The 56,100-nt window shown below is 61.2% G+C and carries 55 protein-coding genes (2 of these 55 cut by a window edge); 34 read left to right on the top strand and 21 right to left on the bottom strand.

Features of this window, described 5'->3' with window-relative positions; genetic code table 11:
- From ABWV42_RS03125 to ABWV42_RS03115, 3 genes are all read right to left on the bottom strand, one after another.
- Positions 1–1,966 carry the 5' portion of an FAD-dependent oxidoreductase gene (locus ABWV42_RS03125; RefSeq protein WP_353338847.1) on the bottom strand. 80 nt of this gene lie to the left of the window's left edge, so only the first 1,966 of its 2,046 coding nucleotides appear in the window; it begins with the start codon at positions 1,964–1,966; the stop codon falls past the left edge of the window.
- 26 nt (positions 1,967–1,992) lie between these two features.
- A complete protein-coding gene (locus ABWV42_RS03120; protein WP_255105009.1) occupies positions 1,993–3,561 on the bottom strand; it encodes a trimethylamine methyltransferase family protein in 1,569 nt (522 codons plus the stop codon).
- A gap of 239 nt (positions 3,562–3,800) precedes the next feature.
- Positions 3,801–4,505 carry a Crp/Fnr family transcriptional regulator gene (locus tag ABWV42_RS03115; protein WP_353338846.1) on the bottom strand — a complete coding sequence of 235 codons (705 nt, stop codon included), beginning with the start codon at positions 4,503–4,505 and terminating at the stop codon, positions 3,801–3,803.
- A 122-nt stretch (positions 4,506–4,627) separates the two neighbouring features.
- Here ABWV42_RS03115 and napF point away from each other — a divergent pair, with 122 nt between their 5' ends.
- From napF to ABWV42_RS03070, 9 genes are read left to right on the top strand one after another with little or no spacing between them, the layout of a single operon-like run.
- A complete protein-coding gene (gene napF / locus ABWV42_RS03110) occupies positions 4,628–5,638 on the top strand; it encodes a ferredoxin-type protein NapF (RefSeq protein ID WP_353338845.1) in 1,011 nt (336 codons plus the stop codon).
- Positions 5,632–5,901: a chaperone NapD gene (locus ABWV42_RS03105; RefSeq protein ID WP_255105014.1), complete on the top strand. Its 270-nt coding sequence runs from the start codon at positions 5,632–5,634 to the stop codon at positions 5,899–5,901. Before napF ends, ABWV42_RS03105 begins: the two co-directional genes overlap by 7 nt.
- Before the next feature lie 15 nt (positions 5,902–5,916).
- Positions 5,917–8,418 carry a nitrate reductase catalytic subunit NapA gene (napA, locus tag ABWV42_RS03100; RefSeq protein WP_353338844.1) on the top strand — a complete coding sequence of 834 codons (2,502 nt, stop codon included), beginning with the start codon at positions 5,917–5,919 and terminating at the stop codon, positions 8,416–8,418.
- A gap of 26 nt (positions 8,419–8,444) precedes the next feature.
- Entirely contained in the window at positions 8,445–9,305 is an 861-nt protein-coding gene (gene napG / locus ABWV42_RS03095) for a ferredoxin-type protein NapG (protein WP_255105018.1), read from the top strand.
- Positions 9,305–10,228, top strand: coding sequence for a quinol dehydrogenase ferredoxin subunit NapH (napH, locus tag ABWV42_RS03090; RefSeq protein WP_353338843.1), 924 nt, complete (start codon positions 9,305–9,307; stop codon positions 10,226–10,228). Before napG ends, napH begins: the two co-directional genes overlap by 1 nt.
- A 20-nt stretch (positions 10,229–10,248) precedes the next feature.
- Positions 10,249–10,677: a nitrate reductase cytochrome c-type subunit gene (locus tag ABWV42_RS03085; RefSeq protein WP_255105021.1), complete on the top strand. Its 429-nt coding sequence runs from the start codon at positions 10,249–10,251 to the stop codon at positions 10,675–10,677.
- Positions 10,678–10,709: 32 nt separating this feature from the next.
- Positions 10,710–11,339 carry a NapC/NirT family cytochrome c gene (locus ABWV42_RS03080; protein ID WP_353338842.1) on the top strand — a complete coding sequence of 210 codons (630 nt, stop codon included), beginning with the start codon at positions 10,710–10,712 and terminating at the stop codon, positions 11,337–11,339.
- Between the two features lie 24 nt (positions 11,340–11,363).
- Positions 11,364–12,644 (top strand): molybdopterin molybdotransferase MoeA, encoded by a 1,281-nt coding sequence (locus ABWV42_RS03075; protein WP_353338841.1) that lies wholly within the window; start codon positions 11,364–11,366, stop codon positions 12,642–12,644.
- Positions 12,645–12,659: 15 nt separating this feature from the next.
- Positions 12,660–13,160 carry a DUF2478 domain-containing protein gene (locus tag ABWV42_RS03070; RefSeq protein ID WP_353338840.1) on the top strand — a complete coding sequence of 167 codons (501 nt, stop codon included), beginning with the start codon at positions 12,660–12,662 and terminating at the stop codon, positions 13,158–13,160.
- 6 nt (positions 13,161–13,166) lie between these two features.
- On the opposite strand, the gene ABWV42_RS03065 is transcribed toward ABWV42_RS03070, so the two are convergent.
- Positions 13,167–13,913 carry a hypothetical protein gene (locus ABWV42_RS03065; protein ID WP_353338839.1) on the bottom strand — a complete coding sequence of 249 codons (747 nt, stop codon included), beginning with the start codon at positions 13,911–13,913 and terminating at the stop codon, positions 13,167–13,169.
- 82 nt (positions 13,914–13,995) lie between these two features.
- On the opposite strand from ABWV42_RS03065, the gene ABWV42_RS03060 reads away from it, so the two are divergent.
- The 7 genes from ABWV42_RS03060 to ABWV42_RS03030 all read left to right on the top strand — a co-directional run bounded on the left by ABWV42_RS03060 (position 13,996) and on the right by ABWV42_RS03030 (position 21,054).
- On the top strand, positions 13,996–16,941 hold the full coding sequence (locus ABWV42_RS03060; RefSeq protein WP_353338838.1) for a calcium-binding protein: 2,946 nt from the start codon (positions 13,996–13,998) through the stop codon (positions 16,939–16,941).
- A 197-nt stretch (positions 16,942–17,138) separates the two neighbouring features.
- The gene (locus ABWV42_RS03055) at positions 17,139–17,768 is read left to right on the top strand and encodes an ATP-dependent Clp protease proteolytic subunit (protein ID WP_255105038.1); all 630 of its coding nucleotides are present in this window, start codon (positions 17,139–17,141) and stop codon (positions 17,766–17,768) included.
- A 139-nt stretch (positions 17,769–17,907) separates the two neighbouring features.
- On the top strand, positions 17,908–19,170 hold the full coding sequence (gene clpX, locus ABWV42_RS03050) for an ATP-dependent Clp protease ATP-binding subunit ClpX (RefSeq protein ID WP_255105040.1): 1,263 nt from the start codon (positions 17,908–17,910) through the stop codon (positions 19,168–19,170).
- A gap of 88 nt (positions 19,171–19,258) precedes the next feature.
- A complete protein-coding gene (locus ABWV42_RS03045; RefSeq protein ID WP_255105042.1) occupies positions 19,259–19,624 on the top strand; it encodes a RidA family protein in 366 nt (121 codons plus the stop codon).
- Positions 19,625–19,723: 99 nt separating this feature from the next.
- A complete protein-coding gene (locus ABWV42_RS03040) occupies positions 19,724–20,107 on the top strand; it encodes an NADH:ubiquinone oxidoreductase subunit NDUFA12 (protein WP_353338837.1) in 384 nt (127 codons plus the stop codon).
- A gap of 15 nt (positions 20,108–20,122) precedes the next feature.
- Complete coding sequence (gene mlaD, locus ABWV42_RS03035; RefSeq protein WP_353338836.1) at positions 20,123–20,572, top strand: outer membrane lipid asymmetry maintenance protein MlaD; 450 nt, start codon at positions 20,123–20,125, stop codon at positions 20,570–20,572.
- On the top strand, positions 20,569–21,054 hold the full coding sequence (locus ABWV42_RS03030; RefSeq protein ID WP_353338835.1) for a DUF2155 domain-containing protein: 486 nt from the start codon (positions 20,569–20,571) through the stop codon (positions 21,052–21,054). The genes mlaD and ABWV42_RS03030 overlap by 4 nt, the downstream gene beginning before the upstream one ends.
- Here the strand turns inward: ABWV42_RS03030 and aat are convergent.
- The 4 genes from aat to ABWV42_RS03010 form a co-directional block, all read right to left on the bottom strand.
- Entirely contained in the window at positions 21,018–21,680 is a 663-nt protein-coding gene (gene aat, locus ABWV42_RS03025) for a leucyl/phenylalanyl-tRNA--protein transferase (RefSeq protein ID WP_353338834.1), read from the bottom strand. The genes ABWV42_RS03030 and aat overlap by 37 nt on opposite strands.
- On the bottom strand, positions 21,680–23,032 hold the full coding sequence (gene accC, locus ABWV42_RS03020; protein ID WP_353338833.1) for an acetyl-CoA carboxylase biotin carboxylase subunit: 1,353 nt from the start codon (positions 23,030–23,032) through the stop codon (positions 21,680–21,682). Before accC ends, aat begins: the two co-directional genes overlap by 1 nt.
- A gap of 9 nt (positions 23,033–23,041) precedes the next feature.
- Positions 23,042–23,545: an acetyl-CoA carboxylase biotin carboxyl carrier protein gene (gene accB, locus ABWV42_RS03015; protein ID WP_353338832.1), complete on the bottom strand. Its 504-nt coding sequence runs from the start codon at positions 23,543–23,545 to the stop codon at positions 23,042–23,044.
- Between the two features lie 160 nt (positions 23,546–23,705).
- Entirely contained in the window at positions 23,706–24,248 is a 543-nt protein-coding gene (locus ABWV42_RS03010) for a LuxR C-terminal-related transcriptional regulator (protein ID WP_255105053.1), read from the bottom strand.
- Positions 24,249–24,362: 114 nt separating this feature from the next.
- Here ABWV42_RS03010 and ABWV42_RS03005 point away from each other — a divergent pair, with 114 nt between their 5' ends.
- From ABWV42_RS03005 to ABWV42_RS02995, 3 genes are read left to right on the top strand one after another with little or no spacing between them, the layout of a single operon-like run.
- A complete protein-coding gene (locus ABWV42_RS03005) occupies positions 24,363–25,874 on the top strand; it encodes a class I adenylate-forming enzyme family protein (protein WP_353338831.1) in 1,512 nt (503 codons plus the stop codon).
- Complete coding sequence (locus ABWV42_RS03000) at positions 25,871–26,674, top strand: 3-hydroxybutyrate dehydrogenase (protein ID WP_353338830.1); 804 nt, start codon at positions 25,871–25,873, stop codon at positions 26,672–26,674. Before ABWV42_RS03005 ends, ABWV42_RS03000 begins: the two co-directional genes overlap by 4 nt.
- Positions 26,675–26,710: 36 nt before the next feature.
- Positions 26,711–27,316, top strand: coding sequence for a M23 family metallopeptidase (locus ABWV42_RS02995; RefSeq protein ID WP_353338829.1), 606 nt, complete (start codon positions 26,711–26,713; stop codon positions 27,314–27,316).
- Positions 27,317–27,380: 64 nt separating this feature from the next.
- Here the strand turns inward: ABWV42_RS02995 and ABWV42_RS02990 are convergent, their stop codons facing one another.
- The 5 genes from ABWV42_RS02990 to tldD form a co-directional block, all read right to left on the bottom strand.
- Positions 27,381–28,010: a CoA transferase subunit B gene (locus tag ABWV42_RS02990; RefSeq protein ID WP_255105060.1), complete on the bottom strand. Its 630-nt coding sequence runs from the start codon at positions 28,008–28,010 to the stop codon at positions 27,381–27,383.
- Positions 28,010–28,732: a CoA transferase subunit A gene (locus ABWV42_RS02985; protein WP_255105062.1), complete on the bottom strand. Its 723-nt coding sequence runs from the start codon at positions 28,730–28,732 to the stop codon at positions 28,010–28,012. The genes ABWV42_RS02990 and ABWV42_RS02985 overlap by 1 nt, the downstream gene beginning before the upstream one ends.
- Before the next feature lie 202 nt (positions 28,733–28,934).
- On the bottom strand, positions 28,935–31,517 hold the full coding sequence (gene topA / locus ABWV42_RS02980; protein ID WP_353338828.1) for a type I DNA topoisomerase: 2,583 nt from the start codon (positions 31,515–31,517) through the stop codon (positions 28,935–28,937).
- 183 nt (positions 31,518–31,700) lie between these two features.
- Entirely contained in the window at positions 31,701–32,849 is a 1,149-nt protein-coding gene (gene dprA / locus ABWV42_RS02975; RefSeq protein WP_353338827.1) for a DNA-processing protein DprA, read from the bottom strand.
- Positions 32,850–32,939: 90 nt separating this feature from the next.
- Complete coding sequence (gene tldD / locus ABWV42_RS02970) at positions 32,940–34,361, bottom strand: metalloprotease TldD (RefSeq protein ID WP_255105069.1); 1,422 nt, start codon at positions 34,359–34,361, stop codon at positions 32,940–32,942.
- Between the two features lie 184 nt (positions 34,362–34,545).
- Between tldD and coxB the strand changes: the two genes are divergently transcribed.
- The 11 genes from coxB to ABWV42_RS02915 all read left to right on the top strand — a co-directional run bounded on the left by coxB (position 34,546) and on the right by ABWV42_RS02915 (position 44,314).
- Positions 34,546–35,397, top strand: coding sequence for a cytochrome c oxidase subunit II (gene coxB / locus ABWV42_RS02965; RefSeq protein ID WP_255105072.1), 852 nt, complete (start codon positions 34,546–34,548; stop codon positions 35,395–35,397).
- Positions 35,398–35,448: 51 nt separating this feature from the next.
- A complete protein-coding gene (gene cyoE / locus ABWV42_RS02960) occupies positions 35,449–36,387 on the top strand; it encodes a heme o synthase (RefSeq protein WP_255105074.1) in 939 nt (312 codons plus the stop codon).
- Between the two features lies 1 nt (position 36,388).
- On the top strand, positions 36,389–36,550 hold the full coding sequence (locus tag ABWV42_RS02955) for a cytochrome c oxidase system small membrane protein (protein ID WP_255105076.1): 162 nt from the start codon (positions 36,389–36,391) through the stop codon (positions 36,548–36,550).
- Positions 36,550–37,125 (top strand): cytochrome c oxidase assembly protein, encoded by a 576-nt coding sequence (locus ABWV42_RS02950; protein WP_255105079.1) that lies wholly within the window; start codon positions 36,550–36,552, stop codon positions 37,123–37,125. Before ABWV42_RS02955 ends, ABWV42_RS02950 begins: the two co-directional genes overlap by 1 nt.
- Before the next feature lie 29 nt (positions 37,126–37,154).
- Positions 37,155–37,970, top strand: coding sequence for a cytochrome c oxidase subunit 3 (locus tag ABWV42_RS02945; protein ID WP_255105081.1), 816 nt, complete (start codon positions 37,155–37,157; stop codon positions 37,968–37,970).
- A gap of 102 nt (positions 37,971–38,072) precedes the next feature.
- A complete protein-coding gene (locus ABWV42_RS02940) occupies positions 38,073–38,750 on the top strand; it encodes an SURF1 family protein (RefSeq protein ID WP_255105083.1) in 678 nt (225 codons plus the stop codon).
- 4 nt (positions 38,751–38,754) lie between these two features.
- Positions 38,755–40,143: a threonine synthase gene (gene thrC / locus ABWV42_RS02935; protein ID WP_353338826.1), complete on the top strand. Its 1,389-nt coding sequence runs from the start codon at positions 38,755–38,757 to the stop codon at positions 40,141–40,143.
- The gene (locus ABWV42_RS02930) at positions 40,140–41,402 is read left to right on the top strand and encodes a M16 family metallopeptidase (RefSeq protein WP_353338825.1); all 1,263 of its coding nucleotides are present in this window, start codon (positions 40,140–40,142) and stop codon (positions 41,400–41,402) included. The genes thrC and ABWV42_RS02930 overlap by 4 nt, the downstream gene beginning before the upstream one ends.
- A complete protein-coding gene (locus ABWV42_RS02925) occupies positions 41,402–41,992 on the top strand; it encodes a GNAT family N-acetyltransferase (protein ID WP_255105090.1) in 591 nt (196 codons plus the stop codon). The genes ABWV42_RS02930 and ABWV42_RS02925 overlap by 1 nt, the downstream gene beginning before the upstream one ends.
- Positions 41,993–42,059: 67 nt before the next feature.
- Positions 42,060–42,869, top strand: coding sequence for an MBL fold metallo-hydrolase (locus ABWV42_RS02920; RefSeq protein WP_353338824.1), 810 nt, complete (start codon positions 42,060–42,062; stop codon positions 42,867–42,869).
- Positions 42,870–42,901: 32 nt separating this feature from the next.
- A complete protein-coding gene (locus ABWV42_RS02915) occupies positions 42,902–44,314 on the top strand; it encodes an FAD-binding oxidoreductase (RefSeq protein WP_353338823.1) in 1,413 nt (470 codons plus the stop codon).
- A gap of 146 nt (positions 44,315–44,460) precedes the next feature.
- Here ABWV42_RS02915 and ABWV42_RS02910 read toward each other — a convergent pair whose 3' ends face one another.
- On the bottom strand, positions 44,461–45,000 hold the full coding sequence (locus ABWV42_RS02910) for an adenine phosphoribosyltransferase (protein WP_255105096.1): 540 nt from the start codon (positions 44,998–45,000) through the stop codon (positions 44,461–44,463).
- A 310-nt stretch (positions 45,001–45,310) separates the two neighbouring features.
- On the opposite strand from ABWV42_RS02910, the gene ABWV42_RS02905 reads away from it, so the two are divergent.
- On the top strand, positions 45,311–45,484 hold the full coding sequence (locus ABWV42_RS02905) for a hypothetical protein (protein WP_353338822.1): 174 nt from the start codon (positions 45,311–45,313) through the stop codon (positions 45,482–45,484).
- 76 nt (positions 45,485–45,560) lie between these two features.
- Here the strand turns inward: ABWV42_RS02905 and ABWV42_RS02900 are convergent, their stop codons facing one another.
- Together ABWV42_RS02900 and ABWV42_RS02895 are read right to left on the bottom strand one after the other, a co-directional pair.
- On the bottom strand, positions 45,561–46,436 hold the full coding sequence (locus ABWV42_RS02900) for an S-methyl-5'-thioadenosine phosphorylase (protein ID WP_255105100.1): 876 nt from the start codon (positions 46,434–46,436) through the stop codon (positions 45,561–45,563).
- 141 nt (positions 46,437–46,577) lie between these two features.
- Entirely contained in the window at positions 46,578–47,123 is a 546-nt protein-coding gene (locus tag ABWV42_RS02895; RefSeq protein ID WP_353338821.1) for an invasion associated locus B family protein, read from the bottom strand.
- A gap of 212 nt (positions 47,124–47,335) precedes the next feature.
- Here ABWV42_RS02895 and ABWV42_RS02890 point away from each other — a divergent pair, with 212 nt between their 5' ends.
- The gene (locus tag ABWV42_RS02890) at positions 47,336–48,982 is read left to right on the top strand and encodes a SulP family inorganic anion transporter (RefSeq protein ID WP_353338820.1); all 1,647 of its coding nucleotides are present in this window, start codon (positions 47,336–47,338) and stop codon (positions 48,980–48,982) included.
- A gap of 66 nt (positions 48,983–49,048) precedes the next feature.
- Here the strand turns inward: ABWV42_RS02890 and ABWV42_RS02885 are convergent, their stop codons facing one another.
- The 3 genes from ABWV42_RS02885 to ABWV42_RS02875 all read right to left on the bottom strand — a co-directional run bounded on the left by ABWV42_RS02885 (position 49,049) and on the right by ABWV42_RS02875 (position 51,388).
- Positions 49,049–49,651: a c-type cytochrome gene (locus tag ABWV42_RS02885; RefSeq protein WP_353338819.1), complete on the bottom strand. Its 603-nt coding sequence runs from the start codon at positions 49,649–49,651 to the stop codon at positions 49,049–49,051.
- A 95-nt stretch (positions 49,652–49,746) separates the two neighbouring features.
- Entirely contained in the window at positions 49,747–50,727 is a 981-nt protein-coding gene (locus ABWV42_RS02880; RefSeq protein WP_353338818.1) for a calcium-binding protein, read from the bottom strand.
- Positions 50,728–50,782: 55 nt separating this feature from the next.
- Positions 50,783–51,388, bottom strand: a complete 606-nt coding sequence (locus ABWV42_RS02875) for a flavin reductase family protein (RefSeq protein WP_353338817.1) — start codon at positions 51,386–51,388, stop codon at positions 50,783–50,785.
- An 81-nt stretch (positions 51,389–51,469) separates the two neighbouring features.
- On the opposite strand from ABWV42_RS02875, the gene ABWV42_RS02870 reads away from it, so the two are divergent.
- Together ABWV42_RS02870 and ABWV42_RS02865 are read left to right on the top strand one after the other, a co-directional pair.
- Complete coding sequence (locus ABWV42_RS02870) at positions 51,470–51,961, top strand: GNAT family N-acetyltransferase (RefSeq protein ID WP_353338816.1); 492 nt, start codon at positions 51,470–51,472, stop codon at positions 51,959–51,961.
- A 31-nt stretch (positions 51,962–51,992) separates the two neighbouring features.
- A complete protein-coding gene (locus tag ABWV42_RS02865; protein WP_353338815.1) occupies positions 51,993–52,784 on the top strand; it encodes an EcsC family protein in 792 nt (263 codons plus the stop codon).
- Between the two features lie 219 nt (positions 52,785–53,003).
- On the opposite strand, the gene ptsP is transcribed toward ABWV42_RS02865, so the two are convergent.
- Together ptsP and ABWV42_RS02855 are read right to left on the bottom strand one after the other, a co-directional pair.
- Complete coding sequence (gene ptsP, locus ABWV42_RS02860) at positions 53,004–55,253, bottom strand: phosphoenolpyruvate--protein phosphotransferase (RefSeq protein ID WP_353338814.1); 2,250 nt, start codon at positions 55,251–55,253, stop codon at positions 53,004–53,006.
- A gap of 58 nt (positions 55,254–55,311) precedes the next feature.
- Positions 55,312–56,100 carry the 3' portion of an aspartate kinase gene (locus ABWV42_RS02855; RefSeq protein ID WP_255105122.1) on the bottom strand. 447 nt of this gene lie beyond the right edge of the window, so 789 of the gene's 1,236 nt are visible here — the last part of the coding sequence; its start codon lies off the right edge, out of view; it ends in the stop codon at positions 55,312–55,314.

Here is a 56,100-nt window from a genome sequence, read left to right as displayed (position 1 = left end):
ACAGCTGGAATTGGCCGTCCTCATTGCGGACCACGGTCTGCGGGCGGCCTTCGATCAGCGCGTCGTAATCGACTTCGCCTCCGTTCGAAGAGGCCGGTTTCAGGTCGAAATAGAGATCATCCAGCGGCAAGGTGCCATAGTTGACCACGATCTGATCATGGGTCTGTTCGGTCACAAGGTCGCTGTAGTCGGTGCCGATTTTTGCCTTCAGCATGTTGCCATCCTTGCTCACATCCAGCAGGCGACGGGTGACGGTAAAGACCGTATCCTTGTCCTGAAGGGCGCGCATATAGGGCACAAGGTTCATGGCCATAATGTCGGGAGCGAACATCCGGTCCGGAGTCATCACCTCGACACGTGCGCCGGAATTGGCCGCGATTTCGGCTGCCATGAGACCGGGGTGATCGCCACTTTCGTCATAGATCAACACGTTGTCGCCCGGTTTTACATCACCTGAAATCAGGTCCCACGAGGTGACAACGAGATTTTGCTCCTTGCCGGATTCGAACAATTCTGTGTTCGGCATGCCGCCGGTGGCGACGATCACGACATCGGGGTTCAGCGCGGTCACGTCATCGGCTTCGGCCCATGTGTTGAAGTGGAATTCCACGTCGCGTGCCGCGCATTGGGCCATGCGCCAGTCGATGATCGAGATCATCTCGCGGCGGCGTTCGGACTGGGCGGTCAGGCGGATCTGGCCGCCGGGATCGGGTTGTGCCTCGAACACGGTGACCTTGTGGCCACGCTCTGCCGCCACACGCGCCGCTTCGAGGCCTGCCGGACCAGCGCCGACAATCACGACCTTCTTTTTCTTTTCCGCCGGCGGAATGTCATGCGGCATGGTCAGTTCCCGACCGGTGGCCGCATTGTGCAGGCACAGTGCGTCTCCGGCCTGATAAATCCTGTCAAGACAATAGGTTGCCCCGACGCAGGGGCGAATGTCATCTTCGCGCCCCTCGACGATCTTGCGCACGATATGCGGGTCGGCCATGTGGGCGCGGGTCATGCCCACCATGTCGAGGAGGCCTTCGGCCACCGCGTGGCGTGCGGTGGCGACGTCAGGGATTTTCGAAGCGTGGAACGTGGGCATTCCGGTGGCCTTCTTGACCTCGCCTGCGAAATCAAGGTGTGGGGCGTTCTTCATGCCCTGCACCGGGATCACGTCGGTCATGGCGGGATCGGTATGGATGCGGCCCCGGATCACGTTCAGGAAGTCGACCATGCCGCTGTCGGCAAGGCGTTTGGAAATCTCGATGCCTTCTTCCGGCGAGATGCCGCCCGCTTCGGCCTCATCCGCCGTATAGCGCAGGCCGACGATGAAATCGTCGCCCACGCGGTCGCGGATGCCGCGCAGCACGTCCATCGGGAATTTCAGTCGACTTTCAAGGGTTTGGCCGCCATAGGGGCCGTCCAGATCATTGGTCAGCGGCGACCAGAACTGATCGAGAAGGTGGCCGTAAACCTGTAGCTCGACCCCATCCATTCCGCCTTCTTTCATGCGTTCGGTGGCATCGGCGAAATCGCCGATGATGCGCTCGATGTCCCAGTCTTCCACCAGCTTTGGAAAGGCGCGGTGCGCGGGTTCGCGGTGTTTCGAGGAACTGACCGAGGGCAGCCAGTTTCCCTTGTTCCAGCCGGTCCGGCGGCCAAGGTGGGTCAGCTGGATCATGACGGCGCAGCCATGCTCGTGACAGGCGTCAGTCAGTTGTCTGATCCACGGCACCACCTCGTCCTTGTAGGCAAGGATGTTGTTGAAAACAGGGGGGGAATCCTTGGACACCGCCGCCGAACCCGCGGTCATCGCCAGCGCGACGCCTGCCTTGGCCCGCTCCGCGTGATAGGCGGCATAGCGGTCCTTGGGCATGCCGTCTTCGGGGTAGGCCGGTTCGTGGCTGGTGGTCATGATCCGGTTCTTCAGCGTCAGGTGTTTGAGCTGATACGGCTGCAACAGGGGATCTTTGGACATGGCTGGGCTTCCCTCGCGTTTTCGTCTTAGTACCAGGCGTCGGCCATTTCGGCTTTTCTACGGGCGACAAAATCTTTCAAGGCTTCGTCGGTTTCTGTCGCCATTTCGGGGGCTTCGTAGTTCGCCAGGGTGTCTTTCCATTTCTTGTTGGCACGGATCGCAGCATCTTCGCCGCCCTGTTCCGCCCAGGTTTCATAGGGCTGATCGTCGTTCAGGCCGCTGTCCCAATACGCTGTCTCATAATGCCGCAGCGTGTGGGCGGTGCCGAAAAGGTGCTCGCCCGGGCCCTGTTCGGCAAGGGCATCAATGCCAAGGGTGTCGTCGTTGACCTCGAAGCCGTTCATGTAGGCATGCAGGGCGCCGCACATGTCGGTGTCCATTACGAATTTCTCGTAGGACATGGACAGCAGCCCGTCGAGGAAGCCGGCAGAGTGCAGGACAAAGTTCGCGCCGCCCTGAACGGCGGACATCATCGACATCATGCTTTGCTGCATGGCCTGCGCGTCCGGCAGTTTCGAGGTCGAGAAGTTGCCGGCACAGCGCAGGGGCAGGTTGAGGCGGCGGGCCAGCTGGCCCATGACCAGAGAGCCAAGCGCCGGTTCGGGCGTGCCGAAAGTGGGCGAGCCTGAGCGCAGCGACATGGAACTGAGGAACCCGGCCAGCACGGCGGGGGCGCCGGGGCGCACCAGTTGGGTGATGGCGCAGGAGGTCATGGATTCGGCTAGGCACTGGGCGATTGACCCGGCCATGGTGAGCGGGGAGACCGCGCCGCCAAGGAGGAAGGGCAGGTGGATCGACCCCTGGCCCGCGCGGGCATAGGCGGTGATGCCCTGCGTCGTGGCCCCATCAAGCACCAGCGGCGAGGTGGTGTTGAAGTTGCCCATGATGACACAGTTCTGATCGACAAAGTCGGCGCCGAACAGGATGCGGCACATCTCGACACTGTCTTCGGCGCGTTCCGGTGCGGTGATCGACCCGAGGAAGGGGCGATCGGAATAGCGCATATGGGCATAGACCATATCGAGGTGGCGTTTGTTCACCGGTACGTCGGTCGGTTCGCAGATGGTGCCGCCGGAATGGTGCAGCCAAGGCGAGGACTGCGCCAGTTTCACAAGGTTTTCAAAGTCTTCGATGGTGCCATAGCGTCGGCCCTTATCGAGGTCCATCACGAAGGGAGAGCCATAGGAGGGGGCAAAGACCGTGGCATCGCCGCCAATCTCAACCGTGTTGGCGGGGTTGCGGGCGTGTTGGGTGAACCGGCCGGGGGCGGTCTTGAGGATCTCGCGGATCATGCCCGGTTCGAATTTGAGGTTCCACGCTTCTGCACTGACGTCGGTGACCTTTGCCCCGGCCTTGCGGAACAGGTCGACGGTTTCTTTGTCTTCGCGGATTTCGATGCCGATCTCGGCGAGAATGCGGTCGGCACCGGCTTCGATCTTGGTCAGGCTTTCTTCGTCCAGAAGGTCCAGCGTCGGAATCTTGCGTGTGATGTAGGGGACGCGCAGGTGCGTGTTCTGGCCGGCCTCTGCCGAGCGGCCTGCGGCTCGCCGGGAGCGACGGCCACGCGGGGCGGGTGCGCTGGGTTGATCAAGCATGAGATGTCCTTTCCAAAGCCGGAACCGCGATCGGGCGCGTCCGATCCGTGCATTTTCAGGACGCGCGGGATTTGGACAATCTCAAAAAATCTCAAGTGAGGTGAGGTCAGGTAACGTCAAATCCGCGCCCATGCTTCTGGAAATACTGTCTGAAATAAAGGCTATACAGATCCAGGTGGACGGAAGTTGGTCCGGGAAAAGGGGTATCCGCAATAGATAATTTCAGGTCTTGATCGGGGCTACGTCGCCGGCTTCGTGTCTTCCGTCAGTTCGGCCAGACGCGTGGGTTCGTGCACGCGGATATGCTTGCGTTCGCTTGTCAGGATGCCGTCGCGTTCCCATGCCGAGAGCAGGCGGCTGACGGTGTGCAGGGTCGAGCCGGTCATCTCGGAGATCTGGCGGCGGGTTAGCGGAAAAGGGATCTCAACGCCGGTGTCGGTCTGGCGTCCGTTTTGCTGCGACAGTCGCAGGATGGCGCTGGCCACTCTTTGTTCCACGTGCTGTGTGGCCAGTTCCATGATCCGGGCGTTCATTTCGCCCACGCGGTGCCCGACCATCTTGTTCGCCTCGCGCCCAAAGCCGGGGTAGGTTTCGACGAAGCTGTCCCAGAGCCGCATCGGCCAGCACAGCACGATACATTCCGCGGCGGCCACGGCGGTGGCGGGATAGGTGTCGCGGCCAAGGGCTGCGGCGATGCCAAAAAGCTGTCCAGGCGGGATGTGCAGAGGGATGACACGGTCGCCTTCGCGCGAAATCCGCTCAACGCGAATGTGTCCGTCCAGCAGGAGAAAGAAGGTTTCGGCTTCTGCGCCTTCCTCGAACACGGAATGGCCTGCCTCGATCCTGCGTGAGTGTGCGTGGCTCAGGATCTCGCGGACCGCCAAAGGCTCAAGCGCCCGGAAGCTGGGCAGGTCGCGGAGAAGAGTTTCGTCGAGGTGCTGCACGAATTCTCGCCAAAGGTTGTTGCGGCGCAAACTTTGATCTCATCGATACCGTTAATGTGCGCCTGAAACAATGGTTGGGCCGTCGGAACCTGTGTCACCGAGGCCTGATTGGGGACAAGACCGTGAAACGAGAAGACCTGGATCACCGGGCAAGCTGCCTTGTGGACCGCAAAGGTGCGTGCCGTGATGCCGCCGGGGCGAAACCCGACAGCACCAAGGGATACATTGTCTTCTCCGGGATGCGGGGCAGCCGTTTCAGCAGGACCGATTCGGGTGCATTCAAGGGTAGGCGCGCAGATCGGACCTACGATTTGCGTGAAACATGTGGGGAAAATCCATCTTTTTTCCACACCGAGGCGAGGGGGCAACATGCGCGCCTCGGGTGGCCGGGAAAAGGTGTGGGGCGCCGCACCTTTTCTGTCCGAAAAGCAATGGGTTATCCAAGTTTTCAAACTGCCCATACTTCGGGCGATTTGCGAAATAAATTCGAAAAATCAGATATTTGCGCCGGCGAAAAAAATGCGAATTCCCCCCGAAACCATGATCCAGATCAACAAATAAGTGTTGCTCCGGTCCTATCGAAAAGGGGGCGGCCCGCATTGGGTCGTGAAGGATCGGAAGGCGCGAGCATGACCAGTCAGGACGGAAGAAGAGCATTTCTGCGGGGCCGTTTCACGGCACGCAGCGTGATGCGTCCGTTTGGCGCATTGCCTCCGATGGAGTTCGAAGAGGCCTGCACGGGATGCGGTGACTGTTCCCGGGCCTGTCCGGAAAACATCATCATGAAGGACAGCGAAGGCTTCGCCGTTATCAACTTCAAGAAGGGCGAATGCACCTTCTGCGGCGATTGTATCGAAGCCTGCGAGACCGGCGCACTTGCCGGGGCGCAAACCTGGCCTTGGCGGGCGCGCGTTTCCGAAGACTGCCTGTCGCGCCAGGGCGTTCACTGTCGTGCCTGTCAGGACTACTGCGACGAGCAGGCGATCCGTTTCCGGCTCCAGACAGGGGGCAGGGCGGAACCGCAATTCGATCTTCAAAGCTGTACCGGTTGCGGGGCCTGCGCCGCACCTTGCCCGGTCAATGCCATCAAATTCAGCCAAATCAGCCAACCAACGGAGGTCAGCCAATGCTGAACATCTGCGGATGTCTCGTCCACACAATGCCGGAGAAGACCGACAGCGTCATCGCGGCCATTGACGCCTTCGAAGGAGGTGAGGTGCATACCCATGAAGATGGGCGCATCGTTATCACCGTCGAAGACACCCCATCCCAGCGCGCCTCGGATCAGATCATGGATATGCACCAGATCCCCGGCGTTCTGACGATCACTCTCACCTATCACCATTTCGAGGAGCTGGACGATAACGCCGAAGCCCTCGATCAACCTGTACACTGAACGGGAGATCAGCCCATGACCTTGCCAACTTCCCGCCGCTCTTTCCTGAAGGCCACGGCCGCTGCTGCGACCGCCTCGGCCGCAGGCATGACACTGCCGAACGCTGCTGCGGCGCAGCTCGACGGCCCCAACATCCGCTGGGACAAGGCAGCCTGCCGTTTCTGCGGTACCGGCTGTTCGGTTCTTGTCGGTGTCAAGGATGGCCGCGTGGTGGCCACCCAGGGTGACCCCGAGGCCCCGGTGAACCGTGGCCTGAACTGTATCAAAGGCTACTTCCTGTCGAAGATCATGTACGGCAAAGACCGTCTGACCCAACCGCTGCTGCGCAAGTCGAACGGCGTCTATGACAAAAACGGCGACTTCGAGCCGGTGTCCTGGGACGAAGCCTTTGATGTGATGGCCGACAAGTGGAAGGAAACCATCAAGAAGAAAGGCCCGACCGCAGTGTCCATGTTCGGCTCTGGCCAGTGGACCGTCTGGGAAGGCTATGCCGCTGCCAAGTTCATGAAGGCCGGCCTGCGTTCCAACAACATCGACCCCAACGCCCGTCACTGCATGGCCTCGGCCGTGGCCGCCTTTATCCGCGGCTTTGGCATCGACGAGCCGATGGGCTGTTATGATGACCTCGAGCATGCGGATACCTTCGTGCTTTGGGGCTCGAACATGGCCGAGATGCACCCGATCCTGTGGTCGCGCCTCACCGATACCCGCCTGACCAAGCCGGGCTGTGAAGTTCACGTTCTGTCGACGTTCGAGCACCGTTCGTTCGAACTGGCCGACAACGGCATGATCTTTGCCCCGCAGACCGACCTCGCGATCTTGAACTACATCGCCAACTACATCATCCAGAACGGCGCGGTGAACGAGGACTTCGTCAAGAACCACGTCAACATCACCAAGACCAACACCGACATCGGTTATGGTCTGCGCCCGAACCACCCGCTGGAGCAGGCGGCTGAAAACCCGTCGCACGAAGGCAAGCACGGCAAGCTGACCAAGATCAGCTTTGAAGAGTATGCCGAGGCGGTTTCGGAATACACGGTCGAGAAAGTGTCGAAACTGTCCGGTGTTCCGGAAGCGGCGCTTGAGCGTCTGGCAAAACAGTACGCTGACCCGAACCGCAAGGTGATGTCGCTCTGGACCATGGGCTTCAACCAGCACACCCGTGGGTCCTGGGTGAACGGCCTGATGTACAACGTCCACCTTCTGGTTGGCAAAATCGCCGAGCCGGGCAACTCGCCCTTCTCGCTGACCGGTCAGCCCTCGGCCTGTGGTACTGCCCGCGAGGTTGGCACCTTTGCACACCGTCTGCCCGCCGACATGGTGGTCATGAAAGAAGCGCACCGCGACATCGCAGAAGCCAAGTGGGGCCTGCCCAAAGGCACCATTCCTGGCAAGCCGGGCTTCCACGCCGTTCTGCAGCACCGCAAGCTGAAAGACGGTGATCTGAACTGTCACTGGGTCCAGTGTAACAACAACATGCAGGCTGCGCCGAACATGAACGAAGAAGGCTATCCGGGTTATCGCAACCCCGATAACTTCATCACCGTGTCCGACCCGTATCCGACCGTGACCGCACTGGCCGCCGACCTGATCCTGCCCACCGCCATGTGGGTCGAGAAGGAAGGGGCTTACGGTAACGCGGAACGCCGCACTCAGTTCTGGCGTCAGCAGGTGGATGCACCGGGCGAAGCCAAATCGGACGTCTGGCAGGTCATGGAGTTCTCGAAACGCTTCAAGATCGAAGACGTATGGCCGGAAGAGCTGATCGCGCAGAAACCCGAGTATCGCGGCAAAACCGTGTACGAGGTCCTGTTCGAGAACGGCAAGGTCAACAAATACCCGCTGTCGGAAACTGCGGACGGCTTTAACAACGAAGAATCCAAGCACTTTGGCTACTACGTTCAAAAAGGTCTGTTCGAGGAATATGCCGACTTTGGTCGCGGCAAGGCACACGACCTTGCAGAGTTCGAAGTCTACCACCAGGCCCGAGGTCTGCGCTGGCCGGTCGTCGATGGCAAGGAAACCCTCTACCGCTTCCGCGAGGGCTATGACCCCTATGTCGAGAAGGGCGCGGGCGTTCAGTTCTACGGCAAGCCGGACGGCAAGGCGAACATCATCTTCGCCCCTTACGAACCGGCGGCGGAAGAGCCTGATGACGAGTACGATCTGTGGTTCGTGACCGGGCGTGTTCTCGAGCACTGGCACTCGGGCTCGATGACCCGCCGTGTCCCCGAGCTGCACCGTTCGTTCCCGTCGGCCGTCGTGTTCATGCACCCGCAGGACGCCAAGGACCGCGGGCTGCGTCGTGGCCAGGAGATCATGGTCTCGACCCGCCGTGGCGAGGTTCTGTCCCGCGTCGAAACCCGTGGCCGGAACAAGATGCCCCGTGGCGTCGTGTTCATGCCCTGGTTCGATGAAGGCCAACTGACCAACAAGCTGACGCTGGATGCGACCTGCCCGATCTCGAAAGAGACCGACTTCAAGAAATGCGCATGTAAAGTTGAACGCGCGTAACTTGCTGTAAATAGGAGAAAAAAGCCATGTCCGCCCCGAAACGCAAACCCTCGTCGATGGATCGTCGCCGCTTCCTTCAGGATGCTGCACGCGGTGCAGCAGGGTGTGCGGTGGCGGGCATGGCGCTCACACAATTCATCAGCGATGCCCGCGCCCTTCCGGCGCAGGCAATCCGCCCGCCCGGCGCGCTGGACGAGGATGATTTCCTCGCGGCCTGCATCCGCTGTGGTCTTTGCGTGCGCGATTGCCCCTATGACACGCTGAAACTTGCCGAGCTGGGCTATGACGGTCCGGCCACCGGCACGCCATACTTTACCGCCCGCGATATTCCCTGCGAGATGTGTGAAGACATTCCCTGCGTCGTTGCCTGCCCGACTGGGGCGCTCGACAAGGAGCTGACGAATATTGACGATGCCGACATGGGCCTCGCGGTGCTGATCGACGAGGAGAAATGCCTCAACGCACTCGGCCTGCGCTGTGATGTCTGTTATCGCGTCTGCCCCGTCATCGACGAGGCCATCACCCTTGAGCGCCGCCATAACGAGCGTTCGGGTCACCACGCCATTTTCATGCCCATCGTGCATTCCGACAAATGCACCGGTTGCGGCAAATGCGAGAAATCCTGTGTGCTGCCAGGCGAGTCGGCGATCAAGGTGCTGCCGCGCCGGATCGCGATGGCCGAGGCGGCGGATCACTACAAACTGGGCTGGGAAGACAAGAACCCGCTGGTTGACGAGTTGATCGACCTGCCGGACCGCCTGCCCGGACCGGGCACCGACAACCTCGTGGCGCCGGGGGGATACACCACCGATGCGCTGCCTGATCCCAGCATGGAAGGCGGGTTCACCTCGTCCTTCAGCCTGCCGGGGACGGGAGGGTCCAACTGATGAGTGCCAAGACCAAACTCCCCGTTGGACAGGAAGCCATCGACGAATTCGGCTGGCTGCGGGCGCACCGTTTCCTTTTGCTGCGCCGTGCCTCGCAGGTGTTTTTCCTGACGCTGTTCCTGATCGGGCCGTGGTTTGGCATCTGGTGGTTCAAGGGCAACCTGTCCGGATCGATGACCTTCAACGTCCTGCCGCTGACCGATCCTTTCATCACCCTTCAGGGGTTCTTTGCCCTGCACTGGCCGGAGACCACCGCCCTGATTGGTGCGCTGATTGTTGGCGTTGCCTATGCGCTGATTGGCGGCCGGGTCTATTGCTCGTGGGTCTGCCCGATCAATCCGGTCACGGACGGCGCGCATTGGCTGCATGAGAAACTGGGCATGTCCAAAGGCTGGCAGCCCAAGAAGAACACCCGATACTGGGTGCTGGGCATGGTGCTGGCCGTTTCCGCCATCACCGGCACGGTGGCCTGGGAATTCGTCAACCCGATCAGCATGTTGCACCGTGGCCTGATCTTCGGCATGGGCTTTGCCTGGGCCTTTGTGATCGCGGTCTTCCTGTTCGATGTCTTCGTGTCCCGTCGCGGCTGGTGCGGTCACCTTTGCCCGGTTGGCGCCTTCTATGGCCTGCTTGGCACCAAGTCTGTTCTGCGCATTTCGGCCGAGAAACGCGCCGACTGTGACGACTGCATGGACTGTTTCGCGGTTTGCCCCGAGATGCAGGTCATCACACCGGCCCTGCGCGGCAAGGACGATGACACGCCACTTATCCTTTCGTCCGACTGCACCAACTGCGGTCGATGCATCGACGTCTGTGCCATGGACGTCTTCAAATTCACCACCCGTTTCGACGACACGCCCGCACCGGCGCGTGAGCAGAGAACAAGAACTCAACCTGCATCCGGGGCCAGCAAAGCCGCCTGAGCAAGCAACGGAGTAAAACCATGAAGAAGCAAGCCCTCATCAGCGCCATCGCCGCAACGGCCCTTTTCGCCGTCGCAGGTCTCGCGACAGCACAGGAAGTCCAGTCGCTGCGCGGAGCACCGATTGATGAACAAAATGTCGTCGAGGACGTGTTCCACCAGGACAAACAGCGCTTTACCCGCAACTACCGCCAGCAGCCGCCGCTGATCCCGCACTCGATCGATCAGTACCAGATCGACCTCAAGGCCAACCGTTGCCTGAGCTGCCACGACTGGACCACCGCAGGCGAACGCAACGCGCCGACCCTGTCGATGACCCACTACCTGGACCGCGAAGGCAACCAGCTTGACCGCGTCGCAGGCACTCGCTGGTTCTGCAACCAATGCCACGTTCCCCAGGCCGACGCTCCGGCACTGGTGGACAACACCTTCAACGCGTCCAGCAACTGATGCGGCTGTGACCGAGAGGAAGGAATAAGAAAATGACGGAACAAAACTCTCCCGGCCTTATTCGCCGCATCTGGAACTGGGCCAAGACGCCGATTGGCGCAGTCAGCCTTGGCTTCCTGATGATTGTCAGCTTTGCTGGCGGCATCGTCTTCTGGGGTGGTTTCCACTGGGCCCTTGAAGCGACCAACACCGAGAAGTTCTGTATCTCGTGCCACGAGATGGAGAACAACGTCTATGCGGAATACCAGGGCACCGTTCACCAGAACAACTCGTCCGGTGTGCGCGCCACCTGTCCCGACTGCCACGTGCCCAAGGACTGGGGCCCCAAGATGATCCGCAAGATCCAGGCTTCGAAAGAGCTGTATGGCAAGTTCATCACCAAGTCGGTATCGACTCCGGAGAAGTTCGAGGAACACCGGATCATCATGGCCTCGCGCGAATGGAAGCGGATGAAAAAGACCGACTCCAAGGAATGCCGGAACTGCCACAACTTCGAGTTCATGGACTTCACGAAACAGGAAAACCGTGCCGCCCAGAACCACCAGAAAGCACTGGACGAAGGCAAGACCTGTATCGATTGCCACCAGGGTGTCGCGCACAGCCTGCCCGAAGGCTACCTTGACGCCTACAAGGCCGTCGCTGCCGAGGTGGAAGGCAAGTAAGGCAAAGGATTGGGTGAAAAGCTCATGAATGAACTCAAGACAATTTCGCAGGCCGCCGCAGACACCGCGGCGGCCTGTGCCTGTTCCACCAAGGGGCTGCCTTCGGTGGAAGAGGCGATGGAGCGCCTGCGCGCGTTGGTTCAGCCGATCCGCGACGTGGAAAGCGTGCCGGTCTTCGATCTGGAAGACCGCATCCTGGCCTGCGATGTGCAGACCGTATGTGATCTGCCCCTGTTTGATAACGCGGCCATGGACGGCTATGCGCTTGCCTTGGACAGTCTGGAAGGGCAGGGGCCCTGGCAGTTGCCGGTGTTCGACCGTATTGCAGCCGGTCAGCCAGGTGACACACCGCTGCCTGCGGGCATGGTTGCGCGGATTTTCACCGGCGCGCCCCTGCCGAAGGGCGCTGATCTGGTCATTCCGCAGGAACAGGTTGTTCGCGCGGGCGATGTGATCACCATCCATGACCGCCCCGCACCTGGCGCACATGTACGTCGCAGCGGATCGGACATGCAAAAGGGGCATCCGCTGCTGTCGGAAGGCACGCGCCTGACCGCCAACCGGATCGCCGCGCTGGCGGGGGCCGGTATCGGGGCCGCCAAGGTCTATCGCCGCCCGCGCGTTGCGCTGATGATGAGCGGTGACGAAATTCGCGATGCAGGGGCGGAACTGTCTGCCGGCGAGATCTGGGATGTGAACACCCCGATGATCAGCGCCCTTGTCACGGCTGCCGGTGCCGACATCGTCGCCCGCGTGCAGCTGAGCGACACACCGCTGGAAATCGCCTCGGCCTTTGCCCGCGTGGCGGGGCAGGTTGACCTGATCATCACCTCGGGCGGCGTGTCTGTCGGGGAAGAGGACCACCTTCACCAGTCGTTCATCCGCGCTGGCGGGCAGCACGCCTTTTCCGGTGTGGCGATGAAGCCGGGCAAGCCGGTCTCTGCCGGACAGATCGAAGGCGCGCTCTGGCTCGGGTTGCCGGGCAATCCGGTGGCGGCCTTTGTCGGCTGGCATCTGTTTGGCAACGGCATCCTTTCCGCGCTGGGCCATCACCCCTCCGAGACCCCCACGCAGGCTGCTGTTCTGGGGGGGCAGCTTGAGCACAAGGTCGGACGCCGCGAATTCCGCCCGGTGGCCGTCATGGGGCGCGACGCAAGTGGCCGTCCGGTGATCGACCCCGGTGTGCCGGTGCGCTCGGCCTCCCTCTCGCAATTGCTGGCGGCGGATGGCATGATCGACATCGCTGCCGAAACCACCACGGGGCAGGTGGGCGAAACAGTTCGCTTCCTGCCTTTCGTTTCTTGATCCAAGGACACCGCAATGAAGATTGCCTATACCCTAGCCCCCGGTCGGGGCGAGACGAACCTCCTTCTGGCCGAATTCGCCGAGGAAATGGCCAAGCGCGGCCTGCGCCTGTGCGGCACTGTTCAGGTCGATACCGAGCGTGACAAGGACCACCACTGCGACATGGACGTCAAGGTGCTGCCCGAAGGTCCGGTCATCCGCATTTCGCAGGACCTTGGCAAAGAGGCGCGCGGCTGCCGTCTGGACACCAATGCCCTGGAAGAGGCCGTGGCCCTGACAGACAGGCAGTTGGGCGAGGGGGCCGATCTGTTGCTGGTCAACAAGTTCGGCAAGCACGAGGCCGACGGCCGCGGGTTCCGCGACACCATCGGACAGGCATTGGCCGCCGGGGTGCCGATCATCGTGGGGGCCAACAAGCTCAACGTGCAGGCGCTGATCGACTTTTGTGACGGTATGGCGGTCGAACTGGCCCCCGAGGTCGATGTGCTGCGCGACTGGGTTCTGACGTCCGAGTGAGCCGGTTTAGAACTGCATGCCCAACTGGGTGACAAAGCGCGCGCCGACCCCCGGATAGGCGCGTGCACCAAGGGTCAGGAAGGGTTGCGAACGCGCTTTTCCTGTGGCCTTGCCCTTCCGGTTCGCTGTCAGTTTCACGGCCAAAGAGACATAGGGAAGTTCCTGGGTTTCCCAGTCGTCGAGAATGAAGATTGGTGACGCGACATCGGTTTTGGTGAGAGTGAACAAAATTCCCGCTGTGCCGGTCAGGTCCACGTCAAACTTCTGACCGTCATACACTCGGCGTTTTGCCCCGGCAGCGAGATCGATACTGGCTGTTTGGAATTTGACAGTGATCGGCTCTTCGAACTTTGTTGGAACTTCAGGGTTGATGGGGATTTCAGCACCGTCAGGAAGAAAATAGGTGGATTTCCCCAAAGCCCCAGTGGCCGAAACCGTCCAGGTGGCGCGCTTTGACATGGCCCGCTCCGCATGGATGCGAGCCCCCAACATCGCTGATCGAGGCACCGTGTAGACAAGGTCTTCGCCGTCGTCCTCATCAGGGTCTGATGTGTCCTGAGACAACAGCGACCCGCCGCCACTTGATCCTCCGAGAGCCTCAATGGCGCCGTCCAACGCTCCGGGCACAAAGGCCGTTTCATCGCGTTCAATGAAAATCTCGCTCCGCGTGGTCCATGTGGACTCGGGTGCGACACAGCCGCTCAAAAGGGCGGCGAGTGCTCCGTAGATTAAAAAAGAACGTGGTAGAATCATTTGTTTTTCAATTACATGCCCGCGAAAGCAATTTTGCTTAGCAAGTTGTTTAAGTGCCCTATTTCGAATTGGAGGATTTGAGGTGCCCGTATTTAACGTGAATTCTGACCTGTCGTATCTTGTCGAACTGGTAAATGGAAGCTCCCCGCTTCCGACGGCCTTTGACAACCTTGAACTGGACTATATGGCCGGCTTCGAGCTTCTGGACACGCTCGGCCCCGACTTCCAGGTCACCTCGCTGGCGTCGACGCAGGTTGTTCTGGCGGACGCAAGCACCGGCCACACCCTGACCCTGAGCGGTTCGGGCATCAATCCGGTCGGCAGTGTTGCCGAGCTGGAAATCGCCATCGACAACGGTCTTGCCACCGGTGCCTTCTCGCAGCTGAAGCTCGAAGGTCCGCTGACCGCGGGTGGTACGCCGGTTGACCTGCTGGTTCTCGACATGAATGCCAGCGGCTACACCATCACCTCGGGCGACCAGAAGATCATCCTCAGCGGCGGCTTCCCCCTGACGCTGACACAGTTCATGGGGCTGGCAGATCTCCTGCCGCAGATCGAAACCGCCGGTGACCTGACCGGTGCAGCGCGCACCAACCTGCTCAACCAACTGGTAGGGTTTGGCCCCGATGGCCTGACCATCATGAACGGCACTGACACGCTGTTCTCCTTCTCGGTTACCAGCAGCGCGGTCAACCTGTCGTTCGAAGGCTACACCATCACGTTGAACGGTACCTTCCCGACCGATTTGAGCGAGCTGTTCTCGGTCATGTACCAGATCGGTGACATCGTGGATGTCTTCGGCTACTTCACCTCGCTGGCTTCGGTGAGCGGCCTTGCCCTGACCGGCGCAACCATCACTGGTCCCGATGGCACTAACCTGCTGACCATGACCGGTGCCATCACCGACGAAGCGTCGCTGGACAACTCGACCCTGTTCATCAACGGCGTTGCCGTTCAAGAGATCAAGGTTGGTAGCGATTACGACGACGGTTTGCCTGGATACCCGACTCCCTACTGGGACTGGATTGTCGGTGGTTCGGGTAACGATCACCTTTTCGGTTTGGGTGGAAATGACCAGTTGGAAGGCGGAAACGGTAACGACTTCCTGTTTGGCGGTTCGGGCAGTGACTACTTGGTCGGCGGTGCTGGCAACGATTACTTCGATCCCGGCGGCAACTCTTTCGAAGCATGGGACACCATCCTGACCGGTTCGGGCAACGATACCGTTGACATGGCCGATGTTGACCAAAGCGGTGTTGGCCTTGATCACGATGATCTGAACGCGGGCATTGTCGCGACAATCAATGGCGCCACCAACACGGGTTCGATCGACAAGGGTCCGAACGGCTCCACAACGCTTCTGGAAGTTGTGAATGCGCTCGACTACTGGGGCCTGAGTGTTTACGGCACCGATTACAATGACATCATCAACATCACGTTGGGCTCCGACCACTGGTTCGGAATTCATGGTGGAGGTGGCAACAACACTGTCAACATTCTTGGCGGAGACGGGATCGTGCGCCTGAACCATTGGGGGGCGACACAAGGCATCTCGGCGGACCTGACGGTTGGTACTATCAACAATGGCCAAGGTGGCTTAGACGCCATCACGGGCATCGGAAGTGGCCCTGTGATCGAAGTCCAAGCCACCGATTTCAACGACAGCATCCTCGGCAGTGCCTCGAATGACCGGTTCATTCTGCGTCAGGGCTTTGACACGCTGGACGGCGCAGGCGGACGCGACCTCGTGCGCTATGATCGCAGCGGCGTTGAGGAGGTCGAAGTCGACCTGGCGCTCGGCTACGCCGAGGGCACTTGGGGTGGCCAGTACTTCTATCACCGCCTGTCGAATATCGAAGACGTTCGCGGCTCGCGTGAGCATGACGATGAGCTTATTGGTAACAACGCCAAGAACAAGCTCGACGGTCGTGGTGGCGATGACTTCCTCTTCGGGGGCGGTGGGGCCGATACCTTGATTGCGGGTGCTGGCGACGACACCCTGTTCGGCGGCAACGGCACCGACCTCGCCGAGCTTGATGGTAACCTCGCGGATGCCACCATTGGCCTGAACGCGCTGGGCTTGACCATATCGCTGGGTGGCGACACCAACACCATCTTCTGGGACGTCGAGAAAATTCGTTTCAACGACGCACAACGCAGCTTTGACACCCTGAAAGGCCTTGTCACCGGCGGTGCGCCGGGCTCGCAAACGGCGGGGGCTGACCTCATCATTGGCACCGGCGGCAACAACAAGCTGTACGGTCTGTCCGGCTTTGACACCCTGCTGGGTGAAGCCGGGAACGATGTTCTCAATGGCGGTAAGGGCGGCGACCACCTGGCCGGTGGTGCAGGTGCCGACACGCTGAACGGTGGTGACGGCAATGACGTCGTGACCGGCGGTCTTGGACGTGACCTCGCGAATCTTGGTGCGGGCAACGACACCTTTGTTGACAACGAGCAAAGCGGCGCCTTTGCCAAGGACACCATCAACGGCGGCACCGGCAACGACTCGATCTGGGCCGGTGGCGGCAACGACGTGCTCAAGGGTGAAGGCGGTAGCGATGAAATGGATGGTGGCGCCGGCAACGATGTCGTCAACGGCGGCAACGGTGCTGATGAGGTGAATGGCGGCTCCGGCGCCGACACCGTGATCGGCGGCGGCGGCGCAGACTCCTTGTACGGCGACCGCGGAAACGACCGCCTGACAGCTGGTGCCGGCAATGATCTGCTAGAAGGTGGTGCGGGCAACGATACGCTGACCGGCAACAAGAACGCCGATACCTTCGTGTTCGCAGGCGACTTCGGCAACGACGTGATCACCGATTTCGCAGCCTTCAACACCGAGAAAGTCGACCTCTCGGCCATTTCCGAGATCACCGATTTCGCCGACCTTCTGGCCAATCACCTGGTGGACGATGGCGGCAAGGCCAAGATCGTTGTCGGCAGCAACTCGATCCTGTTGCAGAATGTTGATTATACCGACGTGGGTGTTGGTCTGGCCTACTCGGAAAACGACTTCATCTTCTGATCCTCAAAGGATTGTCGATTTTAGGGGCCGGTCTTGCACCGGCCCCTTTGTTTTGCGTGGGGTGACAGATGCGGCTGTCGCAATCGTGATTTCCTTAAAATCGTCTCCCGCTCTTGCAGCCCCCCTAGGGCAGCACTAAGACTCTTTCTGACAGGCTTCGGCCAGACGCATTATTGGCGAACAACAGGCAGGCGGATATGACAGACCCATTCGAGACATACATGAATACCCTGGTCCCCATGGTCGTGGAACAGACCAGCCGCGGGGAACGTGCTTACGACATCTTCTCGCGCCTCCTGAAGGAGCGCATCATCTTCATCAACGGCCCGATTCACGATGGCATGTCCTCGCTGATCGTCGCGCAGTTGCTGCACCTCGAAGCCGAGAACCCCTCGAAAGAGATCTCGATGTACATCAACTCGCCCGGTGGCGTGGTGACCTCGGGCCTCTCGATCTATGACACCATGCAATACATCCGTCCCAAGGTTTCGACCCTGGTGATCGGCCAGGCGGCCTCGATGGGGTCGCTGCTGCTGACCGCTGGTGCCGAAGGCATGCGCTTCTCGCTGCCCAACAGCCGCATCATGGTGCACCAGCCCTCGGGCGGCTATCAGGGTCAGGCGACGGATATCATGATCCACGCGCAGGAAACCCAGAAGCTCAAGGATCGCCTGAACGGCATCTACGTCAAGCACACCGGCCAGAAGATGAAGGCCGTGGTCGACGCGCTTGAGCGCGACAACTTCATGTCCGCCGAAGAGGCCAAGGACTGGGGTTTGATCGACGAGATCGTGGAAAATCGCGCCAAGAGCGACGACGCTGAGTAAAATATGGGCCCCGCGGGTTCGTAACCCGCGGGGCGCTTTTTCGACATTGTGCCTGCTTCTAAGCTAGCCTAAGCTAAGTCGGAAACAGGGCTTTGACGCGGAATTTCCCTGACGGTAGTCAGGGGCTGAAAGGTAGGACATGGCAAGCAACTCCGGCGACAGCAAAAACACCCTCTATTGCAGCTTCTGCGGCAAGAGCCAGCACGAGGTTCGCAAACTGATTGCTGGTCCCACCGTTTTCATCTGTGATGAATGCGTTGAACTTTGCATGGACATCATCCGCGAAGAGACCAAGGCAAGCGGCCTGAAATCTTCCGAAGGTGTGCCGACCCCGCAGGAAATCTGCGATGTTCTGAACGACTACGTGATCGGTCAGGCCGTGGCCAAGCGCGTCTTGTCAGTGGCAGTTCACAACCACTACAAGCGCCTCAACCATGCTCAAAAGACCGGCGACATCGAACTGGCCAAGTCGAACATCCTTCTGATTGGCCCGACGGGCTGCGGCAAGACGCTTTTGGCGCAGACGCTGGCGCGCATTTTGGACGTGCCCTTCACGATGGCCGATGCAACCACGCTGACCGAAGCGGGCTATGTCGGGGAAGATGTCGAGAACATCATCCTCAAGCTGCTTCAGGCGTCGGAATACAACGTTGAGCGCGCGCAGCGCGGCATTGTCTATATTGACGAGGTTGACAAGATCACGCGCAAGTCCGAGAACCCTTCGATCACCCGCGACGTCTCGGGCGAGGGCGTGCAGCAGGCGCTGCTGAAGCTGATGGAAGGCACGGTTGCCAGCGTTCCGCCGCAGGGTGGCCGCAAGCACCCGCAGCAGGAATTCCTGCAGGTCGACACCACCAACATCCTGTTCATCTGTGGCGGTGCCTTTGCCGGCCTCGACAAGATCATCGCACAGCGCGGCAAAGGCTCGGCGATGGGCTTTGGTGCCGATGTGCGCGACAATGACGAACGCGGCGTTGGCGAGATCTTCAAGGATCTGGAGCCGGAAGACCTGCTGCGCTTTGGCCTGATCCCGGAATTCGTGGGCCGTCTGCCGGTTCTGGCGACGCTGGAAGACCTGGACGAAGACGCGCTGGTTACCATTCTGACCGAACCCAAGAACGCGCTTGTCAAACAGTACCAGCGCCTGTTCGAGCTGGAAGACACCGCGCTGACCTTTACCGATGATGCGCTTTCGGCGATCGCCAAACGTGCCATCGAACGCAAGACCGGTGCCCGTGGCCTTCGCTCGATCCTCGAAGACATCCTGCTGGACACCATGTTCGAACTGCCGGGCATGGACAGCGTGACCGAGGTCGTGGTGAACGAAGAGGCGGTGACCTCGGACAAACAGCCGCTGATGATCCACGCGGATGCCGAGAAGGAACCGGCAAGCGCCAGCTGATCGCGGCAACGGCACGAGACATAGAGACGGCGTGGCCCATGGGCCGCGCCGTTTCCATTTGAAACCCCAACCTGAAAAGAGACCTCTGATGATCAAACGCATTTCCTTTGGCGGAGAATTCGAAACCAAGATCGGCTACTGCCGCGCCGTTGTGGCCGGTGGCTTCGTGCATGTCGCGGGCACCGTGGGGCAGGGCGATACCGTTGTCGAACAGTGCCGGTCTGCGCTGGAAACCATCGAGAAGGCACTGGCTGAGGCCGGGGCCAGCTTTGCTGATGCCGTGCGCGTCAACTACTACCTGCCGGACGCTGCCGAGTTCGAACCCTGCTTTCCGATTCTGTCGGAAACCTTTGGTGCCAACCCGCCGGCCGCCACCATGGTCGAGTGCAATCTGATCGATCCCAAGTTCCGTATCGAGATCGAATTGACCGCACTGGCACCGAACTGCTGCTGATCAGGCACTTGCGGCGAAATCGCGCTGCATTGGAAAGGCTACCCGCTGGACCTTTGCGCGCGAATGCGGCATACGGATAAGGAATTCGCGGAGGCACCCATGGGCATTCTGAGCACGATCAACGGAATCTTCACCTGGTGGAATGGCGCCACCTTCAACACCATGCTGTATACCCGTCGCAAGGGGATCAAGGTGGGCGAGGACGATCAGGGCAACGTCTATTACCACAACAAGGACGACAGCAAACGCTGGGTCATCTACAACGGCGAAGCCGAGGCAAGCCGCATCAGCGCCGCCTGGCATGGCTGGCTGCATCGCACCTTTGACGAGATCCCCTCGGACAAGCCGCTGCCCCGCAAGGATTGGGAAAAGCCGCACCTGGAAAACCTGACCGGTACCGCGATGGCCTATGCGCCTGCGGGCTCGATTCGTCAGGGCGCGCCTGCTGCGCGGTCCGACTACGAAGCCTGGTCGCCGGAATAAGGCCGAGCTTTCCCAATGTCAGCAGTTCGTACAGAAGTAACCGTCGGTGCAGCCGTTGTTGCCGTTGCGGTGGGTTTCCTTGTTTATGCTGGTCAGGTCAGCGGGTTTTCGTCCGGCAGTGCCGGGTATCCGGTGACGGCCTCGTTCCGCTCGATCGAGGGCGTGACCGAAGGCACCGACGTGCGCCTTGCTGGCGTCAAGATCGGCTCTGTCACCGACATCACCCTGAACACACAGACATTCCGCGCCGATACCGAACTGACCATCGAGCAGGGCATCGAACTGCCCGATGACAGCGCTGTTGTGATCTCTTCCGAGGGGCTGCTGGGCGGCAACTTCGTGGAAATCCTGCCCGGCGGATCGCCCTTCAACATCGAAGAAGGTGGCGAGCTGGAAGATACCCAAGGGGCCGTCAGCCTTGTTGGTCTTCTGATGAAATTCGTCACGGGCGGAGACGAAGAGTGAAGCGCTTTGCGCTGATCCTCGCGCTGGTCGCTGGGACTGCGGCGGCGCAATCCTCGATCACCGTCGAAAGCCTCGACAGTGCCGAACCACCCATCGTGATCATCCAGCCGGACACCGAGGTCTTTTCGCTGGCACCGTTACAGGATCTGGGCACCGTGACTTCCGAGGTCTCGGTTCCGGCCGTTGCAGGCACAGGGGCCTTCCTGCGGGGCCTCGACAAGCTGACTGGCAAGACGGTCGATTTCGAACTGGACAACGGCTACAGCGTGGCCTTCGGCGGCCTGCGCGTCGATCTGGCTGAATGCCGCCATCCCGAGGACAATGCAACCGGCGAGGCCTATGCCTTCCTGTCGGTGCACGAAGGTCTCGAGGCGACAGATGCACCGTTGTTCCAGGGATGGATGATTGCCTCGTCGCCCGCGCTCAATGCGCTGGATCATGCGCGTTATGACGTCTGGGTGCTGCGCTGCAAGACGCCCTGAGCATCCGCCACGGCTGGCCTCTCGAAATCCGCGTTTCCCTCGATCGCATCGCGCAACAACACGTGGTATTCCGCGCGGCTGATCTCGACCGCGCCAAGCGAGGCCAGATGCGGTGTGATGAACTGCGTGTCGAACAGTCGAAATCCCCCACGGCGCAGGTGATCCACCAGATAGGCCAGCGCAATCTTTGATGCATCGCGTGCGCGAGAGAACATGCTTTCGCCGAAGAAGGCCGCGCCCAGCGTCACGCCGTAAACCCCGCCAATCAGGTTGTCCTCCCGCCAGACCTCAAGTGAATGGGCCTGGCCGCGTTCGTGCAAGGCGTTGTAAAGGTGGCGTATTTCGGCATTGATCCAGGTGTCGTCACGATCGGCACAGCCGTCGACAACCCCAAGGAAATCCCGATTGATGGTGATCTGGTAATCCTCGCGTCGGATTGCCTTGGCCAGCGAGCGGGAGATGTGGAATCCCTCAAGCGGAAAGACGCCGCGGCGGCGTGGGTCGACCCAGAAAATTTCCGGATCGTCCCGGTGTTCGGACATCGGGAACACCCCGATGGCATAGGCGCGCATCAGCATTGCGGGGGTGATTTCCCCCATGCCTTCCTGCGCGCCGTCGCCGGGCATCAGCCCTCGGCCATATTGGCTTCAAGCCACTTTTCCAGCCAGTGGATGTTGTAGTTGCCGGTCAGGATGTCATCCTCGGCCAGCAGCGCCGAGAACAGCGGCAGGCTGGTGTCGATGCCGTCGATGATGATCTCGCCCAGGGCCCGTGCCAGACGCGCCAGCGCTTCGGGACGGTCGCGTCCATGCACGATCAGCTTGCCGATCAGCGAGTCATAGTAGGGCGGGATCGAATAGCCGTCATAGAGCGCCGAATCCATCCGCACACCCAGACCGCCGGGGGCGTGATACTGGCTGATCTTGCCGGGGCAGGGGGTGAAGTTCGGCAGTTTCTCGGCGTTGATCCGCACCTCGATCGAGTGTCCGTTGATCTCGAGATCGTCCTGCGTGAACGACATCGGCAGACCTTCGGCCACACGAATCTGTTCGCGTACCAGATCGACACCAAAGATCGACTCGGTGACCGGGTGTTCCACCTGAAGACGGGTGTTCATTTCAATGAAATAGAACTCGCCGTTCTCGTAGAGGAATTCGATGGTGCCCGCGCCGATATAGTTGATGTCGGCCATCGCGTCGGCGCAGATCTTGCCGATCCGGGCACGCTCTTCCGGGGTGATGCAGGGGCCGGGGGCCTCTTCGAAAACCTTCTGGTGGCGACGTTGCAGCGAACAGTCACGCTCGCCCAGGTGCACCGCGTTGCCCTTGCCGTCCCCAAAGACCTGAATCTCGATGTGGCGTGGGGTGGTGAGGTATTTCTCGATATAGACTTCGTCGTTGCCGAAGTTGGCCTTGCCTTCGGCACGCGCGGTCATGAAGGCTATCTCCATGTCCTCGGCCGTCTCGGCAACCTTCATCCCCTTGCCGCCGCCGCCGGCGGTGGCCTTGATGATGACAGGATAGCCCATCTCTTCGCCAAGCTTCTTGGCGGTCGCGAGATCGGGCACACCACCCTCCGAGCCGGGAACGCAGGGCACGCCCAGCTTGATCATCGTGTCCTTGGCGGTGATCTTGTCGCCCATGATGCGGATGTGCTCCGCGGTCGGGCCGATGAAGGTCAGGCCGTGATCTTCGATGATCTGCACGAAGTTGGCGTTTTCCGACAGGAAGCCGTAACCGGGGTGAATCGCCTGTGCGCCGGTCACTTCGCAGGCAGCGATGATCGACGCCATGTTGAGATAGCTCTGGGTGCCGGCGGGCGGGCCGATGCAGACGCTTTCGTCGGCCATGCGCACGTGCATGGCATCGGCATCCGCGGTCGAGTGTACTGCGACCGACTGGATGCCCATTTCGCGGCACGCACGGATCACGCGCAGGGCGATCTCTCCGCGGTTTGCGATCAGGATTTTGTCAAACATGCCAGCCTCTTATTCGATGATGACCAGCGGCGAACCAAATTCTACCGAGTCGCCGTCACCCACGAGGATGCGCTTGACGGTGCCGGCTTTGGGGGCCGGGATGTGGTTCATGGTTTTCATCGCTTCGACGATCAGGATGGTGTCACCTTCGCTGACCTGGCTGCCTACGCTCACGAAGGCGGGCGCGCCGGGTTCGGCCTGAAGATAAACGGTGCCAACCATCGGCGAGGTCACAGCACCCGGGTGGCTTGCGGGATCGTCGTTTGATGCAGCAGGAGCAGGCGCGGCAGCCGGGGCTGCGGCCGGTGCGGCGGCGGGCGCAGCGGCCACGGGGGCAGCGGCGGGAGCCACGACAGTGGCGGCAACCTGGGTCTGGCGGCTGACACGCACGTTCAGGCTGTCGTCCTGGCCGTATTCGCGCATCACTTCCAGCTCGGTCAGATCATTTTCGCGCAGAAGCTCTGCCAGTGCCTGGATAAAGGCAACGTCGTTGTCGTGGTTCTTCTTGCTCATCTTGTGTTTCCTCTGCTGCGCTTGAACGCGCGATTGAGTCTTTTGTGGTTTCCCCTAGGGCCGCTTTATATGGCATAGCCGCACCAGAGAAAAGCGCGTGCGTGCGCTCTCAAATGGGGGTGTTTTGCAGAAATTTCGAGGGGAAACCACCGATTTCTCCTCAAAGTGGCATTCCCGAGAGTTTCGCCACCAGTTCGGCCAGCTTGCGGGCCCCGAATTTACGCAGCAGGCGGGCGCGGTATTCCTCGACAGTTCGGTAGGACAGGTCGAGTTCGAGACCCACTTCCTTGCTGGTCAACCCGCGACAGGTCAGGATCGCCACCTCGCGCTCTCGCTGGGTGAGTTCGACGATGGGGCGTTCCTCGGACAGGTCGGCAAAAGACCAGATGCCACGCTGGAACGGGTTCTCCGGGGTCAGGGACTGGCCGCGCACCCGGCACCAGAACATCTCGCCCCCGCGCCGCCGCATGACACGTTCGTCGTTATAGCGCCCCGACTCGCGCATTGCCGCAAGGCCGCGTTCGCCGATGGTCTGGAAATCCTCTTCCGAGACATAGAATTCGCCCAGAGAGACCCCTTCGCAGTTGCGGGGGTCTTCGTGAAACATCTCTCCGAACGCAAGATTGCAGCGTCGGATGATCCGGTTTTCAAGCACGGCCAGTCCCACTGGAGCGTGGTCGAATGCGATAGCGTCGAGACTCATGCGCACACCATGCACCAGAAGCACCGGAAAGGCCAAGAGGTGCGCAGTATTTCTACGAATTGCCTGTTCGTTGCCCACTTGGTTAGCTCGGCGGCACGAGTGAGGGAGGATATCATGAATATCGCTTTGTGGCTGGCGCGCACGGCTCAGATCAGCCCGGACCGCCCGGCCTTGTACCTTGGGCGCGAGATGGTGGCCGACTATGGCACCTTCCATGAGCGTGCCATGCGGGTGGCGGGCTGGCTGATCTCGAAGGGCATTCAACCCGGTGATCGTGTCGGCCTGTTCATGAAGAACGTGCCGGAATACCTTGTGGCGCAATACGCGGCATGGGCGGCTGGCGCGGCGGTTGTGCCCATCAACGCCAAACTGCACGCGAAAGAGGCCGAGTGGATTCTCGACAACGCCGGGGCCAGACTGTGCTTTGCCTCGTCCGGCCTGTGCGACGCCCTTTCGGATGCGACGGATGTGGATTGTGTCCTTACTGGTGGGGCGGAGTGGGAACGGGCGCTGGCCTATGATCCCTTGCCTTCGATGACACCGCGTGCGCCTGCCGATCTGTGCTGGCTGTTCTACACCTCGGGCACCACGGGCCGCCCCAAGGGGGTGATGATCACCCACCGGATGTTGCAGGCCATGGCGCTCAGCTATTTCGCGGATGTCGACGAGGTGCACGAAGACGATACCGCCCTTTACGCTGCCCCCATGAGCCACGGCGCCGGGATCTACAACGTGATGCACGTCCTGAAGGGGGCGCGTCATGTGCATCCGCCGAGCCAGGGGTTTGACGAGGCTGAGATTTTTGATCTCGCCCGCCATCATGACCGCGTTCACATGTTCTGTGCGCCTACCATGGTCAAACGCATGACCGAAGTGGCCAAACAGACCGGCGAGAGTGGCGCGGGCCTGCGCACCATCGTCTATGGGGGCGGGCCGATGTATGTCTCGGACATCACCGAGGCTGTGGATCACTTTGGCCCGATCTTTGTGCAGATTTACGGCCAGGGGGAATGTCCGATGTGCATCACCGCGCTGTCGCGCTCGGATGTGACAGACCGGACGCACCCCAACTGGCAGGCGCGTCTGGCCTCGGTCGGGCGGGCGCAATCGGTTGTGGAACTCGCCATCGGCGACAGCGCGGGCAATCCCCTGCCTGCGGGCGAGGTGGGGGAAATCATGGCGCGGGGCGATGCTGTCATGCCCGGGTACTGGCAGAACCCCGAGGCCAGCGCCAAGGCGCTTCGTGATGGCTGGCTGATGACAGGGGACATGGGGCAGATCGACGAAGACGGCTACCTGACGCTCAAGGACCGGTCCAAAGACCTCATCATTTCTGGTGGCACCAATATCTATCCCCGCGAGGTGGAAGAGGCGCTGCTGACGCATCCCGACGTGGTCGAGGCCTCGGTGATTGGCCGCCCACATCCCGAATGGGGCGAGGACGTCGTGGCCTTCGTTGTGTGCAGGGGCAAGTTGGACAGCGCTGCGCTGGACGCCCATTGCCTCGGCAATATCGCCCGTTTCAAGCGGCCCAAGGCCTATTTCCAGACCGATGCCCTGCCCAAGAACAACTATGGCAAGGTGCTGAAGACCGCGTTGCGGAGCCAATTGGAGGAGATGTCATGAGCGACCTGACCGGAAAAACCGCCCTTGTGACGGGATCAGTGCAGGGGATTGGCCTTGCCGTCGCCAGATCGCTGGCCGAGGCAGGGGCGCGGGTCGCCGTGCATGGCCTTGCCACGCCAGATCAGGCCGCGTCCGCCTGTGCCGAACTCGAAGCGGCTGGTGCCCCCGAGGTGCGTTTCTTCGAGGGCGATCTGCGCGATCCGGCAGCCATCGATGCGATGATGCAGGCCGTGGCCGATTGGGGCGGGGCCGACATCCTTGTCAACAATGCTGGCATTCAGCACACGGCCCCCCTTGCCGACATGCCCCCCGAGACATGGGACGCCATCCTTGCCATCAACCTGTCTGCCGCCTTCCACACCATGCGCGTGGCCATGCCGGAGATGGCCGCGCGCGGATATGGCCGGGTGATCAACATCGCCTCGGTGCATGGCGTGGTGGCGAGCAAGGAAAAGGCCCCGTATTGCGCGGCCAAGTTCGGTCTTGTGGGCCTCAGCCGTGTCGCCGCGTTGGAATACGCCAACCAGGGCAGCAAACAGGCAGGGGGGGTGACGGTGAACTGTATCTGCCCCGGCTGGACCGAGACCGCGATCATCGAGCCGCAAATCCAAGCCCGCGCCGCCGCGCATGGCGGGGATCGGGACGCGGGTATCGCGGAACTCCTGTCCGAGAAACAGCCGTCTCAGCGCACTTCGGATCCATCGGAAATCGGTGCCCTGGCGCTGTGGCTCTGCGCGCCAATTGCGCACAATGTGACAGGCACCTCTATCCCGGTCGACGGAGGCTGGACGGCACAGTAAGCTGCCCATGACCTAGGGGAAATCCGGGGGATGGGCATGAAAAAGATGATTCTGGCCGGCGCTCTTCTGATCGCCGGCTGTACCGCCGGTTTGCCGCCGCAGGGGGGCAGTGCGCCCTATGTGTCGCGTTATCCCGAACCGATCGACGTCAGCATCCCTGACAACGCACCGAGCATCACCCAGCAGTTCCGTGCCCCTGACACACAGTCTGCGGCCGGTAAGGCCTGGGGCGAGCATCAGGGCTTGGATGTCCATGCCCCGCTGGGGACTGCGGTGATCGCTGCCGCACCGGGCGAGGTGATCCAGAGTTACCTTGATCCGGCCTATGGGCACACCGTCATGCTCAGCCACGGAGGCTCTCCCGCGCACTGGACGCGTTACACCCACCTCGCGTCGCGGACTGTATCCGAAGGTGAGCACCTCAAGCGTGGGCAAACCCTTGGTACGCTTGGGAAAACCGGTGTGCTTGCCGGTGGCTTTCTGCACCTGCACTTCGAAGTCTGGGAGAAACCGGAAGGGGGGCAGCGCACCGCGATCGACCCGCATCTCAAATGGGCGGACGGTGTCGGCAAGGTGACCTGCTTCACCGGCCGGAACCCGCGCGGAGCCTTCAAGCTGACCTATCCGGTGCCCTGCGAATAGGGCCCGCAAAACGAAAAGGCCCGCACAAATCGCGCGGGCCTCAAATCTGTTACCGATCCGAAGATCAGTCGACGATGGTGGCTTCGGTGGCTGCGCGCAGCTCTTCCTCGGTCACGCCATCCGCGGTTTCAACGATCTTCAGACCGCCCTCAACAACGTCCATCACACCGAGGTTGGTGATGATGCGGTCGACCACACCCTTGCCGGTGAGCGGCAGGGTGCATTCTTTCAGAACCTTGGAGACGCCGTGCTTGTTGGCGTGATCCATCACGACAACCACGCGGCCCACACCGGCCACAAGGTCCATCGCGCCGCCCATGCCCTTGACGAGCTTGCCGGGGATCATCCAGTTCGCGAGGTCGCCGTTCTCGGCCACTTCCATCGCGCCAAGGATCGCCATGGCGATCTTGCCGCCACGGATCATCGCGAAGGACTGCGCACTGTCGAAATAGGCGGTCTGCGGCAGTTCGGTGATGGTCTGCTTGCCGGCGTTGATCAGGTCGGGATCCTCTTCGCCCTCGTAGGGGAAGGGGCCCATGCCCAGCATGCCGTTCTCCGATTGCAGGGTCACTTCCACGCCCTCGGGGATATAGTTGGAAACCAGCGTCGGGATACCGATGCCGAGGTTCACATACCAGCCGTCCTGCAGTTCCTGTGCCGCGCGTGCGGCCATCTGGTTACGATCCCAAGCCATTATGCGGTCTCCTTCTGACGGACGGTGCGCTGTTCGATGCGTTTCTCGTGATCGCCCTGGATGATGCGGTGCACGTAGATGCCGGGCAGGTGGATCATGTCGGGGTCAAGCGAACCGGTCGGAACGATCTCTTCCACCTCGGCGATGCAGATCTTGCCGCAGGTGGCCGCCGGTGCGTTGAAGTTGCGCGCGGTCTTGCGGAACACCAGGTTGCCGGTCTCGTCTGCTTTCCACGCCTTGACGATGGCGAGGTCGGCAAAGATGCCTTCTTCCATGATGTAGTCTTCCATCGCGCCGTCGGGGCCGGTGGGGAATTGCTTTTCCATCTTGCCTTCGGCAATCACGGTGCCCACGCCGGTCTTGGTGAAAAAGCCCGGGATGCCCGCGCCGCCAGCGCGCATGCGCTCGGCCAGGGTGCCCTGCGGGTTGAATTCCAGCTCAAGCTCGCCCGAAAGATACTGGCGCATGAATTCTGCGTTTTCACCCACGTAGGACGAGATCATCTTCTTGACCTGCTTGGTCTGCAGCAGGATGCCGATGCCGAAATCGTCAACACCTGCGTTGTTCGAGGCAAAGGTCAGATCCTTCACACCCGATTCCTTGATGGCGTTGAGCAGCAGTTCGGGGATGCCGCACAGGCCAAAGCCGCCAGCGGCGATGAACAGGCCATCCTTCAGCAGCCCGTCGAGCGCCTCGGTCGCGTTCGCATAGACTTTTTTCATGGAATTCTCCCTAAAATCCGGAATTGCCGGAGTTTTGACGGCGCGTCACGGCGGAGTCAATGTCGGCGGCAGGGCTAGGTATTACTACGGGGCGCATCCCGTAGTGGGGGCACCGTAGAATTCCTGATCCGGTAGGGTTGGGCGGGCGCTCCATCGCGCCCGAACGAAAAAGGCCCCGAACCATGTCGGGGCCTTGGATCGCTTATTTCGAAGCTGTCTTTTTCGTGGTGGTCTTCTTGGGCGCCGCCTTCTTCTTGGCGGGCGCCTTGCGCTTGGTGCCCTTCTTGGCGGCCTTCTCGGCGATCCACTGAACGGCCTGTTCCATGGTCACGTCGGCCACCTCGACCTCCTTGGGGATCGTGGCGTTCACCTTTTCCCACTTCACGTAAGGCCCGTACCGTCCGTCCATGATGTTGACCGCGCCGCCCTCGTCAGGGTGATCTCCCAGCTCTTTCAAAGGCTTGGCCGCCGCGCGACGCCCACGGCCGGGGTTGTTGCGCTTTTCGGTGATCAGCTCGACCGCGCGGTTCATGCCGATCTCGAAAACATCCAGCGTTTCCTTGAGGTTGGCGTAAACCGGTTTTTCCTCGTCCGGAAGCTGGTGCATCACATAAGGCCCGAAACGCCCGAGGTTCGAAGAGATCATGCCGCCATCCGGGTGCGGGCCGATCTCGCGGGGCAGGGTCAGAAGAGTCAGCGCCTGTTCAAGCGTCACGTCGTTCGGACCCCAGCCGGGCAGGTATTCCTTGCCCTGTTTCGGCAGAGAGGCACGTGGCGGTTTCTTGTTCTCCGGTGTGGCTTCGCCGCGCTGGACATACGGCCCGAACCGGCCCGACTTGAGGTGAATTTCATCCCCGTTGTCTTCGCCCAGCACACGTTCATAGCCTTCGGCACCCTCACCCGAAATCGGGCGGGTATAGTTGCATTCCGGATAGTTGCCACAGCCCACGAACCCGCCGGTGCGCGAGGTTTTGAGGTGCAACTGACCGGCCCCGCATTTCGGGCAGATACGCGGATCGGTGCCATCTTCGCGCGGGGGATAGAGCTGCGGCGCGAGGGCTTCGTCAAGAATGTCGAGAACTTGCGTGATCCGCAGTTCGGAAGTCTCGGAAATCGCGGCAGAGAAATCCTTCCAGAAACGCGACAGAACGTTCTTGTAGTTGCGTTCGCCCGCGCTCACGTCATCCAGTTCTTCTTCGAGGTTCGCGGTGAATTCGTACCCCACGTACTGGCGGAAGAAGTTCAAGAGGAAGATGGTGACGATCCGGCCCTTGTCTTCGGGGAACAGGCGGTTCTTTTCCTTGCGGACGTAATCGCGGTCCTGGATCGTCGTGATCACGCTGGCATAGGTTGAGGGGCGACCGATGCCCAGCTCTTCCATGCGTTTCACAAGGGTCGCCTCGGTGTAACGCGGCGGCGGCTGGGTAAAGTGCTGCTCCGGAGCGACGGTGCGCTTGGCGGCGGCCTCGCCCTGCATGATCTGGGGCAGGCGCTTGTCGTCGTCATCGACAACGTCATCGCGGCCTTCTTCATAGACCCGCATGAAACCGTCGAACATCACAACCTGACCGGTGGCGCGAAGGCCTACCTGCTTGTCATCGCTGGAGATTTCGACCGTGGTACGTTCCAGACGCGCGCCCGCCATCTGGCAGGCCAGCGTGCGTTTCCAGATCAGGTCATACAGCTTGCGCTGATCGTCTTCTGTCACCTTCAGATCGGCCGTGGCGCGGGTCATGTCGGTGGGACGGATACATTCGTGCGCTTCCTGCGCATTCTTGGCCTTGTTCTTGTAGATGCGCGGCTCGGAGGGCACGTATTCGGCGCCATAACGATCCTTGATGGCATCGCGCGCGGCGGCCACGGCCTCGGGGGCCATGTCGATACCGTCGGTCCGCATATAGGTGATATAGCCGGCCTCGTAGAGACGCTGCGCGGCACTCATGCACTGGCGCGCGCCCATGCCGAACTTGCGGCTGGCTTCCTGTTGCAGGGTCGAGGTCATGAAGGGCGGCGAGGGATTGCGGCTTGCCGGTTTTGCCTCGACACTTGCGATATGCAGGTCGCGCGACTGGATGGCCTGAACCGCCAGTTCCGCCGCAGTGCTGTTCTCGATGTCGAACTTGTCGAGCTTCTGTCCGCCCAGAACCGTGAGGCGTGCCTCGAACTCCTGACCGCGCGGTGTCGCCAGAAGGGCTTTGACGCTCCAGTATTCGCGGGCGTTGAAGGCCTCGATCTCCATCTCGCGTTCGACGATCAGGCGCAGGCAGACCGATTGCACACGGCCTGCCGAGCGTGCGCCCGGCAGTTTGCGCCACAGGACCGGCGAGAGGTTGAAGCCGACAAGGTAATCCAGCGCCCGGCGTGCGAGATAGGCATCGACCAGCGGCTGGTCGATGTCGCGCGGGTTCTGCATCGCCTCGGTCACGGCGGACTTGGTGATCGCGTTGAACACCACGCGGCTGACCGGCGTGTCCTTCTTGATGGCACGACGCTTGCGCAGCGCTTCTTCAAGATGCCAGCTGATGGCTTCCCCTTCGCGATCGGGGTCGGTCGCGAGGATCAGGTTGTTGTCTTCCTTGAGCGCGTCGGCGATGGCCTTTACGTGCTTGCGGGAATCGTTCCCGACTTCCCAGGTCATGTCGAAATCGTTGTCGGTATCGACGCTGCCATCCTTGGCGGGTAGGTCGCGCACGTGACCGTAGGATGCAAGAACGGTGTAGTCCGAACCCAGGTATTTATTAATTGTTTTGGCTTTCGCCGGGGATTCGACGACGACTACTGGCATATACTTTCCTCTCGACTCGCGAGGTTCTTATGGCGGGCCAAAATGTGGTGTGGAAGGGGGGAATGTCAATCCGGCGCGGATTTTCATTGCTTTATTGCATTCCGGTCGCGGAATGCGAAAGCAGGGTAACCTCGGTTTTGCAGAGCGTTTGAGCGCTTTTCGGGCAGGCGACCTGGCGAGTGATCAGACCAGCGCCAGCAACCCGCCGGCCTGTCGGGTGATCTTGCCCTGCATCTCGAGATCGACAAGGGCAGGGGACACCTGCTTCGCCGAGGCCGCCAGATCGCGGATCAACTGGTCCTCTGCTAGGGGCGCAGGGCCAAGCCGGTTAAGTATCTGGGTGTGCAGCTCCGCCGTCTGTTTCAGGCTGCGTTTTTCGGGCGGGGTTGGGATGCCGAGGCTGGCCTGTTCTGCCTCGGGCTGTCTGTCCCGTGGCTGCGCCGTACCAATCGCTTCGATCACATCTGCCGCGCCGCGTACCAGCACCGCCCCGTCGCGGATCAGCATGTTGCATCCCGAGGCACGTGCGTCAAAGGGATGGCCTGGTACCGCAAGTACCTCGCGTCCCTGATCAAGCGCGCCCTGTGCCGTGATCAGGCTTCCGGAGCGGGCCGCCGCTTCGACAACGATCACCGCGCGGGCCAGCCCGGAAATGATCCGGTTGCGCGCCGGAAAGTGGCGCGCCTGTGGCACCATGCCCATCGGTTGCTCCGAAAGCCGCAGGCCTGTTTCACAGATTTTCCGGGCCAGTTCCGCGTTTTCGGCGGGGTAGATGACGTCGACACCTCCCCCCAGAACGGCCACCGTGCCGGTTTCCAGCGTGGCGAAATGCGCGGCTGTATCGACGCCACGGGCCATTCCGGACACCACGACAAATCCGGCCTCTCCCAACTCGCGGGCAAGGGACCGCGCCATGCGGGTGCCCAGAGACGAGGCGTTGCGCGCCCCGACCACCGCGACCATCGGGCGGGACAGAATGGATGTGTCGCCCTTGGCCCATAGCAGGGGCGGGGCGTCAGGCAGGTCATTCAGGGCAGAGGGATATCCGGCGTGGCCATGCATCAGCAATTCGGCGCCGGCGGCCTGTCCGTCACGCATTTCTTTCAATGCGACCTCGCGCGGGCACACCTTATACTCTGTCTCACCTGCGGACTGTGCAATTTCGGGCAGGGCCTCAAGCGCTGCGTCAGCCGCTCCATATTCTCCGATCAGCCTGTGAAAGGTCGAAATGCCCACCCTGCGAGAGCGCAAAAGACGGAGCCACGAAATCCGTTGTTCTTCCGTGGTGGGTGGGAGTTGGGGGTGAGTGGAAGAAATCTGAGTTCCGGACATCCATGGCTCCGCCTGCTTGCGGAATCAGATGTACAGCGCGCCTGGTTAACAGCCCGTAAACCAAGGCGCTTTCTTTCTCACCCCCGACATTCAGGTGGCCGAGCCACCCACGGTCAGCCCGTCCATGAGAACCGTTGGCTGGCCCACGCCCACCGGCACCCACTGTCCGGCCTTGCCACAGTTGCCCATGCCGGGATCAAGCTGCATGTCATTGCCAAGCGCGCGGACCTTTTGCATGGCGCTGGTGCCGTCCCCGATCAGGGTTGCCCCCTTGACCGGCGCGCCCACCTTGCCGTTCTCGACGCGGTAGGCCTCGGTGCAGGAAAAGACGAACTTGCCGTTAGTGATATCCACCTGACCACCGCCAAAGCCCACAGCATAGATCCCGTCTTTCAGCGAGGCGACAATGTCCTCGGGGCTGGCGTCTCCGCCTTCCATATAGGTGTTGGTCATGCGCGGCATCGGCGGGTGGGCATAGCTCTCGCGACGGCCGTTGCCCGTGGGGTCGACCCCCATCAGGCGGGCGTTCTGGCGGTCTTGCAGGTATCCCACAAGAATACCGTCTTCGATCAGTACGTTACGGCCCGAAGGCGTGCCTTCGTCATCCACGGTGATCGAGCCGCGCCGATCCGGGATCGTGCCATCATCCACCACGGTCACCCCCTTCGCGGCAACCTGTTCGCCGATCCGGCCTGTGAACTTCGAACTGCCCTTGCGGTTGAAGTCACCTTCCAGCCCGTGGCCGACGGCCTCGTGCAAGAGGATCCCTGGCCAACCCGGCCCAAGCACCACTTCCATTGCACCTGCTGGCGCGGGAACGGCCTCGAGGTTGACCAGCGCGACACGCAGCGCCTCGTGGGTCTTGGCCTGCCAGTCCTTCGGCGAGATCAGACCGTCCAGCCCGAGACGGCCACCACCACCGGCGGTGCCGCTTTCGCGCCGTCCGTTCTGTTCCACGATCACCGAGACATTGACGCGGGTCATCGGGCGCACGTCGGTCACCATCTGGCCGTCAGGACGCAGAATCACGATCTCCTGATGCGAGGCGGCGAGGGTGGCTGACACCTGCACCACACGCGGATCAAGATCGCGGGCAAAGGCGTCGATCTCCTGCAGGGTTTCGATCTTCACCGGAAAGGGCGCACCGCTGATCGGGTCTTCATCCGTGTAAAGTTTGCGATTGGTGGCGACTGGTCCATCGGCAAGAACACCCCCACCGTCACCTACTGCAAGGCGGGCCGTCTCGGCCGCCCGCCGCAGTGCCGCTTCGGAGATTTCGGACGAATGCGCATAGCCCGACACTTCGCCATTCACGACCCGCAATCCAAAGCCCTCCGAGGCATCGTAAGAGGCCGTCTTGAGGCGTCCGTCATCGAACACCAAGGCTTCGGATCGGCGCCTCTCGAGGAACAGTTCACCGTCTTCGGCCCCACCGGTCGCATTCCGCAGGACACCAAGCGCGGACTCCGGGTCCAAAAGTGTCTCAAAAGGGCGAAATTTGATCTGCGTCATATGGATTTTCCTTTCGGAATTTGATCTAAGTCAAAAAAAGCGTCCGTTTGACGCGGGCTGACTTCTTTATTTGGGTGATAGAATATGGTTTCAATCACCAACACAACAGCGGGATTCCGCCCTTCGGGGCGGTTTTTTGCAAGGGACAACACGAACACTACACCGCAACCTATCAGGGTGAACTATGCGAATTCTAACGAAAATCCTGGGTCTGATGGCAGCCATGAGCGCACTTCCGGCGTTTGCACAGGAAGTTGAAACCATCGGTAAACCGGTCGACGGCAAGATGGGTTTCCAGCCGGCCGCTACCGAGCTGGCCCGTGACCTGCAATCCCTCGACACGATGATTCTCGTGATCATCACCGTCATCGTCGCTTTCGTGGCGGGCCTTCTGGCCATCGTCATCGTGCGCTACAACCGTCGCGCCAACCCGACCCCGGCGACCTTCACCCACCACACTCCGATCGAGATCGCCTGGACCATCGTCCCGATCCTGATTCTGGTGTTCATCGGTGCCTTCTCGCTGCCTGTCCTGTTCAAGCAGCAGGAAATCCCCGAGGCCGACATCACCATCAAGGTGACTGGTTACCAGTGGTACTGGGGCTATGAATATGTTGACCACGAGTTCGAATTCGACAGCTTCCTGCTGGCGAAGGAAGATCTGGTCGAAAACGGCTATGCCGAAGACGAGTACCTGCTCGCCACCGATACCCAGGTTGTCGTGCCGATCAACAAGACCGTCGTGATGCAAGTGACCGCGGCTGACGTGATCCACTCCTGGACCATCCCGGCCTTCGGCGTAAAGCAGGACGCGGTTCCCGGCCGTCTGGCGGAACTGTGGTTCAAGGCCGAGAAAGAAGGCATCTACTTCGGTCAGTGCTCGGAACTCTGCGGCAAAGACCACGCCTACATGCCGATCACCGTCAAGGTCGTCAGCCAGGAAGCCTATGATGCATGGCTGAAAGGCGCGATCGAAGAATACGCCGGTGATCCGGCAACCGCTCCTCAGGCTGTCCAACTGGCAGCGGCGAACTAAAACAAGACGGGTAGGGGCACCATCCCGGTGCCCCGGCCATAAGGAGCGAGCATGACCGACGCCAGCATCAACACCCACACCGAGACCCAGGAAGCGGGCTTTGGTGACTATTTCGCGCTTCTCAAGCCGCGCGTGATGTCTCTTGTGGTGTTCACCGCACTGGTGGGCCTTCTGGCCGCACCGAACGCGGTACATCCGATGATTGCATTTGCCTCGATTCTGTTCATCGCCGTCGGCGGTGGCGCATCGGGCGCACTTAACATGTGGTGGGATGCAGATATTGATGCGGTCATGAAGCGTACGCAGGGCCGTCCGATCCCGGCAGGCAAGGTCACCCGTGACGAAGCCTTTGCCATCGGCCTGACCCTGTCGGTGTTTTCCTGCATCATGCTGGCGCTGGCCGCCAACATTTTTGCCGGTCTCTTGCTCGCTTTCACCATCTTCTTCTACGTGGTGATCTACACCATGTGGCTCAAGCGGTGGACCCCGCAGAACATCGTGATCGGTGGCGCGGCTGGTGCCTTCCCTCCGATGATCGGCTGGGCCGTGGCAACCGGTGGCGTGTCGATTGAATCGGTGCTGATGTTCACGCTGACCTTCATGTGGACCCCGCCGCACTTCTGGGCGCTCTGCCTGTTCATGAAGTCGGACTACAAGGATGCCGGTGTGCCCATGCTGCACGTGACCCACGGTCGCCGCGTGACCCGCAACCACATCCTCGTCTACACCCTCCTGTTGGCCGTTGTTGCCATCGGCATGGCCTTTACCGGCGTTGGCGGTCCGATCTACCTGACCACGGCTCTGGTGTTGAACGGCCTGTTCATCCTGGGTGCGATCTCGATCTGGCGTCGCACCGAAGAGGTGGCGGAAGCCGACAACTACAAGCGCGAAAAGTCGTTCTTCGGCCTGTCGCTGCTGTACCTGTTCCTGCACTTCGGCGCGATCCTCGCCGAAGCCACTCTGGCACCTTACGGTCTGGGAGGCTGGTAAGATGAGCTTCAAGGTAGAACACGAAATCCACCATCGCCGCTTTGGCCGCAACGTCGGCCTGGCTTTGACACTTGTGGGTTTTATCGCAATCGTCTTTGGCCTGACCGTCGTTAAGGTCACCCGTGGCGATTACGAACCCGAGCAGGCAAGGATTCAGAACTGATGGCGATGGACCCCAAACTCAAGACCCTGACACAAACGCTGGGCGTGGTTGTCACCATGGGTGCCCTGGCCTGGGCGTCGGTCCCATTCTACGACTGGTTCTGCCGTGTCACCGGATTTGGCGGAGCGACCGGCGTTGCCGAAGTCGGGTCTGACGAAATTCTCGACAAGACCATCAAGGTGCGTTTCGACGCCTCGAAAGAGCGTGACTTCCCGTGGGAGTTCAAACCCGTCGAACGCCAGATGGAAATCCGCATCGGGGAAACCGGCCTGGCCTTTTACGAGGCCTACAACCCGACCGACCGCCCTGTTGCCGGCTCGGCCAGCTATAACGTCGCCCCCTACGAGGCGGGCGGCTTCTTTACCAAGATCGACTGTTTCTGCTTTGAAGAGCAGGTTTTGCAACCCGGCGAACGGGTTTCGATGCCTGTCTCTTTCTACGTAGACCCCGAAATCGTGACGGATCGCGATGCCAAATACGTACACAGCATCACGCTCTCCTACACGTTCCATGAAATCGACCTGCCCGAAGAGACCGCGTCTCTTGCGCAGGAAACCGAAACCGAAGTGAACTAAAGCAGCCTTCCAACGAGGGATAAAATATAATGGCGCACGCTAAGAACCACGACTACCACATTCTGCCGCCGTCCTTGTGGCCCCTACTGGGCTCGCTCGGTGCGTTCATCATGCTGTTCGGCGCAGTCCTCTGGATTTCGCCCCAGATTCAAAACAACACCCCCTGGATGTTCTTCGTCGGACTGGCCCTGGTGCTCTATGTCATGTTCGGCTGGTGGGCAGACGTGGTTGCCGAAGGCAACAACGGTGTTGACCACACTCCGGTTGTTCAGATTGGCCTGCGCTATGGCTTTATCCTGTTCATCATGTCGGAGATCATGTTCTTCGCCGCATGGTTCTGGAGCTTCTTCAAGCACGCCATGTACCCGATGACCGAAGGTTCGCCCGCAATTGACGGCGTCTGGCCGCCCGCAGGCATCGAAACCTTTGATCCCTGGCACCTGCCGCTGATCAACACCCTGATCCTGCTCTGCTCGGGTATGGCCGCCACCTGGGCGCACCACGCCCTGGCCCACGAAGACAACCGTGAAGACATGAAATGGGGTCTCGTGATCGCCATCGGTCTCGGCATCATCTTTACCATCTTCCAGGCTTACGAATACAGCCACGCAGCCTTTGGCTTCTCGGGCAACATCTATGGCGCCAACTTCTTCATGGCGACCGGTTTCCACGGCTTCCACGTGATCGTCGGCACCATCTTCCTGCTGGTCTGCCTGATCCGCCTGCAGCGTGGTCACTTCTCGCGCGAGAACCACATCGGTTTCGAAGCCGCCGCATGGTACTGGCACTTCGTTGACGTTGTCTGGCTCTTCCTCTTCGCCGCTGTCTACATCTGGGGCGGCTAAGCGCCACGCGCCTTTGCGGTTGAAGGTCGCGAGAAAAAACGCATAAACCTGATCGCGGAGGGCACATCGCCTTCCGCGATTTTCGTTTCGAAAGGGCCTCACTTGTCGCGTCTGATCCTGCCTCTCGTGTTCGGTATCGTCGGCACCGCGATCCTCGTGTCGCTGGGCAACTGGCAGGTGCGCCGTTTGGCCGAGAAAGAAGCCTATCTCGCCGCCATCGACGCCCGCATATCCGACGCGCCCGTGGCCATTCCCGAAACACCCGACCCCGAAAAAGACCGCTTCCTGCCGGTGACCGTGACCGGCCAGTATCTTGGCGACGAGGTGCATGTTCTGGTGTCGGTCAAGAAGGTCGGTCCCGGCTATCGCATCATCGGCTCGTTCGAGGCCGAGGATGGCCGCGTCATCATGGTCGACCGCGGCTTCGTTGCTACCGAGAACAAGACCGCCCCGCGCGACATGGGACAGGCGACCCTGATCGGCAACCTGCACTGGCCCGACGAGATCGACAGCTTTACCCCGGAGAACGATCTGGATGGCAACATCTGGTTCGCACGGGACGTTGACTACATGTCCACCGTGCTTGGAACCGAACCGACGTTGGTAATCCTCAAGGAAACGTCGAAAAACGACACATCTGTGACGCCCTTGCCCGTGGACAGTTCCGGGATTCCGAACGACCATCTCCAATATATTGTCACATGGTACGGACTAGCGATTGTCTGGGTGGCAATGACCCTCTATTACCTGCGCCGACAGCGCAAAACCAAAAAGGCCTGAGACAGTGAAATACATCTCAACCCGCGGCAACGCCCCCGAACTGACTTTCGAAGAGGCCATGCTGACCGGTCTCGCGCGGGATGGGGGGCTGTATGTGCCCGAAACCATCCCGACCATGACCAAGGACGAGATCGCCGCCCTTGCCGGTCTGCCCTACGAAGAGGCGGCCTTCCGTGTCATGAAACCCTTCATCGGCGACGCCTTCACCGACGATGAGTTCAAGGGCATCATCGACCGTGCCTATGCGAGCTTCCGCCACGATGCACGTGCTCCGCTGGTACAGCTGGGATCGAACCATTTCCTGATGGAACTGTTCCACGGCCCCACGCTGGCCTTCAAAGACTTCGCCATGCAGCTGATCGGGCAGCTGTTCCAGTTCTCGCTGGCCCGCCGCAACGAGCGCGTCACCATCGTTGGTGCCACCTCGGGCGATACCGGTTCGGCCGCGATCGAGGCGTTCCGCGGGCTCGACAATGTGGATGTCTTCATCCTGTTCCCTGATGGCCGCGTTTCGGACATCCAGCGCAAGCAGATGACCACCCCGGCAGATGCCAATGTTCACGCGCTGGCGCTGGAAGGTGATTTCGACGATTGCCAGGCCAAGCTGAAAGACATGTTCAACGATTTCGAGTTCCGCGACGGTGTGAAACTGGCCGGCGTCAACTCGATCAACTGGGCGCGTGTTCTGGCGCAGGTGGTATACTACTTCACCACCGCCGTTTCGGTTGGTGCACCGGATCGCAAGGTGTCTTTCACCGTACCCACCGGCAACTTTGGCGACATCTTCGCCGGCTATATCGCCAAAAAGATGGGCCTGCCGATTGACCGTCTGGTCATCGCCACCAACCAGAACGACATCCTGCACCGCACGATGGAAACCAGCGCCTACACCAAGGACGGCGTGACCCCGTCGATCTCGCCGTCGATGGACATTCAGGTCTCGTCCAACTTCGAGCGCGCGCTGTTTGATGCCTATGGCCGCGACGGCGGGGCCGTTTCCCAATTGATGGAAGAACTGAAGGATGGCTCCTTCAAGATCTCGCAGGGCGCCATGCAGGCACTGCGCGACCATTTCGACTCGGGCCGCACCTCGGAAGAGGAAACCGTCGACACCATCAAGTGGGGTTTCGCGCACACCGGAGAAGTCCTTTGCCCTCACTCCGCTTGTGGGGTAAAGGTCGCCAACGAACACCTGTCGGACGCTCCGATGATCACCCTTGCCACGGCCCATCCGGCCAAGTTCCCGGATGCCGTCGAGGGGGCCATTGGCCAGCGTCCCGGCCTTCCGCCGCATATGCAGGACATGATGGACAAACCCGAGCGCGTCACCAAGGTGCCCAATGACCTTGAGCATCTCAAGGCGCTCATCAAGGATCGGATCGCTTCGCGTTGACGACGAGACTACACACCCTTTCCAATGGCTTCCGTATCGTGACCGAGCATATGCCCGGTCTGGAATCGGCGGCCATTGGCATCTGGGTCAATGCCGGGGGGCGTCACGAACGTCGCGCCCAGAACGGAATTGCCCACTTTCTCGAACACATGGCCTTCAAGGGCACGGAAAAGCGCAGCGCGCTGGACATTGCCGAGGCCATCGAGGACGTGGGCGGCTATATCAATGCCTACACCAGCCGCGAAGTGACCGCCTATTACGCGCGCGTCCTCAAGGACGACGTGCCGCTTGCGCTGGATGTGATTGGCGACATCGTGCTGAACCCGGTGTTCGACCAGAACGAGATCGAGGTCGAGCGCGGTGTGATCCTTCAGGAAATCGGGCAGGCCCTTGATACGCCGGACGATGTCATTTTTGACTGGCTTCAGGAACGCGCCTATCCCGACCAGCCGATTGGCCGCACCATTCTGGGGGCCGAGGAAAGGGTCCGCGCCTTTGGCCGCGAAGACCTCGCGCAGTTCGTAACCGAACACTACCGCCCCGAGCGGATGATCCTGTCGGCGGCAGGCAATGTCGACCACGACGCCATCGTGAAATTCGCAGAAGAGCTGTTTGGCCATCTGCCGGGTGGCTCTGCACTGGTGCTGGAACCGGCCAAGTTCTTTGGCGGCGAATACCGCACCGAGAAAGCCCTCGAACAGGCGCATTTCGCACTGGGCCTCGAAAGCCCGAACTACTGCGATCCGGAAATCTATACCGCGCAGATCTATTCCACCGCACTTGGCGGCGGCATGTCTTCGCGCCTGTTTCAGGAAGTCCGCGAAAAGCGCGGTCTCTGCTACACGATCTATGCCCAGACCGGCGCCTATTGCGATACCGGCATGACGACGATCTATGCGGGCACCTCGGGCGCGCAAGTCGCCGATCTCGCCCAGATCACCATCGACGAGCTGAAACGCGCCGCCGAAGGCATGAATGCCGCCGAAATCGCCCGCGCCCGCACGCAGATGAAGGCTGGCCTGTTGATGGGGCTGGAAAGCCCGTCGAGCCGCGCAGAGCGTCTGGCGCGAATGCTGGCGATCTGGGATCGCATTCCCGACCTTTCCGAAACGGTTGAGCGTATCGATGGGGTCACCGATGAAGACGTGCGCCGGTTTGCCGAACACATGGCGGTTGCGGCCCGTCCGGCGCTGGCGCTTTACGGACCGGTTTCGGATGCGCCCACGCTGGAACGCCTGCAAGAGCGGCGCGCGGCCTGATGCTTCTTGGACGGCGCAAGGTTCGAATCGAAACCGAGCGGCTGACATTGCGTCTGCCGCAGCATTCGGATTTTCGGGAATGGACAGCCCTGCGCCGTGAAAGTGCGGATTTTCTGATCCCCTGGGAGCCCGCCTGGGCAAGTGATCACCTCAGCCGCAAGAGCTTTACCAACCGCGTCTACTGGGCGCAGCGGTCGGTGGCCAACGGCACCGCGATGCCCCTGTTCCTGACCCGCAGGTCCGACGAGGTGCTGCTCGGCGCTATCACCCTCGACAACATCCGCCGCGGGCCTTCGCAATCGGGCACACTCGGGTATTGGGTCGGCGAACAGTTCGTTCGCCAGGGGTTCATGCGCGAGGCCATCGAGGCCGTCTCGCACCACGCCTTTACCCATCTGAACCTCAGCCGGATCGAGGCCGCCTGCCTGCCGGAAAACGTGGCCTCGCGCGGGGTTCTGGAGAAATCCGGCTTCAAGTACGAGGGCGTGGCGCAAAGCTATCTCCAGATCAACGGCCGCTGGCGTACCCACGTTCTCTATGCTGCGTTGCGCAATGATCGGCGCGGGCGGACCCTCGTCGGTCAGGCCTGATCCATCCGGTTTTGTTGAAAACCTGATCTGTCGCTATAGTTCTCCCTGAAACACGAGGGAGATCGCCATGCTTCGCCTGCTTCTTGTCCTTCTGACCCTGGCCACGCCGGCGCTGTCCGAAACCCGGCGCGCAAGCCATTGCATCGCCCTGGCGCAGGCACCGGGGCTTGAATACCTGCACAAGGCGTCGTTTCGCGATTCGCTGCCCCGCAATTCCGTGCGGATCAGCTACATCGCCCATGCGTCCTTTCTCATTCAGGCCCATGACGGCACCTCTGCCGTGACCGACTTTACCGGCTTCATCGGCAACACGCGCTTTCTGCCGGACGTGGTGACAATGAACCACGCCCACGGCACCCATTGGACGGAACATCCCGATCCGGCGATCCCCCATGTCCTGCGGGGCTGGGATGATCTGGGCGATGCGGCGGATCACCATCTCGACCTTGGCACCATGCTCGTGCGCAACGTCCCCACCGATATCCGGCGCTTTGGCGGGGTCGAGGAGAACGGCAATTCGATCTTCGTTTTCGAGGTCGGGGGGCTTTGCATTGCCCACCTCGGCCACCTGCATCACGAACCCAGTGACGCGCAATATGCCGCCATAGGGCGGATGGACGTGGTGATGGCCGCCGTTGACGGTGGCATGACGCTGGACCTGCCGACCATGATGCGCGTTCTGCGGCGGGTCGAGGCGCGGGTGGTGATCCCGATGCACTGGTTCGAGGGCTGGACGCTGGATGCCTTTCTCGCGGGCATGTCCGATGTCTACACCATCGAAAACAACGGCCAGTCCGCGCTTGAAATCTCGCTCAAAACCCTCCCGAGACAACCGACGATCCATGTTCTGGCTCCACACTTTTTACGCGACCCCTAGACGGGAAACTCAGGCGTGCTAGAGGTGTCCGCATGACCTTGAAATCCGTTTCCGAACCGCTTCTTGCCCATCTTCGCGCCCAACTGCCGGACGGCACTTTGCGCGCCCCGCAGCCGCACCACATCGAAGAGCCCCGAGGTCGCTTTTTCGGCTCCGGCAAGGAGACTCTGGCCCTGCCGCGCACCACGCTTGAGGTGGCCACCATCCTGCGCGCCTGCAACGCTGCGCAGGTGCCGGTCGTGCCGTTTGGCGGCGGTACAGGTCTGGTGGGCGGACAGGTCATGGAAAACGGCCCCACGCCGCTGATCCTGTCGCTGGAACGCATGAACCGCATTCGCGCTGTGCACCCGCTGGAAAACGTCATCGTCGCCGAGGCCGGCGCGATCCTGTCGGATGTTCAAGCCGCCGCCGAGGGTGTCGACCGCCTCTTCCCCCTGTCCCTCGCGGCCGAGGGCTCCTGCCGCATTGGCGGCAACCTCGCGACAAACGCCGGTGGTGTGAATGTCCTGCGCTATGGCAACACCCGCGATCTCTGCCTTGGTCTCGAGGCGGTGCTGCCCACCGGTGAAATCTGGCACGGCCTGTCGCGTCTCAGAAAGGACAACACGGGCTATGACCTGCGTGGCCTGCTGGTCGGCTCCGAGGGTACGCTGGGCGTGATCACCGCCGCCGCTCTCAAGCTCGCCCCACGGCCCGCATCGGTGGGCACCGCGCTCATGGTGGTGAAAGACCCCGAGGCCGCTTTGAAGCTGCTGGCTCTGGCCCGCGATTACGCAGGCGAAGCGATCAGCGCCTTTGAACTCATCCACCGTCAGGGGCTCGACTTCATCGCCGAAACCCTGCCGGATATCCGCCTGCCGTTCCCGAGACCGCCTGAGTGGATGGTGCTGGTGGAACTGGGCATGGCCAAGGGGGCGGATGCCGCCCTAGAAACGCTCTTTGCTGCCGGCATGGAAGAGGGGCTTCTGTCCGATGGCCTCACCGCCCAGAGCGATGCACAGCGCGCGGCCTTCTGGTCGGTGCGTGAACACATTCCGGTCGCCAACAAACGGATCGGCTCGATCAGCAGCCACGACATCGCGCTGCCCCTGTCGGTGATCCCCGAATTCATCCCCCGCGCGGGCGAACGCCTTGCCAGCCTTGGGAAATTCCGGATCAACTGTTTCGGGCACCTCGGCGATGGCAACCTGCATTACAACGTCTTCCCGCCACGTGGACGCCGCCGCAGCGAGTTCCTGAACAAGCGCGAAGAGATCAAGTATCTCGTGCATGACATGGTTCAGGAATACGGCGGCTCGTTCAGCGCAGAACACGGGGTCGGGCGTCTCAAGACCGGCGATCTGGCGCGGTATGGCGATCCCACCAAGGTGGCGGCGATGCGCGCCATCAAGGCGGCGCTTGATCCCAACGGCATCATGAACCCCGGTGCCGTGCTGCGCGACTAGGCTGTTACAACCCTTCTGGTTTTTGCTGAGCAAAGAAAAACACCCCGCGCCGGAAAAAGGCGCGGGGCGGTGATCATCTGATCATGCAAGCAGTGCCGCCTCCCTGACGGCCCCGTCTTGGTGACATGCAAATCTTGCGATTTCCTTTACAGGCCCTCGAACTCGCAGAGAACCGAGACATTCATCCCCATGTCCTCGAGCTTTTTGCGCCCCCCCAGTTCCGGCAGGTCGATGATGAAGGAACAGGCGATGATCTCGCCACCCAGGCGTTCGATCAGCTTGATGCCCGCCTCGGCTGTGCCGCCAGTGGCCAGCAGGTCATCGACAACCAGGATCTTCTCACCCGGCTGGATGGCATCGTCGTGGATTTCCACGATCGCCTCGCCGTATTCCAGCGTGTATTCCTGCGAAATCGTGGTGCCGGGCAGTTTGCCCTTCTTGCGGATCGGCACAAAGCCAACCGAAAGCTGGTGGGCAATCGCGCCGCCAAGAATAAAGCCACGCGCCTCGAGACCGATCACCTTGTCGATGCGCTCGCCAGCAAAGGGGTGCAGCATCTGGTCGATCGCCATCCGGAACCCGCGCGGATCGGCGAACAGGGTGGTCACATCGCGGAACATGATCCCTTCGTGCGGGAAATCCACGATGGTGCGGATATAGTCTTTGACGTCGTTGCTCTTGCGCATGTCCGGAACCCCTCATGGAAATGACGGTATTCCTTTGAAGACTTTCGCCCGCCGACGCAAGGGGCGGATCGGCGCAGGATTACTGGCTACGGCGGCGCAGGAAGCGATAAACCGTGTTCGACATCCAGTTGAGATGCGGTTTGTGCCAATCCATGCGATCGCGCACGAGCATTGTTTTCGCGGCAATAAGGTTCATTTCTCCATTTCCTTTCTGAACTGCCTCGTCTAAATTAGTGTATCGTTTGTATATGTTATGTATATACATTCGGTTCACTAATAATTCAATACCGATGGGACAGTTGGTTCACGCATGGGCAAGAAAGACGGCAAGAAGGCCGGAAAGAAGGACAGCCAGCTGGTGCTGCGTTTGGACAAGGCGGAACGCGATGCCTTTGTCGAACTCTGCAAGGATATGGATACCAGCGCCGCAAGGGAAATTCGGCGCTTTATCAGGGGCTTCATGAAAGAGAATGGCTCGGACTGAGCCCCTGAAACAAGGAAAAACGGCCCGTGGTTCACACGGGCCGTTTTCGTTTGGAACCTTACAATTTCTGGAAAATTCAGCCCAGAACCCGCCCCGCAATCGCAGAGAGTTTTTCGACCATCGCCGGGTCACGCGCATCCGGCGCGGTCAGGATGGCAAACTCCAGCGCGCGGTCGCAGCCGTGTTCGCAGGGGGCGCGGTCCTGGCCGAGGAGGGTGGGGAGGCGGCGGACGAGGTTGCGGCCCTTGTCGGCATTGCCCATCAGCGTCTTGATGATCTCGGCCACGTCCACTTCGCCGTGTTCGGGGTGCCAGCTGTCATAGTCCGTCACCATCGCCACCGAGGCATAGCACAGCTCGGCTTCGCGGGCGAGTTTGGCTTCGGGCATGTTGGTCATGCCGATCACGTCACAGCCCCAGCTTTCGCGGTACATCTTCGACTCGGCCAGCGACGAGAACTGCGGCCCTTCCATCGCCAGATAGGTGCCGCCACGATGCACGGTGATCCCGGCGTCGCGGGCCGCGGTTTCGCATGCATCCGACAGGCGCGGGCAGGTGGGGTGAGCCACGCTGACATGCGCCACGAGTCCGGGGCCAAAGAAGGATTTCTCGCGCGCGAAGGTGCGGTCAATGAATTGATCTACAACAACAAAATCGCCCGGCGCCATATGTTCGCGGAACGATCCCACAGCCGAGATCGAGATCACGTCGGTCACGCCGATCTGTTTCAGGGCGGCGATATTGGCACGGTAGGGAACCGAGGTCGGGGTGTGCACGTGGCCGCGCCCGTGGCGTGGCAGGAAGGCCATTTTCACACCGTCCAGAACGCCGGTCAGCACCTCGTCGGACGGGGCACCCCAGGGGGTGTCGATGGCGGTCCACTTGGCGTCTTCCAGCCCGTCGATGTCATAGATGCCTGAGCCGCCGATCACGGCGATCATGGTCTCGGTCATGGGGTGCTCCTGTTGGATAATCTGTTGCGCCCAGTCTTGGCCTGTCACCTGCCGATTTGCAACTTGGGGCGGGGGAAAAGCCGGGAAAAATGCCTGTCTGTATCGCGTCGGTTTTACGTCGGTATTACGGAGGTGGCGATTTCACCCATCCAGAAGCCCGCGTTTGCCCAGTTCCGCCCGATAGTCCGCCAGAGCGGCAGGGAATCCGACAAGCGGCCAGCTCAGATCCTGGGCCTGCCCGTGCCGGTCGCGAAAGGTAAAGCGCATCTCGCCGCCGTCCTGCATCCGCTGCAAAAGGGTCTCGGCATCTTCGGCCTCAAACGTGCAGGACAGGCCGGTCAGGCAGCCGGGGCGGTTGGTCTGCCAGGTCACGGTGCCGCCGTTTTCGATCCGGAAGTCGCCCGGAAGGAAAAGGGTGCCCGGTTCAAGCCCGAAGTCGACCTTGGGTTCTGGTGTCACGAACAGGAACATGCCGCCGAATTTCGGGCGGGGAGAGAAGACATCGACATAGCGGATGTAGCACCGCTGAACGAGCGCGCCCTGTTCCTCGCGTTCATCACACAACACGTTCCAGATGTCGTGGATTGCATGATGCGTCACCCGCCAGTTTCCGGCGGTGTCATTGCCCTGCAAATCCTGTGCAAGGGCAGGGGAAGCGGCAAGAAGAAGGGGCAGGAGCCAGCGCATCGGGGGCCTCGTGTTCGGGGATGCGGCCAATCTTTCGCAATCAAGCGCAAGCGTCCACTCAACTTGCCGCGATGACCGCGTGAAGCAAAAGCTGCCCAAATCTTTGGCCCCGCCCGCCGCTTGCATGGCGGCCATGCGGCTCAGGCCTTGTGCGAAAGGGGTATTTTCGCTAGGGAGCCTGCAACGAACGCTTTCCCAAAAACAGGTGAAACATGAAACGCGCGGCGCTGGCCATGCTGGCCAACAACATTTCCCCGCCCAACCTTTCGATCATGCAGGACGAAGGGTTCACCGCGGGCCGCATCAAGACCGAGGTGCTTTCGGGCCTGACCGTGGCACTTGCCCTTGTTCCCGAGGCCGTGGCCTTTGCCTTTGTCGCCGGGGTGCACCCGCTGGTCGGCCTCTATGCAGCCTTCCTTGTCGGTCTTGTCACCGCCGTCTTCGGCGGCCGTCCGGGCATGATCTCGGGCGCGACCGGCGCACTGGCCGTGGTCATGGTGGCCCTCGTGGCCGAACACGGGGTGGAATACCTCTTTGCCACGGTGATCCTGATGGGCATCCTTCAGGTGATCGCGGGTGCCCTGCACTGGGGCAAGTTCATCCGCCTTGTGCCACACCCGGTGATGCTTGGCTTTGTGAACGGTCTGGCGATCGTGATCTTCCTCGCGCAGCTGACCCAGTTCCAGGACCCTGACAGCGCCGCTGGTGGTTACCTGCAAGGCACGCAGCTTTACGCCATGCTTGGCCTTGTGGGTCTGACCATGCTGGTGATCTGGGGCCTGCCCAAGGTCACCAAGCTGATCCCCGCGCCGCTGGCCGGGATTGGTGTCACCGCGCTGGTGGTGATCGGTTTTGGCATTGATGTCCCCACCGTTGGCGACATGGCCTCGATCAAGGGCAGCCTGCCCAGCTTCCACATCCCCTTTGGCGAGGGCGAGGGCATCTACCCGCCGGCCATGCTGGCCCCGTTCAACTTTGAAACGCTGAAGATCATCCTGCCCTATGCCGTGATTCTTGCCGCCATCGGCCTGATCGAAAGCCTGCTGACCCTGAACCTTGTTGGCGAAATGACCGGCAAGCGTGGTGGCGCCAGCCAGGAATGTATCGCGCAGGGTGCTTCGAACATCCTGACCGGTTTCTTCGGTGGCATGGGCGGCTGTGCCATGATCGGCCAGTCGATGATCAACGTGAAATCCGGCGGTCGGACCCGTATCGCAGGCATCACCGCCGCGCTGTTCCTGTTGCTGTTCATCGTTGTCGCTTCGCCGCTGATCGAACAGATCCCGCTGGCAGCCCTTGTGGGCGTGATGTTCATGGTGGTGATCGGCACCTTCGCGTGGAACTCGTTCAAGATCATGCGCCGTGTGCCGCTGATCGATGCCTTTGTCATCGTGCTGGTGACCGTGGTCACCGTGATGGAAGACCTTGCCGTGGCCGTGGTTGTCGGTGTGATCGTTTCGGCGCTCGCCTACGCATGGCAGAATGCCCGCCGCATTCACGCCGTCACCCGTGACAGCGAAAGCGATCCGGGTGCCAAGGTCTATGAAATCCAGGGGCCGCTGTTCTTTGGCTCGTCCGACGGGTTCATCGAACTGTTCGACGTGGCCCATGACCCCGAGCACGTGATTGTCGACTTCAAGGACAGCCGCGTTGCCGACCAGTCAGCCTTGCAGGCGATCGAGGCCGTGGCGGCCAAGTATGAGGCCGCTGGCAAGCAGGTTGTGCTGCGCCACCTGAGCCGCGACTGTCACCAACTGCTGACCCGTGCTGGCCACCTCATGGTCGATAGCGAGGACGACCCCGAGTATGAAGTCGCGGTCGACTACACGGTGCGCACGGGCATCCTTGGTGGTCACTGACCCAAGCCTGAAAAACAAAAAAGCCCCGCCGAAAGTGGCGGGGCTTTTTCGTGTCTGGTTGGGCGATCAGTCTTTTAATCCGCTGACATAAAGCGAAACTGCGTTGATCTCGAGCTCTGTCAACTTGCTGGCGATCGAGTGCATGATGGCATTGTCGTTGGTGCGGGTGCGTTCGCCAAAGGCCTGCAACTGTTCGACCATGTAATGCCGGTGCTGACCCGCGAGGCGGGGCAAAACCTCGTCTCCGGCCGCGGTTTCTCCGTGACAGTCACTGCATGGAGGGATCTGCGAGTATTCGTTGCCTTCGTGGTAGATATAGGCGCCGACCGCTTCGAGCGATTTCTTTGAGGTCCGCACCCGGTGTGCCTTGACCGGCTGTGTGCTGAAAAACGCGGCGAGGGCTTCGATCTGCGCGTCGCTCAGGTCTACGGCCATATCGTTCATCACGTCGCTGGCGCGGCTGCCGTCGCGAAAGTTCCGCAGCTGTTTTGCCAGGTAGACCCGGTTCTGCGCGGCGAGGCGGGGATAGAACCGGCTGGAGGCCTGGCCGTCGTCACCGTGACAGTGCGAACAGCGGTCTTCGATGACGGTGGCAATGGGCTCGCTTTCCTCGGCCTGCGCGGTGGCGGCAAGGCATAGGGCAGACAGCAGGAGGGCCGTTCTTCGCATGGCTATGTTCCCTTGATTGGTCGCAGGGAGTCTACCAGCGTGCCGCGGGAGGCACGAGTTTGCAAAGTGTCTCAGAGGCTTGGCCGCTCGGGCGGTCAGAGGATCGGCACAACCAGGAAGTCATCGGTGTCGAGATTTTCGAGCAACACATCTTCGATCCGCACCGTGCCGCGTTCCCATGTCAGCAGCACATCATCTCCGTCCTGCCGCATGCTGGCGGTCAGCGTCTCACTCAGGATGCGAACGCGGTCTTCGCCGATGGTGAAATCGGTGATCACGTCATTGCCGTGGCTGGTACCGGGCAGGGCGAACCCGCCGTTCTTGCCGAAGATGAAGACATCGTTGCCGTCTCCGCCGGTCAGCGTGTCATCGCCATGCCCGCCGCGTAGGCGATCCTGTTCGCCGCCGCCTTCAAGGATGTCATCACCTCCGCCGCCGCGCAGCGTGTCACGCCCCTGACCACCGATCAGCGAATCCATGCCGCGGCCACCGCGCAGCAGATCGGGTTGTTCGCCGCCATCAAGGGTATCGTCGCCGTCCTTGCCGAAGAGGGTGTCGCGCCCGCCACCGCCTTCGCCATAGTCATCGCCCGCCCCAAGGTTGAAGTGATCGTGCCAGCCGTTCAGATAGACGATGTCGTCGTTGTCAAACACCAAGGGCACGTTGTCGAACGAGGTTTCGTTGCCAAGAAAGCGGTCCTGAAAGACGCTGCCGTTATAGGTCATGGGCTGCGCCATGAAGAGGGTTTCCAGCGCATCCACCGTGCCTCCCTGTTCGGCCACCACCGCAGCGCGGAAATCGGCGACCGGGATCGACATGGCGATTCCCACCAGGAAAAACCCGTTCCCCTCGGCCGCGATATCGGTGATCGTGCCGCCCGTCAGCCCTTGCTTGCCGTCCACGTAACCATAGGTGAACCCCGTGCCCGTCACCGTGTAAGTGCGCGTATCATCCGTGAAAATCGCCTGCGTGGCCGTGCCGCTTTGCAGGTCGGGGTTCCGTTCTAGGAAAGAAAAATGAAAAAGGGCGCCCGTGGGCCAGCCGTAAACATTTCCGCCAAATCGTATGGTAATCATCTGAGGTCTCCGACCTTTGAATATGGCCGGAGACTATCACATTTCAGGGCAAAGGTCAGTCGTCGGGACGTTTCAGTTCAAAGACATTGTCGACCACCGAATAGTCGCGATAGCCAAGACGCGCCAACGGGCGGAAGGTGGAAACATCGAAGCGGCCATCAACGATGCAGTTGTCGCGCAGGTGAATGCCGATCACCTCGCCATGCACCACGTAGTTTGCCGCGCCGGGCAATTGCACGATCTGGGTGACCTTGCATTCAAGGCTTGCCGGAGCGCCGTCCAGACGCGGGCACTCGATGGTGTCGCATGGCGCCGCCGTCAGCCCCGCGCGCTCGAACTCGTCAACATCCTTGTCAAAGCCCGTGGTCGAGACGTTCATCGCATCCTTCATCGCCTCTTCGACGATGTTGATACAGAACACGCCAGTGGCGCGGATATTGGCGAGCGTGTCCTTGGTGTTGTCCTGATCCGGCTTGGCCCCGGTGCTGGCAAACATGATCTGCGGCGGCACATAGGCGGTGCCGTTGAAGAAGGAATAGGGCGCAAGGTTGGCGACACCATCGCCATCGCGGGTCGAGACCCAGGCAATCGGGCGTGGCGCGATCAGCGCGTTGAACGGGTTGTGCGGCAGGCCGTGGCCCTCTTCGGGACGATAGAACATTGAAAACGCTCCTGTTGGGTTTGAACCATGCCTAACCTCGTGCTAGGGCGGTTTCCACGAAAAAGACGTGGGGCAGGGCAAGTGCTTCGGCTGACAGTGGAAAAAGACACGGACTGGTGGGAGGTCGAAGCCCTCTATGACCTGTGCTTTGCACCGGGTCGTGAGGCGCTGTCGTCCTACCGCCTGCGCGATGGCGTGCCACCGGTTGCGGGGCTTTCGCTGGTTGCGCGCGATGATGATGGCATCCTTGGCGGGGCGATCCGCTATTGGCCGGTGCGCATCGACGGCCACGATGTTCTGCTGCTCGGGCCGGTCGCCGTCCACCCGACGCGGCAGGGCGAGGGGCTTGGTGGTTTCCTGATCCGCGAGAGCCTCGAGCTGGCCAGGCCGCTTGGATGGCAGCGGGTTCTGCTGGTGGGGGATGCGCCCTATTACACGCGGTTCGGCTTTAACAAACTCGATGGCGTGGTCATGCCGCCGCCCACCAATCCGGAGCGGGTTCTGGGCTATGAGCTGACCGAAGGTGCCTGGGACGGGGTGCGTGGGGATGTGGTTTCCGTCGCTGGCCCTTGATCTCGCGCGCCGCGCTCCCAATCGCTAATGTATGACCCGACCGTTGGACATGCCCCCAAGCCGCGTCGTTCACCCCTCCGAGGTGGACGCTGAACTCGACCGCCTTGCCAAGACTTACCGTGGCGCAAGCAGCATAGGACTGGACGTGCTGAATGCGCTGGGCGGCGCGGGAGAAGGGATGTTCGACAGCCTGCCGCGCTCGGTCAAGGACCAGCTGGCCGGCACGACCGAGCGGGCCCTGATGCGCGCCATGAAGCTTGCCCATTCCTCCCGTGGGCTGATTGGCGATGACAGAGGCTGGCTGAACGGCGCAATGGCCGGCGTGCTGGGCGCGGCAGGTGGGGTCGGAGGCACCCCCACCGCCCTGGCCGAGATCCCGGTGACGATCACGCTGCTTTTGCGGGTGATCCAGCGTGAAGCGGCGCAGCTTGGCTTTGATCCCGCTTCCGAGAATGTGCAGTTCGACTGCGTGCAGGTGTTCGGCGCGGCAGGTCCGCTGGCACGCGATGACGGGGCCGACATGTCCTTTGTCAGTGCCCGCCTTGCCTTGACCAGCGGCGCGATGCAGACATTGATCGTCAAGATCACCCCGAAGCTGGCGGCGGTGCTGGGCCAGAAGCTGGCAACGCAGGCGGTGCCGCTTTTTGGCGCTGCTGCGGGCGCGGCGGTGAACTGGGCCTATGTCAGCTATTATCGCGACATTTCACAGGTGCATTTCGGATTGCGCAAACTGGCCATCGACAGCGGCGAGGATCACGACGCGCTGGTGGCGGCCCTGCGTGCGCGGATGGCGCCGCAACTGACCTCGGACCGCGTCGCCTGATCGCCCTGCCGGATGCCTCCGGCGGGAGTATTTTTCGTGCATTGAAGATTAAGGCACTCTTTACTGTGCGTGGCTACCCTTGGAGGGCGTCACAGGCTGGAGAGCCGATGGGCGCGTGCGTTGAAGCCCTGTCCGGATAAATCCGATAGCCAAGCGGTAAGGCCGGGCAGGCACCCCCGGCTTCAATGCACCGCAAATACTCCCGCCGGAGGCGGAAAATCAGCTCTGGCCGCGCAGGTAATCCATTACGGCCGGGCGGACCGACTGGTCGCCGCGCTCGCGGGCTTCGACGATCACCTGGCGCACCTCGGAGAGGTTCGACCGGCGCAGAAGAGATTTCACCGGACCGATCGAGGCCGGGCGCATCGACAGGGTGCGCAGGCCCATGGCGGCAAGGCAGAGTGCTTCGATGGGGCGGCCGGCATCCTCGCCGCAGAAGCTGAGCGGGGTTTTGGTCGAGGTGCTGTTGCAGCGGTTCACGATGCCTTCGAGGAAGGTCAGGAAGCTGACGTTCAGCGTATCATAGCGCCGCCGTACCCGTTCGTTCTCGCGGTCGGCGGCAAAGAAGAACTGTTTGAGATCGTTACCGCCGATTGACAGGAAGCCCACTTCTTCGAAGAATTTCTGCGGCGCAAAGCCAAGCGAGGGCGTTTCCAGCATGGCGCCGATCTCGAGGGTTTCCGGCAGCGGATGGCCGAGAACGCGTTCGCGTTCCTTGGCTTTTTCCATTTCTTCCAGCGCTTTGGTGTATTCTTCGTACTGGGCGATGAAGGGGAACATCACCGAAAGCGGGCGTCCGTTGGCGGCCCGCAGCAGGGCTTGCAGCTGCATCCGCATCACGCCCGGTTTGTCGAGACCGACGCGGATCGCGCGCCAGCCAAGCGCCGGGTTCGGTTCTTCCTGTGGCGCCATGTAGGGCAGTACCTTGTCCGAGCCGATGTCGAGGGTGCGGAACACCACGCGTTTGCCGTGGGCGGCGTCCATGACGCGGCTGTAGAGCTGCGCCAGTTCCGTGCGTTTCGGCATCTGGTTGCGGATCAGGAACTGGAGTTCTGTACGGAATAGGCCAACCCCCTCGGCACCCGAATTGTCGAGGCTGGGCAGATCGGCCATGAGGCCCGCGTTCATGTGCAGCCCGATGGTGACACCGTCCAGCGTCGTCGCGGTCTTGTCGCGGATCGAGGCATAGCGCTGCTGGGCCTGGGCCTGCATCGCGATCTTGTCGCGGAAGGCGGTGACCACGGTTTCGTCGGGACGCAGGTGAACCGTGCCATGATCGCCATCCACCATAATGTGGTCGCCGTTCAGGGCTTCGGTGGTGATGCGGTCGGCGTGGATCACCAGCGGGATCGCCAGCGCGCGGGCAACAATCGCGGCGTGGCTGCCGACCGAGCCTTCTTCCAGCACGATGCCCTTTAGGCCCCGGCCATATTCCAGCAGTTCCGCCGGTCCGATGTTGCGGGCGATCAGGATCGGATCGGTGGGCAGTTCGGCACCGGTCTCGCTGCCCTGTCCGGTCAGGATGCGCAGCAGGCGGTTGGAGAGGTCATCAAGATCATGCAACCGTTCGCGCAGGTAGGCGTCGGTCACCTGCTCCATGCGGGTGCGAGCGGTGGTCTGTTCCTTCTCGACCGCGGCCTCGGCGGAAAGCCCGCCGGCGATGTCATGTTCCATGCGCCGCATCCAGCCCTTGGAGTTGGCGAACATCCGGTAGGCTTCGAGCACCTGGAGCTGTTCCTTGTCGCCCCCGGCGGCACCATCCAGCATCTTGTCGACGCCGACGCGCAGTTGGTCCACGGCCTCGTGCAGGCGCTGCAATTCGACCTCGGGGTCTTCGGCAATCGGGTTGGTGACCACGACGCGCGGCTCGTGCAGCCAGACATGGCCTTCGGCGGCGCCTTCCTGCGCGCTGCCACCGCGGAACATCACAGACTGGTGGTGGCGGGCCTGCATCGCGGCATTGTCGCCAAGAAAGGCGCCAAGCTCGGTCATCTCGGCCAGAACCATGGCCACCACTTCGAGGGCATAGGTTTCGTCCAGCGAGAAATCGCGGGCTTCTTTCGACTGCACGACCAGAACGCCGAGGTTTTCGCCAAGCCGTTGGATCGGGACACCGCAGAAGGACGAGAAAATCTCTTCCCCGGTTTCCGGCATGTAGCGGAAGCCCCTGGCCGAAGGGGCGTCAGCGGTGTTGACGATGCGCGAGGTCTTGGCGACGCGACCGACAAGGCCTTCGCCAATGCGCAGGCGGGTCTGGTGAACCGATTCCGGGTTCAAACCTTCGGTGGCGCAGAGTTCGAGCGTTTCCTCATCGCGGAACAGGTAGATCGAGCACACTTCGGTGCCCATGGAGGATGCAATGAGGTGGGTGATCCGATCTAAGCGGGCCTGGCCAGCACTGCTTTCGGCCAGAACTTCTCGCAAGCGGCCAAGCAGCTTGCGGCTTTCGGTTTCGGTTCTTTCAGACATAGGTGTCCGCTCTTTCGTGTGCCCACCACCGGCAGGCACACGCAAATCGCGTCATGCCTCAGGCAGCTTTCTCTAGTTCGAAAGCATCATGCAGGGCTTGGACGGCAAGTTCCATGTATTTCCGGTCTACAAGCACGGAAATTTTGATTTCCGATGTCGTAATGACCTTAATGTTGATGCCCTCGTCCGACAGCACCTTGAACATCTTGGCTGCAACCCCTGATTGAGAGCGCATGCCGATGCCTACAACCGAAACCTTGCATACGTCGAGGTCGGTCACGAGCTCTTCGTAGTTCAGTTCCTGGCCCTTGATCTCGTTCATGGCCTTTTCGGCGCGGCCCACCTGATCGGTCGGCAGCGAGAAGGTCATGTCGGTGCGGCCTTCATCCGAGATGTTCTGAACGATCATGTCGACGTTCACGCCGGCATCCGACAGCTTGCCGAAGATGATCGAGGCGATGCCCGGACGGTCGGCAACCGAGACCAGGGTCATTTTGGCTTCGTCGCGCGAGTAGGCGACACCGGAGACGACGTTGGATTCCATGATTTCCTCCTCATCGCAGACCAGGGTGCCTGCTTCGTCGGATTGTTCTTCAAATGAGCTCAGGACGCGCAGCTTGACCTTGTAGCGCATGGCCAGTTCGACCGAGCGGGTCTGCAGGACCTTGGCACCGAGAGAGGCCAGTTCCAGCATCTCTTCAAAGGCGATCTTGTCAAGTTTGCGGGCCTTTTCACAGATACGCGGATCGGTGGTATAGACCCCGTCCACGTCGGTGTAGATGTCACAGCGTTCCGCACCGAATGCGGCGGCAAAGGCCACGGCGGTGGTGTCCGAACCACCACGGCC

The sequence above is a fragment of the Pelagimonas sp. KU-00592-HH genome (genome assembly GCF_040369695.1).
GTDB lineage: Bacteria > Pseudomonadota > Alphaproteobacteria > Rhodobacterales > Rhodobacteraceae > Shimia.
The sequence above is the reverse complement of the archived record's forward strand: the minus strand, read 5'-3'. Positions and strand labels throughout refer to the sequence as shown.

Excerpts from the sequence above, each read along its gene's own strand:
- ABWV42_RS03010 (WP_255105053.1), bottom strand. The coding sequence starts at position 24,248 with ATGAGTCTCGACGCTATCGCATTCGACCACGCTCCAGTGGGACTGGCC.
- ABWV42_RS03055 (WP_255105038.1), top strand. The coding sequence starts at position 17,139 with ATGACAGACCCATTCGAGACATACATGAATACCCTGGTCCCCATGGTC.
- napG (WP_255105018.1), top strand. The coding sequence starts at position 8,445 with ATGTCCGCCCCGAAACGCAAACCCTCGTCGATGGATCGTCGCCGCTTC.
- napH (WP_353338843.1), top strand. The coding sequence starts at position 9,305 with ATGAGTGCCAAGACCAAACTCCCCGTTGGACAGGAAGCCATCGACGAA.
- ABWV42_RS02990 (WP_255105060.1), bottom strand. The coding sequence starts at position 28,010 with ATGGCTTGGGATCGTAACCAGATGGCCGCACGCGCGGCACAGGAACTG.
- ABWV42_RS02900 (WP_255105100.1), bottom strand. The coding sequence starts at position 46,436 with ATGACCGAGACCATGATCGCCGTGATCGGCGGCTCAGGCATCTATGAC.
- ABWV42_RS02920 (WP_353338824.1), top strand. The coding sequence starts at position 42,060 with ATGCTTCGCCTGCTTCTTGTCCTTCTGACCCTGGCCACGCCGGCGCTG.
- ABWV42_RS03075 (WP_353338841.1), top strand. The coding sequence starts at position 11,364 with ATGAATGAACTCAAGACAATTTCGCAGGCCGCCGCAGACACCGCGGCG.
- ABWV42_RS03005 (WP_353338831.1), top strand. The coding sequence starts at position 24,363 with ATGAATATCGCTTTGTGGCTGGCGCGCACGGCTCAGATCAGCCCGGAC.
- ABWV42_RS03120 (WP_255105009.1), bottom strand. The coding sequence starts at position 3,561 with ATGCTTGATCAACCCAGCGCACCCGCCCCGCGTGGCCGTCGCTCCCGG.
- ABWV42_RS02910 (WP_255105096.1), bottom strand. The coding sequence starts at position 45,000 with ATGCGCAAGAGCAACGACGTCAAAGACTATATCCGCACCATCGTGGAT.
- ABWV42_RS02985 (WP_255105062.1), bottom strand. The coding sequence starts at position 28,732 with ATGAAAAAAGTCTATGCGAACGCGACCGAGGCGCTCGACGGGCTGCTG.
- ptsP (WP_353338814.1), bottom strand. The coding sequence starts at position 55,253 with ATGTCTGAAAGAACCGAAACCGAAAGCCGCAAGCTGCTTGGCCGCTTG.
- ABWV42_RS03080 (WP_353338842.1), top strand. The coding sequence starts at position 10,710 with ATGACGGAACAAAACTCTCCCGGCCTTATTCGCCGCATCTGGAACTGG.
- cyoE (WP_255105074.1), top strand. The coding sequence starts at position 35,449 with ATGACCGACGCCAGCATCAACACCCACACCGAGACCCAGGAAGCGGGC.
- ABWV42_RS02945 (WP_255105081.1), top strand. The coding sequence starts at position 37,155 with ATGGCGCACGCTAAGAACCACGACTACCACATTCTGCCGCCGTCCTTG.
- ABWV42_RS02915 (WP_353338823.1), top strand. The coding sequence starts at position 42,902 with ATGACCTTGAAATCCGTTTCCGAACCGCTTCTTGCCCATCTTCGCGCC.
- accC (WP_353338833.1), bottom strand. The coding sequence starts at position 23,032 with ATGTTTGACAAAATCCTGATCGCAAACCGCGGAGAGATCGCCCTGCGC.
- ABWV42_RS03040 (WP_353338837.1), top strand. The coding sequence starts at position 19,724 with ATGGGCATTCTGAGCACGATCAACGGAATCTTCACCTGGTGGAATGGC.
- ABWV42_RS02925 (WP_255105090.1), top strand. The coding sequence starts at position 41,402 with ATGCTTCTTGGACGGCGCAAGGTTCGAATCGAAACCGAGCGGCTGACA.
- mlaD (WP_353338836.1), top strand. The coding sequence starts at position 20,123 with ATGTCAGCAGTTCGTACAGAAGTAACCGTCGGTGCAGCCGTTGTTGCC.
- napA (WP_353338844.1), top strand. The coding sequence starts at position 5,917 with ATGACCTTGCCAACTTCCCGCCGCTCTTTCCTGAAGGCCACGGCCGCT.
- clpX (WP_255105040.1), top strand. The coding sequence starts at position 17,908 with ATGGCAAGCAACTCCGGCGACAGCAAAAACACCCTCTATTGCAGCTTC.
- ABWV42_RS03000 (WP_353338830.1), top strand. The coding sequence starts at position 25,871 with ATGAGCGACCTGACCGGAAAAACCGCCCTTGTGACGGGATCAGTGCAG.
- ABWV42_RS02885 (WP_353338819.1), bottom strand. The coding sequence starts at position 49,651 with ATGCGAAGAACGGCCCTCCTGCTGTCTGCCCTATGCCTTGCCGCCACC.
- accB (WP_353338832.1), bottom strand. The coding sequence starts at position 23,545 with ATGAGCAAGAAGAACCACGACAACGACGTTGCCTTTATCCAGGCACTG.
- topA (WP_353338828.1), bottom strand. The coding sequence starts at position 31,517 with ATGCCAGTAGTCGTCGTCGAATCCCCGGCGAAAGCCAAAACAATTAAT.
- ABWV42_RS02895 (WP_353338821.1), bottom strand. The coding sequence starts at position 47,123 with ATGCGCTGGCTCCTGCCCCTTCTTCTTGCCGCTTCCCCTGCCCTTGCA.
- ABWV42_RS02905 (WP_353338822.1), top strand. The coding sequence starts at position 45,311 with ATGGGCAAGAAAGACGGCAAGAAGGCCGGAAAGAAGGACAGCCAGCTG.
- ABWV42_RS03045 (WP_255105042.1), top strand. The coding sequence starts at position 19,259 with ATGATCAAACGCATTTCCTTTGGCGGAGAATTCGAAACCAAGATCGGC.
- ABWV42_RS02875 (WP_353338817.1), bottom strand. The coding sequence starts at position 51,388 with ATGTTCTATCGTCCCGAAGAGGGCCACGGCCTGCCGCACAACCCGTTC.
- ABWV42_RS03070 (WP_353338840.1), top strand. The coding sequence starts at position 12,660 with ATGAAGATTGCCTATACCCTAGCCCCCGGTCGGGGCGAGACGAACCTC.
- ABWV42_RS02950 (WP_255105079.1), top strand. The coding sequence starts at position 36,550 with ATGGCGATGGACCCCAAACTCAAGACCCTGACACAAACGCTGGGCGTG.
- aat (WP_353338834.1), bottom strand. The coding sequence starts at position 21,680 with ATGCCCGGCGACGGCGCGCAGGAAGGCATGGGGGAAATCACCCCCGCA.
- ABWV42_RS03105 (WP_255105014.1), top strand. The coding sequence starts at position 5,632 with ATGCTGAACATCTGCGGATGTCTCGTCCACACAATGCCGGAGAAGACC.
- coxB (WP_255105072.1), top strand. The coding sequence starts at position 34,546 with ATGCGAATTCTAACGAAAATCCTGGGTCTGATGGCAGCCATGAGCGCA.
- dprA (WP_353338827.1), bottom strand. The coding sequence starts at position 32,849 with ATGTCCGGAACTCAGATTTCTTCCACTCACCCCCAACTCCCACCCACC.
- ABWV42_RS02865 (WP_353338815.1), top strand. The coding sequence starts at position 51,993 with ATGACCCGACCGTTGGACATGCCCCCAAGCCGCGTCGTTCACCCCTCC.
- ABWV42_RS02880 (WP_353338818.1), bottom strand. The coding sequence starts at position 50,727 with ATGATTACCATACGATTTGGCGGAAATGTTTACGGCTGGCCCACGGGC.
- ABWV42_RS03085 (WP_255105021.1), top strand. The coding sequence starts at position 10,249 with ATGAAGAAGCAAGCCCTCATCAGCGCCATCGCCGCAACGGCCCTTTTC.
- ABWV42_RS02995 (WP_353338829.1), top strand. The coding sequence starts at position 26,711 with ATGAAAAAGATGATTCTGGCCGGCGCTCTTCTGATCGCCGGCTGTACC.
- ABWV42_RS03065 (WP_353338839.1), bottom strand. The coding sequence starts at position 13,913 with ATGATTCTACCACGTTCTTTTTTAATCTACGGAGCACTCGCCGCCCTT.
- ABWV42_RS02955 (WP_255105076.1), top strand. The coding sequence starts at position 36,389 with ATGAGCTTCAAGGTAGAACACGAAATCCACCATCGCCGCTTTGGCCGC.
- ABWV42_RS02890 (WP_353338820.1), top strand. The coding sequence starts at position 47,336 with ATGAAACGCGCGGCGCTGGCCATGCTGGCCAACAACATTTCCCCGCCC.
- tldD (WP_255105069.1), bottom strand. The coding sequence starts at position 34,361 with ATGACGCAGATCAAATTTCGCCCTTTTGAGACACTTTTGGACCCGGAG.